The organism is uncultured Chitinophaga sp. (genome assembly GCF_937898475.1).
Lineage (GTDB): Bacteria > Bacteroidota > Bacteroidia > Chitinophagales > Chitinophagaceae > Chitinophaga.
In genome coordinates, this window is the sequence record NZ_CALEJS010000016.1 from 978,173 (window position 1) to 1,034,289 (window position 56,117).

General features: G+C 48.1%; 58 protein-coding genes and 2 tRNA genes (1 of these 60 cut by a window edge). 36 read left to right on the forward strand and 24 right to left on the reverse strand.

The genetic code is table 11. The features are described 5' to 3' along the window. Nucleotides 1-506: 506 nt before the first annotated feature. The 5 genes from mnmG to Q0577_RS13855 all read left to right on the forward strand — a co-directional run bounded on the left by mnmG (nt 507) and on the right by Q0577_RS13855 (nt 6,314). Nucleotides 507-2,375, forward strand: a complete 1,869-nt coding sequence (mnmG, locus tag Q0577_RS13835; RefSeq protein ID WP_298737245.1) for a tRNA uridine-5-carboxymethylaminomethyl(34) synthesis enzyme MnmG — start codon at nt 507-509, stop codon at nt 2,373-2,375. Nucleotides 2,376-2,770: 395 nt separating this feature from the next. After that, nucleotides 2,771-3,322, forward strand: coding sequence for a sigma-70 family RNA polymerase sigma factor (locus Q0577_RS13840; RefSeq protein WP_298737247.1), 552 nt, complete (start codon nt 2,771-2,773; stop codon nt 3,320-3,322). 26 nt (nt 3,323-3,348) lie between these two features. Continuing rightward, complete coding sequence (locus Q0577_RS13845; protein ID WP_298737249.1) at nt 3,349-4,680, forward strand: outer membrane beta-barrel protein; 1,332 nt, start codon at nt 3,349-3,351, stop codon at nt 4,678-4,680. A gap of 47 nt (nt 4,681-4,727) precedes the next feature. Next, entirely contained in the window at nt 4,728-5,876 is a 1,149-nt protein-coding gene (locus tag Q0577_RS13850) for a lactonase family protein (protein ID WP_298737250.1), read from the forward strand. 51 nt (nt 5,877-5,927) lie between these two features. After that, nucleotides 5,928-6,314, forward strand: coding sequence for a hypothetical protein (locus Q0577_RS13855; RefSeq protein WP_298737251.1), 387 nt, complete (start codon nt 5,928-5,930; stop codon nt 6,312-6,314). Here the strand turns inward: Q0577_RS13855 and cls are convergent. Both cls and Q0577_RS13865 read right to left on the reverse strand, forming a co-directional pair. After that, nucleotides 6,309-7,787, reverse strand: coding sequence for a cardiolipin synthase (gene cls, locus Q0577_RS13860; protein ID WP_298737252.1), 1,479 nt, complete (start codon nt 7,785-7,787; stop codon nt 6,309-6,311). The genes Q0577_RS13855 and cls overlap by 6 nt on opposite strands. A gap of 34 nt (nt 7,788-7,821) precedes the next feature. After that, the gene (locus Q0577_RS13865; protein ID WP_298737253.1) at nt 7,822-9,123 is read right to left on the reverse strand and encodes an MFS transporter; all 1,302 of its coding nucleotides are present in this window, start codon (nt 9,121-9,123) and stop codon (nt 7,822-7,824) included. A gap of 60 nt (nt 9,124-9,183) precedes the next feature. Here Q0577_RS13865 and rpiA point away from each other — a divergent pair, with 60 nt between their 5' ends. Further along, nucleotides 9,184-9,915 (forward strand): ribose-5-phosphate isomerase RpiA, encoded by a 732-nt coding sequence (rpiA, locus tag Q0577_RS13870; RefSeq protein ID WP_298737254.1) that lies wholly within the window; start codon nt 9,184-9,186, stop codon nt 9,913-9,915. A gap of 107 nt (nt 9,916-10,022) precedes the next feature. On the opposite strand, the gene Q0577_RS13875 is transcribed toward rpiA, so the two are convergent. From Q0577_RS13875 to Q0577_RS13895, 5 genes are all read right to left on the reverse strand, one after another. Next, nucleotides 10,023-10,697 (reverse strand): hypothetical protein, encoded by a 675-nt coding sequence (locus Q0577_RS13875; protein ID WP_298737256.1) that lies wholly within the window; start codon nt 10,695-10,697, stop codon nt 10,023-10,025. A gap of 109 nt (nt 10,698-10,806) precedes the next feature. Beyond that, complete coding sequence (locus Q0577_RS13880) at nt 10,807-12,591, reverse strand: DUF885 family protein (RefSeq protein ID WP_298737258.1); 1,785 nt, start codon at nt 12,589-12,591, stop codon at nt 10,807-10,809. Nucleotides 12,592-12,595: 4 nt separating this feature from the next. After that, complete coding sequence (locus Q0577_RS13885) at nt 12,596-13,087, reverse strand: GNAT family N-acetyltransferase (protein WP_298737259.1); 492 nt, start codon at nt 13,085-13,087, stop codon at nt 12,596-12,598. Between the two features lie 74 nt (nt 13,088-13,161). Next, nucleotides 13,162-13,962: a helix-turn-helix transcriptional regulator gene (locus tag Q0577_RS13890; protein WP_298737261.1), complete on the reverse strand. Its 801-nt coding sequence runs from the start codon at nt 13,960-13,962 to the stop codon at nt 13,162-13,164. A 76-nt stretch (nt 13,963-14,038) separates the two neighbouring features. Further along, nucleotides 14,039-14,101: transfer RNA gene (locus tag Q0577_RS13895), tRNA-Phe, on the reverse strand. A gap of 63 nt (nt 14,102-14,164) precedes the next feature. On the opposite strand from Q0577_RS13895, the gene Q0577_RS13900 reads away from it, so the two are divergent. The 5 genes from Q0577_RS13900 (at nt 14,165) to Q0577_RS13920 (ending at nt 18,115) form a co-directional block, all read left to right on the forward strand. Then, the gene (locus tag Q0577_RS13900; RefSeq protein ID WP_298737263.1) at nt 14,165-15,307 is read left to right on the forward strand and encodes a tyrosine-type recombinase/integrase; all 1,143 of its coding nucleotides are present in this window, start codon (nt 14,165-14,167) and stop codon (nt 15,305-15,307) included. 122 nt (nt 15,308-15,429) lie between these two features. After that, nucleotides 15,430-15,942 carry a hypothetical protein gene (locus Q0577_RS13905; RefSeq protein WP_298737265.1) on the forward strand — a complete coding sequence of 171 codons (513 nt, stop codon included), beginning with the start codon at nt 15,430-15,432 and terminating at the stop codon, nt 15,940-15,942. A gap of 372 nt (nt 15,943-16,314) precedes the next feature. Next, nucleotides 16,315-16,887: a hypothetical protein gene (locus tag Q0577_RS13910; protein WP_298737267.1), complete on the forward strand. Its 573-nt coding sequence runs from the start codon at nt 16,315-16,317 to the stop codon at nt 16,885-16,887. A gap of 386 nt (nt 16,888-17,273) precedes the next feature. After that, the gene (locus Q0577_RS13915) at nt 17,274-17,846 is read left to right on the forward strand and encodes a hypothetical protein (protein ID WP_298737269.1); all 573 of its coding nucleotides are present in this window, start codon (nt 17,274-17,276) and stop codon (nt 17,844-17,846) included. A 44-nt stretch (nt 17,847-17,890) separates the two neighbouring features. Then, complete coding sequence (locus tag Q0577_RS13920) at nt 17,891-18,115, forward strand: hypothetical protein (RefSeq protein WP_298737270.1); 225 nt, start codon at nt 17,891-17,893, stop codon at nt 18,113-18,115. 208 nt (nt 18,116-18,323) lie between these two features. Here Q0577_RS13920 and Q0577_RS13925 read toward each other — a convergent pair. The 3 genes from Q0577_RS13925 to recQ all read right to left on the reverse strand — a co-directional run bounded on the left by Q0577_RS13925 (nt 18,324) and on the right by recQ (nt 21,448). Beyond that, nucleotides 18,324-18,396, reverse strand: a tRNA-Phe gene (locus Q0577_RS13925). A 69-nt stretch (nt 18,397-18,465) separates the two neighbouring features. Continuing rightward, on the reverse strand, nt 18,466-19,239 hold the full coding sequence (locus Q0577_RS13930) for a DUF3050 domain-containing protein (protein ID WP_298737271.1): 774 nt from the start codon (nt 19,237-19,239) through the stop codon (nt 18,466-18,468). Between the two features lie 10 nt (nt 19,240-19,249). Continuing rightward, nucleotides 19,250-21,448 carry a DNA helicase RecQ gene (gene recQ, locus Q0577_RS13935; RefSeq protein WP_298737272.1) on the reverse strand — a complete coding sequence of 733 codons (2,199 nt, stop codon included), beginning with the start codon at nt 21,446-21,448 and terminating at the stop codon, nt 19,250-19,252. 151 nt (nt 21,449-21,599) lie between these two features. Between recQ and Q0577_RS13940 the strand changes: the two genes are divergently transcribed. From Q0577_RS13940 to Q0577_RS13950, 3 genes are read left to right on the forward strand one after another with little or no spacing between them, the layout of a single operon-like run. Beyond that, on the forward strand, nt 21,600-22,574 hold the full coding sequence (locus Q0577_RS13940; protein WP_298737273.1) for a KpsF/GutQ family sugar-phosphate isomerase: 975 nt from the start codon (nt 21,600-21,602) through the stop codon (nt 22,572-22,574). A 5-nt stretch (nt 22,575-22,579) separates the two neighbouring features. Then, a complete protein-coding gene (locus Q0577_RS13945) occupies nt 22,580-23,671 on the forward strand; it encodes a mannose-1-phosphate guanylyltransferase (RefSeq protein ID WP_298737274.1) in 1,092 nt (363 codons plus the stop codon). Next, complete coding sequence (locus tag Q0577_RS13950) at nt 23,671-24,807, forward strand: methionine aminotransferase (protein ID WP_298737275.1); 1,137 nt, start codon at nt 23,671-23,673, stop codon at nt 24,805-24,807. The genes Q0577_RS13945 and Q0577_RS13950 overlap by 1 nt, the downstream gene beginning before the upstream one ends. A 92-nt stretch (nt 24,808-24,899) precedes the next feature. Here Q0577_RS13950 and Q0577_RS13955 read toward each other — a convergent pair whose 3' ends face one another. From Q0577_RS13955 to Q0577_RS13965, 3 genes are all read right to left on the reverse strand, one after another. After that, the gene (locus tag Q0577_RS13955; protein WP_298737276.1) at nt 24,900-25,580 is read right to left on the reverse strand and encodes a carbonic anhydrase family protein; all 681 of its coding nucleotides are present in this window, start codon (nt 25,578-25,580) and stop codon (nt 24,900-24,902) included. A gap of 44 nt (nt 25,581-25,624) precedes the next feature. Further along, nucleotides 25,625-27,277, reverse strand: coding sequence for a SulP family inorganic anion transporter (locus Q0577_RS13960; protein ID WP_298737279.1), 1,653 nt, complete (start codon nt 27,275-27,277; stop codon nt 25,625-25,627). Nucleotides 27,278-27,511: 234 nt separating this feature from the next. Then, nucleotides 27,512-27,802, reverse strand: a complete 291-nt coding sequence (locus tag Q0577_RS13965) for a hypothetical protein (RefSeq protein WP_298737281.1) — start codon at nt 27,800-27,802, stop codon at nt 27,512-27,514. A 294-nt stretch (nt 27,803-28,096) separates the two neighbouring features. Between Q0577_RS13965 and Q0577_RS13970 the strand changes: the two genes are divergently transcribed. From Q0577_RS13970 to Q0577_RS13985, 4 genes are all read left to right on the forward strand, one after another. Next, entirely contained in the window at nt 28,097-28,444 is a 348-nt protein-coding gene (locus Q0577_RS13970) for a PadR family transcriptional regulator (RefSeq protein ID WP_298737282.1), read from the forward strand. 53 nt (nt 28,445-28,497) lie between these two features. Next, a complete protein-coding gene (locus Q0577_RS13975; protein WP_298737284.1) occupies nt 28,498-30,318 on the forward strand; it encodes a PspC domain-containing protein in 1,821 nt (606 codons plus the stop codon). A 155-nt stretch (nt 30,319-30,473) separates the two neighbouring features. Further along, on the forward strand, nt 30,474-32,609 hold the full coding sequence (feoB, locus tag Q0577_RS13980) for a ferrous iron transport protein B (protein ID WP_298737286.1): 2,136 nt from the start codon (nt 30,474-30,476) through the stop codon (nt 32,607-32,609). 53 nt (nt 32,610-32,662) lie between these two features. Further along, the gene (locus Q0577_RS13985) at nt 32,663-33,607 is read left to right on the forward strand and encodes a M28 family peptidase (RefSeq protein ID WP_298737288.1); all 945 of its coding nucleotides are present in this window, start codon (nt 32,663-32,665) and stop codon (nt 33,605-33,607) included. A 69-nt stretch (nt 33,608-33,676) separates the two neighbouring features. Here the strand turns inward: Q0577_RS13985 and Q0577_RS13990 are convergent, their stop codons facing one another. Together Q0577_RS13990 and Q0577_RS13995 are read right to left on the reverse strand one after the other, a co-directional pair. Continuing rightward, a complete protein-coding gene (locus Q0577_RS13990) occupies nt 33,677-35,155 on the reverse strand; it encodes a S41 family peptidase (RefSeq protein WP_298737290.1) in 1,479 nt (492 codons plus the stop codon). Nucleotides 35,156-35,295: 140 nt separating this feature from the next. Then, on the reverse strand, nt 35,296-35,913 hold the full coding sequence (locus tag Q0577_RS13995) for a hypothetical protein (RefSeq protein ID WP_298737292.1): 618 nt from the start codon (nt 35,911-35,913) through the stop codon (nt 35,296-35,298). A gap of 87 nt (nt 35,914-36,000) precedes the next feature. On the opposite strand from Q0577_RS13995, the gene paaA reads away from it, so the two are divergent. The 5 genes from paaA (at nt 36,001) to nadD (ending at nt 39,339) form a co-directional block, all read left to right on the forward strand. Continuing rightward, nucleotides 36,001-36,999, forward strand: coding sequence for a 1,2-phenylacetyl-CoA epoxidase subunit PaaA (gene paaA / locus Q0577_RS14000; RefSeq protein WP_298737293.1), 999 nt, complete (start codon nt 36,001-36,003; stop codon nt 36,997-36,999). A 20-nt stretch (nt 37,000-37,019) separates the two neighbouring features. Next, complete coding sequence (gene paaB, locus Q0577_RS14005) at nt 37,020-37,394, forward strand: 1,2-phenylacetyl-CoA epoxidase subunit PaaB (RefSeq protein ID WP_298737295.1); 375 nt, start codon at nt 37,020-37,022, stop codon at nt 37,392-37,394. Continuing rightward, nucleotides 37,391-38,149 carry a 1,2-phenylacetyl-CoA epoxidase subunit PaaC gene (paaC, locus tag Q0577_RS14010; protein ID WP_298737297.1) on the forward strand — a complete coding sequence of 253 codons (759 nt, stop codon included), beginning with the start codon at nt 37,391-37,393 and terminating at the stop codon, nt 38,147-38,149. Before paaB ends, paaC begins: the two co-directional genes overlap by 4 nt. Nucleotides 38,150-38,159: 10 nt before the next feature. Further along, entirely contained in the window at nt 38,160-38,651 is a 492-nt protein-coding gene (paaD, locus tag Q0577_RS14015; RefSeq protein ID WP_298737299.1) for a 1,2-phenylacetyl-CoA epoxidase subunit PaaD, read from the forward strand. 118 nt (nt 38,652-38,769) lie between these two features. Beyond that, nucleotides 38,770-39,339, forward strand: coding sequence for a nicotinate (nicotinamide) nucleotide adenylyltransferase (nadD, locus tag Q0577_RS14020; RefSeq protein ID WP_298737301.1), 570 nt, complete (start codon nt 38,770-38,772; stop codon nt 39,337-39,339). Between the two features lie 5 nt (nt 39,340-39,344). Here nadD and Q0577_RS14025 read toward each other — a convergent pair whose 3' ends face one another. Beyond that, nucleotides 39,345-40,394, reverse strand: coding sequence for an AI-2E family transporter (locus tag Q0577_RS14025; RefSeq protein WP_298737303.1), 1,050 nt, complete (start codon nt 40,392-40,394; stop codon nt 39,345-39,347). Nucleotides 40,395-40,552: 158 nt separating this feature from the next. Between Q0577_RS14025 and Q0577_RS14030 the strand changes: the two genes are divergently transcribed. The 3 genes from Q0577_RS14030 to Q0577_RS14040 are packed head-to-tail and all read left to right on the forward strand — an operon-like array spanning nt 40,553 to nt 41,619. Beyond that, nucleotides 40,553-40,747: a YtxH domain-containing protein gene (locus Q0577_RS14030; protein ID WP_298737304.1), complete on the forward strand. Its 195-nt coding sequence runs from the start codon at nt 40,553-40,555 to the stop codon at nt 40,745-40,747. Between the two features lie 24 nt (nt 40,748-40,771). Further along, entirely contained in the window at nt 40,772-41,182 is a 411-nt protein-coding gene (locus Q0577_RS14035) for a phage holin family protein (RefSeq protein WP_298737305.1), read from the forward strand. 44 nt (nt 41,183-41,226) lie between these two features. Further along, complete coding sequence (locus Q0577_RS14040) at nt 41,227-41,619, forward strand: hypothetical protein (protein ID WP_298737307.1); 393 nt, start codon at nt 41,227-41,229, stop codon at nt 41,617-41,619. Between the two features lie 14 nt (nt 41,620-41,633). Here Q0577_RS14040 and Q0577_RS14045 read toward each other — a convergent pair whose 3' ends face one another. After that, on the reverse strand, nt 41,634-42,659 hold the full coding sequence (locus Q0577_RS14045) for an SPASM domain-containing protein (RefSeq protein ID WP_298737308.1): 1,026 nt from the start codon (nt 42,657-42,659) through the stop codon (nt 41,634-41,636). Nucleotides 42,660-42,811: 152 nt separating this feature from the next. On the opposite strand from Q0577_RS14045, the gene Q0577_RS14050 reads away from it, so the two are divergent. Further along, nucleotides 42,812-43,570 carry a glycoside hydrolase family 25 protein gene (locus Q0577_RS14050; RefSeq protein WP_298737310.1) on the forward strand — a complete coding sequence of 253 codons (759 nt, stop codon included), beginning with the start codon at nt 42,812-42,814 and terminating at the stop codon, nt 43,568-43,570. 28 nt (nt 43,571-43,598) lie between these two features. Continuing rightward, complete coding sequence (locus Q0577_RS14055; protein WP_298737311.1) at nt 43,599-43,856, forward strand: hypothetical protein; 258 nt, start codon at nt 43,599-43,601, stop codon at nt 43,854-43,856. A gap of 1 nt (nt 43,857) precedes the next feature. On the opposite strand, the gene Q0577_RS14060 is transcribed toward Q0577_RS14055, so the two are convergent. The 3 genes from Q0577_RS14060 to Q0577_RS14070 all read right to left on the reverse strand — a co-directional run bounded on the left by Q0577_RS14060 (nt 43,858) and on the right by Q0577_RS14070 (nt 45,300). Continuing rightward, on the reverse strand, nt 43,858-44,388 hold the full coding sequence (locus tag Q0577_RS14060; protein WP_298737312.1) for a CAP domain-containing protein: 531 nt from the start codon (nt 44,386-44,388) through the stop codon (nt 43,858-43,860). Between the two features lie 216 nt (nt 44,389-44,604). Beyond that, nucleotides 44,605-45,063, reverse strand: coding sequence for a PA2169 family four-helix-bundle protein (locus tag Q0577_RS14065; protein ID WP_298737313.1), 459 nt, complete (start codon nt 45,061-45,063; stop codon nt 44,605-44,607). A 27-nt stretch (nt 45,064-45,090) separates the two neighbouring features. Beyond that, nucleotides 45,091-45,300 (reverse strand): general stress protein CsbD, encoded by a 210-nt coding sequence (locus tag Q0577_RS14070; protein ID WP_298737314.1) that lies wholly within the window; start codon nt 45,298-45,300, stop codon nt 45,091-45,093. Nucleotides 45,301-45,589: 289 nt separating this feature from the next. Here Q0577_RS14070 and Q0577_RS14075 point away from each other — a divergent pair, with 289 nt between their 5' ends. Next, nucleotides 45,590-45,799 (forward strand): hypothetical protein, encoded by a 210-nt coding sequence (locus tag Q0577_RS14075; RefSeq protein WP_298737315.1) that lies wholly within the window; start codon nt 45,590-45,592, stop codon nt 45,797-45,799. A gap of 150 nt (nt 45,800-45,949) precedes the next feature. Here the strand turns inward: Q0577_RS14075 and Q0577_RS14080 are convergent, their stop codons facing one another. Beyond that, nucleotides 45,950-46,387 (reverse strand): DUF4440 domain-containing protein, encoded by a 438-nt coding sequence (locus Q0577_RS14080; protein WP_298737317.1) that lies wholly within the window; start codon nt 46,385-46,387, stop codon nt 45,950-45,952. A 114-nt stretch (nt 46,388-46,501) separates the two neighbouring features. Between Q0577_RS14080 and Q0577_RS14085 the strand changes: the two genes are divergently transcribed. The 3 genes from Q0577_RS14085 to Q0577_RS14095 are packed head-to-tail and all read left to right on the forward strand — an operon-like array spanning nt 46,502 to nt 49,551. Next, nucleotides 46,502-47,692, forward strand: coding sequence for a DegT/DnrJ/EryC1/StrS family aminotransferase (locus Q0577_RS14085; RefSeq protein ID WP_298737318.1), 1,191 nt, complete (start codon nt 46,502-46,504; stop codon nt 47,690-47,692). Nucleotides 47,693-47,710: 18 nt separating this feature from the next. Continuing rightward, nucleotides 47,711-48,436 (forward strand): 3-deoxy-manno-octulosonate cytidylyltransferase, encoded by a 726-nt coding sequence (gene kdsB, locus Q0577_RS14090; protein ID WP_298737320.1) that lies wholly within the window; start codon nt 47,711-47,713, stop codon nt 48,434-48,436. Between the two features lie 38 nt (nt 48,437-48,474). Then, nucleotides 48,475-49,551, forward strand: coding sequence for an iron-containing alcohol dehydrogenase family protein (locus Q0577_RS14095; protein WP_298737321.1), 1,077 nt, complete (start codon nt 48,475-48,477; stop codon nt 49,549-49,551). Between the two features lie 88 nt (nt 49,552-49,639). Here Q0577_RS14095 and Q0577_RS14100 read toward each other — a convergent pair whose 3' ends face one another. Next, entirely contained in the window at nt 49,640-50,863 is a 1,224-nt protein-coding gene (locus Q0577_RS14100) for an MFS transporter (RefSeq protein WP_298737323.1), read from the reverse strand. Nucleotides 50,864-51,093: 230 nt separating this feature from the next. Between Q0577_RS14100 and Q0577_RS14105 the strand changes: the two genes are divergently transcribed. The 3 genes from Q0577_RS14105 to Q0577_RS14115 all read left to right on the forward strand — a co-directional run bounded on the left by Q0577_RS14105 (nt 51,094) and on the right by Q0577_RS14115 (nt 52,932). Continuing rightward, the gene (locus Q0577_RS14105) at nt 51,094-51,567 is read left to right on the forward strand and encodes a DNA starvation/stationary phase protection protein (protein ID WP_298737324.1); all 474 of its coding nucleotides are present in this window, start codon (nt 51,094-51,096) and stop codon (nt 51,565-51,567) included. 69 nt (nt 51,568-51,636) lie between these two features. Next, nucleotides 51,637-52,389, forward strand: a complete 753-nt coding sequence (locus Q0577_RS14110; RefSeq protein ID WP_298737325.1) for an NYN domain-containing protein — start codon at nt 51,637-51,639, stop codon at nt 52,387-52,389. 9 nt (nt 52,390-52,398) lie between these two features. Continuing rightward, nucleotides 52,399-52,932 carry an O-acetyl-ADP-ribose deacetylase gene (locus Q0577_RS14115; protein ID WP_298737326.1) on the forward strand — a complete coding sequence of 178 codons (534 nt, stop codon included), beginning with the start codon at nt 52,399-52,401 and terminating at the stop codon, nt 52,930-52,932. A 275-nt stretch (nt 52,933-53,207) separates the two neighbouring features. On the opposite strand, the gene Q0577_RS14120 is transcribed toward Q0577_RS14115, so the two are convergent. Both Q0577_RS14120 and Q0577_RS14125 read right to left on the reverse strand, forming a co-directional pair. Beyond that, nucleotides 53,208-55,190 (reverse strand): dehydrogenase E1 component subunit alpha/beta, encoded by a 1,983-nt coding sequence (locus tag Q0577_RS14120; RefSeq protein WP_298737328.1) that lies wholly within the window; start codon nt 55,188-55,190, stop codon nt 53,208-53,210. A 17-nt stretch (nt 55,191-55,207) separates the two neighbouring features. Beyond that, a complete protein-coding gene (locus Q0577_RS14125; protein WP_298737330.1) occupies nt 55,208-55,552 on the reverse strand; it encodes a phage holin family protein in 345 nt (114 codons plus the stop codon). A gap of 136 nt (nt 55,553-55,688) precedes the next feature. Between Q0577_RS14125 and Q0577_RS14130 the strand changes: the two genes are divergently transcribed. Further along, nucleotides 55,689-56,117 carry the 5' portion of a hypothetical protein gene (locus tag Q0577_RS14130; RefSeq protein ID WP_298737332.1) on the forward strand. It continues 9 nt past the right edge of the window, so the window shows 429 of its 438 coding nt (coding positions 1-429); its start codon is at nt 55,689-55,691; its stop codon lies off the right edge, out of view.

Consider the following 56,117-nt stretch of genomic DNA (forward strand, 5'->3'; position numbering starts at 1 on the left):
GGGCTCGCATATTTCATATGTTACTTACCGGACCATAGCCGAGGTTTGATGGTACTTTATATTAGCGTCGATGGGGTACCCTATAACTTACCGGAAATTGGGCAGGAGGGAAGTCAGTGGAGCTTGCTGGTTATAATTATTAATTCAGAATGATGCCAGGCTTTGTGTATTAGAGCATGTGGTACCCATCCTTATCAGGTGATTCATTGGTATAGTTTGTTTAGCAATAGCATTTGCCTTGTCCCGGAGAGGTGATCTTTATGTGTTGTTCCACCGGGCATGCCGTTGTCATAGACAAATTTTATCCCGAAAGGACCTCCTTAAAGAGAATATCTCACATTAATACCAGCCATTCTCCCTATGAATATACTAACTTTATCTACGTTCAGTTTCCTTACCTACCGCTTCTTCCATCCCCGGATTTCAATGTTCCACGTGGAACATACAATAAATATCCTCAGTCTCCCTGCTTATACGTAATTTTGCATCTTCTTAGAATCAAAAATATGTTTCCTTCTTACGATGTAATTGTGGTTGGGGCCGGGCATGCAGGTTGTGAAGCTGCGGCTGCGGCAGCCAATATGGGGTCCAGGGTTTTGCTGGTTACCATGAACATGCAGACCATTGCCCAGATGAGTTGTAACCCCGCTATGGGCGGTATTGCAAAAGGGCAGATCGTGCGCGAAATAGATGCACTCGGTGGTTACTCAGGTATCGTTACAGATCAGTCCATGATACAGTTCAGGATGCTGAACAGATCTAAGGGGCCTGCCATGTGGAGCCCCCGCGCACAGAACGACCGTATGTTGTTTGCTGCAAAATGGAGGGAAGCATTGGAGCAAACCCCGAATGTGGATTTCTACCAGGATATGGTGAAGGGCCTGCTTGTAAAAGATGGGAAATGTTACGGTGTTATAACCGGGCTGGGGCATGAGATCAAAGCAAAGTCTGTTGTACTGACCAACGGTACTTTCCTGAACGGCGTTATGCATATCGGCGATAAACAATTTGGCGGTGGCCGCGTAGCAGAAAAAGCTGCCACCGGTATTACCGAGCAACTTGTATCGCTGGGTTTTGAAAGCGACCGTTTGAAGACGGGTACACCTCCCCGTATAGACGGACGCAGTCTGGACTACTCCAAAATGGAGGAACAAAAAGGAGACCAAGAGATCGTCGGGTTCTCCTATATGGATGTTGAAAAAATTACTCCGCAGCAACAACGCAGCTGCTGGATCACTTATACCAGTGCCGATGTACATGAGGCACTGAAAACCGGGTTCGACAGATCGCCCATGTTCCAGGGAAGGATACAAGGAGTGGGGCCCAGGTATTGCCCAAGTATTGAAGACAAGATCAATCGCTTTGCCGAAAGAGAAAGGCACCAGCTATTCGTGGAGCCCGAAGGTTGGAGCACAGTGGAAATATATGTGAATGGTTTTTCTACCTCCCTTCCGGAAGATGTGCAATACAAAGCCCTCCAGATGGTACCCGGTTTTGAAAACTGCAGAATGTTCAGACCAGGTTACGCAATAGAGTATGATTATTTTCCACCTACCCAATTGCAGTTCTCGCTGGAAACAAAAAGAATGGAAAACCTGTTCTTTGCAGGGCAAATAAATGGTACCACCGGTTATGAAGAGGCAGCCTGCCAGGGGTTGATTGCCGGTATGAATGCACACCTCAAAGCACATAACCAGGAACCTTTTGTACTGAAAAGAAGTGAAGCTTACATCGGGGTACTGATAGATGACCTGATCAATAAAGGAACAGAAGAACCTTATCGTATGTTCACTTCAAGGGCTGAGTTCAGAACATTGCTCCGCCAGGATAATGCCGACCTCCGGCTTACGGAAAGAAGTTATCGTTTGGGCCTTGCCTCACAGGAAAGGATGGAAAAAGTGCAGACCAAAAAAGAAGGTGTGGAAAAAGTAAAAGCCATCCTGAAAGAAATGCCGCTGGACCCGGAAGATATTAATAACCTGCTGACCGAAAAAAATTCTGCGCCGCTTAGTCAACGACAAAAAGCCATGCAAATACTTTTGCGCCCGGCGATGGATATTTTTTCAATGAAGGAGCAGGTAACTAAAGTAAATCAGGCGCTGAAAGATTTTTCAAGAGAAATATTGGAACAGGCAGAGATCCAGATCAAGTATGAAGTATACATTGAAAAGGAAAATGAACTGGTGAAAAAAATGAGCCAGCTGGAAGACCTGGTGATCCCGGATAGTTTTGATTATAGCAAACTGGTTTCATTAAGTTCAGAAGCACGGCAGAAATTTAATAAGATCCGTCCGCGTACCTTGGGTCAGGCCAGCCGCATCAGCGGGGTCAACCCAAGCGATGTACAAATACTCATGGTGTACATGGGCCGATAGAAAATTTTAATATCCGGTATAAAAAAAGGGGAAGGTTACAAAACTTTCCCTTTTTTTATGGCTGTTAAAGCCACTTTAGTTTAAGCATATGGTTTTCAGTATTTTATATAGAAAAATATCGACCCCATTATCGCCTCAAATTTCAACGATCTGCCGGTTGGTAAACCACTGATATCAAAACAGGGTACTCGCGCAAAAACAGGCCTTAAAATGCGTTTTTCGGAAGAACCCTCTTTTTTTGTTAAAAAGTGTGGAGAAAAGCAACGCTTTTTAACATCTACCCGTAAATACTATACCTGATTATGATAAAACGGATATAACTTTATATTCGTGAACAATGAAAGGGAGTTGCTACTTTGCGGGGGTCAGGATTATAATCAGGTAACAGACTATTCGTGCACGAACTGAACTACCTTATTGAAGGCTGCCGGGAATGGAACCGGAACAGCCAGGAATTATTGTACCGGCAATTCTATGGATATGCCATGAGCATTGCTTTGCGTTATGCACAGAATAAAGAAGAGGCTGTAGAAATTTTAAATGATGGATTTCTGAAAATATTTCAACACATTAAAGAATTTGATACGAATCGTCCCTTTAAGAGCTGGTTGGCCAAGATAATGGTAAACACGGCTATCGACCATCTGCGCAGCAAGAAAAAAATTTCCTTTACAGAAGACATCGAAAAAGTATATGATCTTGGTATGGATGATAATGCCATGGACAAGCTGTCTTATGACGAGCTGCTGGTCCTGGTGCAATCTTTACCACCCGCCTATCGTACTGTATTTAACCTCTACGTGATGGAGGGATATCAGCACCAGGAAATAGCTGATCAATTGGGTATATCTGAAGGGACGTCTAAATCCAATTTATTTAAAGCGAAAAAATTATTAAAAGAGAAAATAGAAAAAGCAAGTAGTTACAAGAATACGCTAAAAACCTGAAGACCTGCAGAAGGTCTGCGACTAAAATGAGTGACGCGTTTGATAAAAAGTTTCGTGAAAAGTTGAGTGAAGGTGATATTCCATTTGATGCGGATGCATGGAAGAAGATGGAAAAAAAACTGGATGCGCTCAATGAGGATGGCTATTCCGGAAGATCTTTCTGGAGATGGCTGACTCCTTTATTGTTATTATTGCTGGGAACCGGCGCCTTCTTCTGGTGGCGCAGTTCCACATCAATCGATCATCCGTCACCGGCGGCTTCATCCAATAACACAAGCACGGTACCGCAACAACAAACACCCGTTAAAACGCAGGGAGATACGCCTGAAGAAAAAGCAAACACAAATACTACAGATCAAAGCAAACAGCCAGCAGCCGTTGTTCGGGGAGAAGAGCAGCAGGCTGCTTCATCATCCGAAATGCCGAAGACAAATAAGTCTGCCACTCCTGCTCATGAAGAAACAGCCGCAGCAAAACATCACACACCATCACCACTGGTTGACCGCACAAAACAGCCGGCAGATCCTGTGTTATCTTATCCCGTAAATGCAAAGGAACAGTACACAGCTACCGGGGCGGAAAGAACAGGTGCAACGAAAACGGCAGGCGGGCAGGATAATATATTGCAACTACTCGCAACGCTTCAACCCAAAGAAGAGCAGCTATCAACAAACATTAAAGGTAATGGTCGCAGTCCCCTTAAACAAAGCGTGCAGCCGGCGGATGAGAAGACGAAGGAGAAAAAGGAATTGCCGTCCCGGAAAGGTTTGAGTTTAACACTGACCGGCGGACCGGTATATAATGTGGCGCCTTCCCTGCAGTATGGCCGTTTGGGCGTGGATGGCGGATTGTTGCTGAGTTACCATGTGAATAACCGCTGGGCATTTACCACCGGCGCAATATATAGTCAGAAACCATATGGCGGAACCTGGAGAGATTACGGCGTACTTAAAAACTGGGCGCCGCCGGATCCCTATCATGTGATCAGGAAAATTGATGCGAACTGTGGCGTGCTGGATGTGCCTGTTAATATTAACTATGCTTTTATGAACAGGCCCAATTATACGCTGAGCGCAACGGCAGGTCTTTCCAGCTACCTGATGCTGAAAGAAAAATATACTTATAAATACCAGAGCGGCTGGGATAGCGATAAAGAACTTACCAACGCTAACCAGCACTACCTGGCAGTATTAAACCTGGCCTTTACTTACCAGTTCCCCTTGAACAACAACATGTCGCTCGGCATACAGCCCTTTACTAAAATACCGCTCCGGTCTGTTGGCTATGGCGAGGTAAGGCTATACTCAACCGGGGTAATGTTACAGCTGAATTTCAACAGTGCAGGACATAAGCGGTAGGTTGGCAGGCATATTTTTTCTATATTAGTATAGAAACGTTATGATCTATGCGTCAACTACTCCTTGCCACCAGCGCCCTGCTGATACCCGGCATGCTGCTTGCACAGGATTCCCTTAAACAGGACAGCATGCAATACCTGCTGATAGGGACTTACACCAAAAAGCAAAGTGAAGGGATCTATGTGTATACGTTCAATACCCAAAGCGGTGAATTGAAATATGTAAGTACTGCCAAAGGTGTGGATAACCCTTCCTATCTCGTAGTTGCTCCCGATCAAAAACATGTGTATTCAGTAAATGAATCAAACGGCGACAGAACCGGAAGTGTGAGCGCTTTTGAACTGGACCATAGTACAGGTCAGCTGCAATTTATAAATAAACAACCCTCCGGCGGAGACGGTCCCTGCTATGTTAATACAGACGGGGATGGAACACATGTGGTGGCAGGCAATTATGCCAGTGGCAGCTTGTCTGTACTCCCGGTTCAGCCTGACGGAAAGCTGGGTGCACCGCTGCAAACCATACAGCATACCGGTTCCGGTGTAAATAAAGAACGGCAGGAAAAACCGCATGTACATTGTGTGGAGTTTTCGCCGGATCACCAGTTTTTGTTTGTGTCCGATTTGGGTATTGATAAGATCGGCATCTATAAGTACGATCCTTCATCACCTTTACTGCTGCAGGAAGCAAGCCCTTCTTATGCAGCACTGCCGCCAGGCGCTGGTCCGCGGCACCTTACGTTCCATCCCGGTGGTAAATGGGCTTACCTGGTACATGAGCTGGATGGTAAGTTAACGGCTTTCCGTTATGATGAAGGTAAGCTGACGCCCATACAAACCGTGTCTACTTTACCGGAAGCATTTAAGGGAACCATATCCGGCGCGGATATACATGTATCGCCGGATGGAAAATTTTTGTATGCCTCCAACCGGGGAACGCTCAACAACATTGTATACTATGCCATAGATAATAAAAGCGGGAAGCTGCAAAGAAAAGGACAACAATCTACCAAAGGCAAAACCCCACGTAATTTCATGATAGATCCATCCGGTAATTTCCTGCTGGCAGCTAACCAGGATACAGACAATATAGTTGTGTTCAAACGTAACAAGGTAAATGGCTCATTCAAAGCAACCGGCCAGGAGATCAATATTTCCATGCCGGTATGTTTAAAAATGGTGGCGGTACAACATTAGGCATACAGGTATGGCATAGCTTTTTCGGGATAGTAATTAAAAATGCTGCGTATGAAAAGTAAGCAACCGAAACCAGGCCAGAAGGTTCCACGTGAAAAGGAACAGGCAGACAAGCCACTACCACCGAAGATAGACGAGCTGGAGGAGAAAAGAGACAAGACCTTTCCGGGTTATCCCGTTTATCCACCCGGAGAAGATATCATGAACCGGGGAGAAAAGGAAGATCTGGATGTGGAAAACCTTTCCCGAAGCGACAGGGGAAAGGGGCATAAACATTCCCCACAAAAACCACCGGCTCCGGATGAAGAAGAAGGACTGGACGTTCCTGGCGCAGAACTGGATAACAGTAATGAAGAGATCGGGAATGAAGACGAGGAAAATAACTTCTACAGTCTGGGTGGCGACCGTCATGAAGACCTGGAAGAAGATCCGTCATAACAAGGGTGTTAACAACCTGCAGAGGGCATCTATAAATTTTTCAAACAATGACCGGTTTTTCCAGGACCGGCGGGTGATGAGTGTTGCATCTTCGAGGTCCTTCTCAAAGGCATCCTGCAGCTCCTTTACTACCAGTCGATCATACATGATAATGGCAATTTCAAAATTGAGATAGAAGCTGCGATTATCGAGATTGACCGTACCAACAATCGCCAGGTTGTCATCTATGATCATGGTCTTTGCATGTATAAATCCCTTTTCGTAAAAGTAGATCTTTACACCTGCATCCAGCATGGGTTTTATGAATGACTGAGCGGCATGTTGTACAAAGAAGGAGTCGCCACGTTTGGGAAGTAAAAGTTCTACATCTTTTCCTGCCAGCGCGGCCATTTGCAGCGCGCTTAACAATTGTTCATTGGGAATGAAGTAAGGATTGCTGATGCGGATGCGTCGCCTTGCTACATTGATGGCCATCAGTATGCTCTGCATGGCCATGGGCCATTGTGAGTCGGGTCCGCTGGCAACAATATCTGTAAAGCAGTTTGCTGTAAATTCTGCACGGCGAAAGTACGGGAAAGCAAAAGGAAAACTTTCTTTGCTGCAGTAACGGTAGCTCATCATGAATTGCAGCTGCAGCTGGTTCACCACATCGCCTTCCAGCTGCAGATGTGTATCCCGCCAGTATACTTCGTTGTGGCCGTTGTTGATGTAGCGCTCATCCATATTGATGCCACCGGTAAAACCAATCTTTCCATCAATCACAATGATCTTGCGGTGATTGCGGTAGTTGGCGTTCAGGTAAAAGTCAACCAGCACCGGTGAAAAGGCATATACTTCTGCGCCGTGTTCTTTAAGACGTTTGGTGATGGGGCCCATGTGATCGCAGCCAAGATCATCATAAATAAAACGCACTTCCACACCGGCTTTCAGCTTTTCTATCAGGATATCCACCACGGCATTGCCAATGCTGTCTACCGCGAAAATGTAATATTCCATGTGAATGTGATGCTCTGCATTACGCAGGGCATCCATGACTGCAGGAAATTTCTGCTCTCCGTTGATCAGTACTTTTGCACGGTTATTTTTAGTAAGCAGTGAATGCATGGTGTTTAACAACATGGCCGAGACCTCCTGCTTGCTTGCTACCTGCTGTCGCAGCTCTACCTGCATCTGTTCTATCTCGGGGCGCTTGTTTTCCCAGTATCGCAGCATCAATGTTTCATCCCGTGTACCTTTCAACGTGAAACGCTTTCTTTTGCGGAGGTCGCGCCCCAGGTAATAATACACGATCAATCCCAGGAGCGGAACAAAAATCAGCAGCAGGATATAGCCCATGGCCTTGATGGGATTGCGGTTCTCCAGCAGTATGGTGCCTACCACACCGATGAAGGAGAGCAACACCAGTACAATACTGATGATCTTTATTACCAGGTGCCAGTTGGTTTCCTTCAGTAAGCTCAGAATGGTAAACACGGATTGAAAGGTATTATACAGATAAAGATAAAGCTTATTTGGTATCCCTGTCTATATAGGAAGTATGCCTGGTATCTCTTATCAACACGTATACGATCAGGGAGATAAAAATGCATAAGGTAATGTACCAGTAGTACCAGGGCTCGTTGCCAATGTGTTTAAAATAGAGGGCTATATATTCTGCCGTACCGCCAAATATGGCTACCGTGAGGGCATAAGGTAAACCTACGCCCAGGGCCCTTATTTCGGCAGGGAAGAGCTCTGCTTTAACAACGGCATTGATAGCGGTGTAGCCGCTTACGATCAGCAGTGCTGCCTGTATCAGTAAAAATGCGCTGATGGCAGAAGTGGTATGACTGAGTGTGGTTAATATGGGAACGGTGAACAGGGTACCTGATATACCAAAGCCGATCAGTAAAGGTTTGCGCCCGTATTTATCTGATAGCATACCAAACAAAGGCTGCAGGCAGGCGTAGATGAGCATAAGTATAAAAACAATAAGCGTTGATTGCTCCTTGCTGAGATGCACCGTATTCACCAGGAATTTCTGCATGTAGGTAGTATAGGTATAGAATGCCAGCGTGCCGCCCATGGTAAGGCCGATTACAGTAAGTACGGCGCGGGGGTGTTGTCTGATCAGCACGGCCAGGGAACCGCGTTCCGACTTCTGTTCATCAAGCCTGACAGATTCCTGCATATTGCGGCGCATATAAAGCACCACCAAAGCCAGCAGTGCGCCAATAAAGAAAGGTATGCGCCATCCCCACTCGGTGAGCTGGGCGGGACTAAGAAATATTTTCTGCAGCAGCAATTGGATACCCAGGGCGATGAGCTGACCACCGATGAGGGTAACATACTGGAAGCTGGAAAAGAATCCCCGCTTTTCAGGGGTGGCAATCTCGCTCAGGTAAGTGGCAGAGGTGCCGTATTCGCCACCAACGCTCAGGCCTTGTAACAAACGTGCGAGTAATAAAAGGATGGGAGCGAGGATACCAATGGTTTTGTAGCCCGGTGTAAGGCCTATCATGAGTGAACCCAGTGACATTAACAGCACAGAAAGGGTCATGGCAGCCTTACGGCCCTTACGGTCTGCAATACGCCCGAACAGCCAGCCGCCAATGGGCCGCATCAGGAATCCTACGGCGAAAATAGCGGCGGTATTGAGCAGCTTTGCGGTATCGTTCCCATCCGGGAAAAAGACGGGAGCAAAGTACAGGGTAAAGGCTGCGTAGGCGTACCAGTCGTACCATTCTACCAGGTTGCCTGCAGAACCGGTGATGATGGCTTTCAGCCGCCAGGCGGTATTGTGTTGCGTGGAAGGAGCGGTGTTTATCATGGAATATTTTTGAACCGGGAAGAAGGTCAAAAATAAACGCTTTTTATATAAATTATCAGGATGTGGGCTGTTCTTGTATCTTCGCAACAGATCAATATCAGTTATACTATGCAGGATACCATTACAAATGCCAAAAAGGTGGCAGGAGAAAAAGCGGCGGAGCTGATCCGTCCGGGAATGGTGGTTGGTCTCGGAACCGGGTCTACCGCCTACTGGGCCATACAAAAAATTGGATCCATGGTGAAGCAGGGACTGGATATCAGGGCCATTGCCACCTCTGAAGCATCGGCCCGGCTGGCGGGTGATCTGGGTATACCGCTGACCACCTTTGCAGCAACGCAGCACATAGATATGGATATTGACGGGGCAGATGAAATAAGTGAAAAACTGGATGTCATTAAAGGCGGCGGCGGCGCCCTGCTGCGTGAAAAAATAGTAGCCTATCATAGCCGGCAGCTGGTGATCATAGCAGATGAGCATAAGTATGTACCTGTGCTTGGAAAGTTTCCGCTGGCAGTAGAAGTGATCCCATTTGGCTGGGAAATCACCCGGGTTAAGCTGGAAAGCCTGGGATGTAAGCCGGAGTTAAGAAAGAAAGACGGCAAGATATTTATCACAGATAACGGGAACTACATTATTGATTGCGCTTTTGGCACCATAAAGGATCCCGCAGCTGTGAATGCAGCCATTGATGATATTCCTGGTGTGGTAGAATCAGGATTGTTTGTACAGATGGCGCATACAGTAGTGCTGGGCTTTGAGGATGGCAGCACAAAAATACTCCAGCGGTAAAGCTGAGCAGCACAGTTATAACGTGAATGCCTGTTTGAAAATAAAATAGCAGTATATTTTTTACTGATATGCCGGACCGGATCCGGCATATTTGTTTTCCAGGGATATCATTCAAAACCAAAAGTATAGCTGTGACCGTTATAGTGAAATAACCGGCCTTCCTGAGCAATTTCCAGGCGGATGGGCAGGATGCTGTTGGGGTGATTGGTAGGGAACCAGTGACGGCCTTTGCTGACAACGATTAGCAGGCCTTCTTCATCGCCTGCAGCCTTGAACTGATCGCCATAGTCTTTCCAGACATCAACCGTAGTATGGGACTGCAGCGTTTGGATAAAAGCGGCAGTATCATCTACAGGCACACCTACTTCGCTGACACACAGCATATGTTTTGCGCTGAAGTGCGTATCATGCGTGTCCTGCTGCAGGTTGTAGCGCGCAATGCATTCCATGATATTCTGTTCTGCATCATAAAAGTAAACAGAGCGGGCGTTCCAGTTTGGAAAATCGACTACGGCGGCGCCGTCTTTCGGGATGAGCGTAACACCTTTATCAGACAGGAAAGGTACTACATCCGGCAGCAATTGGGGCGTAACGTTGAAGGCGATGTGGTAGGGAGTATCCTTGAGGTTCCGGGTTTGTGAAAACTCCAGCAGGGTATGACCTGCCTGTACACAAAAGCCGGTTTCATAGCTGTGTACAAGCGGCAGGCCAAGCAGGCCTGCATAAAAGGCCTGCTGACTGGCTGCATTATTGCAGAGCAGGTGTAATTTTCTGAAACGCATAGATCAGCTGATTGGGTACTGCAAATTTCTATGAAATACTTCAAAACAAGTGATCTTTAAATAGTTTTACTGTAAAGCCTGACTTTACAATTAAGGCCCGGCTTTGTGATTATTGCTGTGCAGCAGCCCAGTCATCAAGATAATGTTCAAGCACATTCAGCGGCATATCTCCCTGCGCCAGTAAGGCATCATGAAAGCTGACGATGTTGAAGCGGGGGCCTAACAATTGCTGGTATTTATCGCGCAGCCGGAATATTTCCAATTGGCCCGTTTTGTAAGAGAGCGCCTGTCCGGGCATTGCCATATAACGCTCAACGGAGGTCACTGCTTCTTCTTCACTGATAGATTCATGCTGCAGCATATAGGCAATGGCCGCTTCCCTTGTCATTTTACCGGTGTGAATGCCAACATCCAGCACCAGGCGTATAGCGCGGTGGATTTCGTTGTTCAGGGCGCCTATCTGTTGTGCCATATCGTTATAGCAGCCCAGTTGTTTGCCGAAGGATTCACAGTACATGGCCCATCCTTCAGTGAAAGCACTGTAGTTGATCTGCCGTCTGAATGTAGGCAGCGTGGTGTTTTCCTGCTGCAGGGAGATCTGGTAGTGATGCCCTGGAATGGCCTCATGTATAAATGTGGCTTCCATACCCATGAAGGTTACATTGATCTTTGTAGCATCCGGGATAGGAACATAGAAAATTCCGGGTCGGCTGCCATCTATTGCGCCGATGGTATAGGAAGGTCCGTTCTGTGATGCTTCACGGAAGGCTTCTACCCGGCGAATCTCGAACTTTGACTTTGGCGTAAGGCTGAGTATCGTATGCAGATGGGGCGTGATCTTATCATAGATCTGCCGGTATGCGTTTAACACCTGTTCCGGTGTTTTGAAAGGCATAAACCGGCGATCTGTTCTGAGAAAGACAAAGAATTCCTGCAGGCTGCCTTTGAAACCGCTCTGCACTTTTTGTTGTTCGATAGCTGCGGTAATGCGGGCTACTTCTTTCAGGCCTGTTTCATAGATCTCCTCCGGCGAGCGGTGGGTAGTGGTGAAATACCGCACATAATATTTGTACAGTTCCGCGCCATTGGTAACAGCGGAAAGTCCGGCGGCATCAGCAGCATGTTGCAGATAATCGTTCTTCAGAAAATCTGCCAGCCGCTGGTAAGCAGGCAGCAGTTGTGTTATTAATGCCTGTAGCAAATCATGTTTTATCCGCTCACGGTCTGAGCCCTGAATAGCTGCAGGGATCTTATTGAGGGGAAGGAACAGTATGTTCTTCGCGGTATCTTTTCCTGCAAGGTCTTCCATCTGCGGTATCATTTTCAGCACCAGCGCTTTAGGCAAGACCATACCGATGGCCATGCCTTTTTTCATGTTGGCGATAGTGGTATCTGTCCAGGTGGAAAATGCAGCAATACGTTTAATCCAGTTGTTATAATCCTTTACGGTCTGGAAGGGTTGCGCAGAATTGCCGGAGCCCAACTGTCCGATGAGCAGCGGAAGGGAGGAGAACTGGTTAATTGGCAGGTATTCCGGATGATAGTTCATCTTCTCAAGGTCCATTTCAAGCATGTCCTTCAGTACATCAAAAGAGATGCGGTCTGCCGTGTTCAGTGATGCTCTATTATATTCGGACAGCAGGCCCAGGTATTTTTTATCAGATTGTTCTTTCTGTTTTAAGTAAGGAGCGGCTCCATCATTTGCCAGCTGGTCATCATAGCGGTGATCGCCGCTGAATGTTGCAGTGATGGGATCAAGCTGCAGGCTTTCTTTATAATAATCTTCGAAAAGACGGTGCAGCGACAGATTTCGTGCCTGAGCAGCAGCATCCTGACCAGCATAACCACAGTATGCAAACAGCAGGATGGTGATCTTAAGCATGGAATGTTTCATAACGTTAGTGTAAAAGCGATTTAAGCATCCAGATGTTGCATCCGAAATGTTGTGTATTACCCATAGGTTGCTCCAGGCGGGTAAATCCCATTTTCTCATATAGCGGCAGTGACATGTGCAGCTGCGGCATTGTTTCCAGGTAAACATGCGTATAACCCAGCTGGCCGGCGCTTTGGAGGCAGGCTGCAATCAGCATTTTACCAATGCCTTTTCCCCTGGCTTCGGGCAGCAGGTAAAGCTTCACCAGTTCGCAATAAGCAGCTGGCAGTCCGGGGGAGGGGTAAATACCTGCTCCGCCTATGACGGTGTTGTTTTGTTCAGCTACCCAATACCTGGATCCGGGCGCTTGAAAGGTTTCAGAAAGTGTGTCCAGTTCAGGATCATAGAAAGCGGTTCCCGGCACTGCGGCATCAAATGAAAGCAGCGTACTGCGGATAATGTGCGCCAGCGTACCATTGTCTTGCTGAGCGATAAGCCTTAGTTGAACAGGTTGCATATTTTACCCTTGAAGATGCAAAGGTAACCGGCGGGGTTTGGTTAAAATTGTATGGTATTAGCGCGGGCTGCTGATCAGATCTTCCTGTACTGTTTAGGCAGCATACCGGTGAGTTGGTGGAAGGTCCTTGTAAAATGCGCCTGGTCTGAAAAGCCGCATTTGTAGGCGATCTCTGTTAAAGAGAGTTGACTGCTGCGGATCAGTCCGAGTGCTTTTTCAATTTTAACTTTCCTGAAGTATTCACCCAGTGTGCAGGAGAAATAGCGGCTGAAGTATTTTGAAAGTGTTACGGGATGTACGTTTACCTGGGCGGCAAAGTCGCTGAGGGAGAGTGGCTGATTCCAAAGATCATTTAACACGGCGGGGATCTGCCTGGCCCAGGAGGGATGGTGTTTTTCTAGGGTGGGGTTGGTGTCAATTAAACTGATACATAATTGATCTATAGCGAGCCTGCTGCAGGCATCGTTGTAATAATGTTCTTTTAAAATCCGGGTGAGGCCGCCGGCGTTGAGGGCAGCATTGCTTTCATGCATGAGCGATTCAGGGGGAATAGCCAGGTTATAGGTTTTAAAGAAAGCCTCGTCTATTTCCAGATTAAATATGCGGGTACCTGGTCGGTAATGCACATTCTGATGAATAATACCGGGATAGTAATACAAACCGGTTCCCGCTATTTGCTGGTCGGTTTTCTTTTCTCTTATTTCCCGGCTGCCGCCGGAGAGGACGTGGGAGAAATGAGGGTTTGCATGGCAATGCCAGTCGGACGTATAATTTTCCGGAAACACGGTTTCGCTGGTAGTGATGTACCCGATGGTTTTTTCTTTCACTTTTGATCCAACATAACAGCCTTTGGCATACACAACAGGATCTGGCATGGGGTGTAAGTTACGAAGGTTGTGGGCAAAAGAAAAAGGGTTCGACGCTGATCGCATCAAACCCTTTTCTGTTTCGTGGTGTGGGGCGGGATCGAACCGCCGACACAAGGATTTTCAGTCCTTTGCTCTACCGACTGCCAGTGCGGGTTTCAGCCGATCACAGCCCCAATGAGACAGCGTATGAGACACAAGCCATGTGCTTATGTTCTTGGAACCAAGAATCCACCGGCCATCTCAACCGGATGGCCGTTACTTCGTTTTTGCTCACATCGAAGGGAAGCGTTTCAAGCTCTATAACGGCAGGGCGCTATCCATCAACTGCAACCCCAACAAGGCGAAGACCGACAAGGACAGAGAGAAGGCCCTGTCCATGCTATGTTACCACCTGAAGAAGAAGTTGGAGCAGGGATGGAGGCCCGACCAGCAGACCGACCAACCGAAGAAGGCAGCAGCCATCTCAAGCGGCCGCGCCTTCCAGCAATTGAAGACACAGATCGAGCAGGAGGCGGTCAGCAGCTTGTACCGCCGGGATTTGCTGGCCCTATGTGAACGGTTTGCCAGCTACCTGAAGAAGAACAAGCGGGAGGCCACACCTCTATCCAGCCTTACAAGCGATCACATGGACGAGTTTCTGCGGCCCTTCAGAACGACAGCAACCAATTACATGAACCGGCGGCGGACGTTGTCTTCTCTCTTCGCCCGGCTTATTGCTATGAAGATGCTGTCCAGCAACCCGGTAAAGGACACCGGCAAGCTGAAGCAGATTGCCTACCTAAACCTCCCTTATAAGCAGGGGCAGTTACAGAAGGTCTTGCAATTCGTCAGGGAACGGCACGAAGACGTATATCTCTGCTGCCTTCTTATGTATGGGTGTCTTCTTCGGCCACATCAGGAAATACGGTTGCTTAGAAGAGGCCATTTTGACGAAGGCATCACCAAGATCAGCCTCTCCGGGGAGCAGAACAAAAGCCGCAGGATACGGACGGTTCTCGTTCCGCTGTATGTGCAGGAAGAGTTGATCCGGCGTGGCATCCCGGAGTTTGAAGAAGGCGTGAACCTCTTCACCCGCGGGACTGGTGTCTTCAATGCGTCTTATTTCAACACTGCGTGGTCAAGGATCAAGGAAGATATGCTCCGGGAAGGGCTTATCAGTGAAAGCCACACCCTCTATTCCTTCCGGCATACAGCGGCGGTGAACATGTACCTGAAGACGAAAGACCCGTACAAAATACAGCAGGCGTTCGGGCATAGTTCCCTACGGGTAACGCTTCTGTATCTTCGGAATCTGGGGTTGGTGGTAGATACCTCGCTGGAAGACCTTCCCGAGTTACCTGCTTGTCTATAGAGAGGTATATAATAATCCCCCATTTGTTGGATGTTTAGGCGGAAACAGTGGGTACAGAAACGTACCCTTTTTGTCATGTAATAGGTACGAAAATGTACCCACTTCCTTGTATCTTTGCCTTCATGAAAAATATACCGCGCTCTCAGATGACTTGTCTTGAGCTTTGGCAGAAAGCAGGAGAAGCCAGTCAAAGGAAGTCGATTGGGAAAACCACCATTGAGTGGGCAGGATATACCCGGGAGCAACTGGAACAAAAAGAACATTTTGTACCAACCGACTTCACAATAGTTCAGCCATCCCTTCTTAGATCTTTGGAAGCACGGGAACTTCGGTTGGCTGTTACAATAATCGAAGAACTATGCAGGAATAACATGCTATGGTATTTTGACCATCGGGAAGACAGCAGAGATAAGAAGGCGATTTCAAGTCTTCGGGCTAGGGGCGTGTTGCACCGAACTGAAGAGGCAACAATCCATATTGTTAACCCTTGGTTTATACGGAAGGGGGATATTCCAGCAACTATAGCTGCCACTTCTTCCGTTCTCAATGGGTCAAAGAAGGTTACCCAAGATATGATAAAACCTTTGCAGGGAAAGGACACAAAGTTTTCCCCGTACCAAATGCTTCAACTCTAAAAGTACTCCCCTCCCTTGCTGGCATCAGTATCACAAAAGTCAACGGTATAGCTTCCCATGCAGCGGTAGCCATATTACTAAGGGCTGTGGTATTAACTGTACCGAACCTGTCAGCAGTGAGTATCAGCGTTCCGTAGGTTCTCGCTAAATACTACCCATAGGAAACTTCACATTTCAGCCGGCTTCCTCCCTAATCTTTCACATCGGTACCCTTGAAAGAACCCCCGCTTCACATTCCCGCCCTCTTTAGAGCGTTTTTTTTCACGTCTCGCCCACCAGAGGACGGTACCATCTTCACAACGATACCCCTACCAAGTTTGCGCTGGGAAAGTACCCCGGCAAACACTTAATCCAAAAACCACAGTATCAATCATGGAACAGGAAAATCACAGGGGGCAATGGTCCCCAGAATGGCCGCTTTGCCAAGATCAAACACAACTGGTCGCCGTACTTTTAAGAATTGACCGATGGGCAGGTGAAGATGAGCGAATAGCAATTGTAGAACTGGACGAGCTTTCGGAGCCTAACAGCTTCGCCTATGTGGTTAAGCAGGACGACAAGGAAATAGCACTTCCAGAAACCTTGTACTTTGCCCAGATTGAAGAATGGAACCAAAGGCAGGAAATGTTAATGGCACGGCTGAAAGGCTATTGGCCGCAGGAGGAGAGAGAGGTGACCGAAAGGGAACTTGCGGAGCTGAAGGCTTCTATTGATGTGTATGAAGAGGCACGGGCCTTCAGAAGGCGGATATTTAGCTGGTGGGCAATCCCTTACTGGTTGGGCGAGGCGCTTGTGAAGAAGGGCGAGGCTGTTCTCCGGGGCTATGGCTGTACGTGGTGGGGGACTACTGATCCGGTCACCGCGCATCCTTCCATGTCGGAGGTAATCAAGGCAATTGTCAACGACCTTCATTCTCTTCACCCAAACACTGCAACGCAATGCTAAAAGCACCACCACCCGGCCCGGAAGGAATGAACATGCTTCTGGATGTACACTGCCGTTTGATGAATCTACCTTTGGACTTCCGCAAGAGGGTATCTCAGGAGTGTTCGTGGAGTATCCCAACGTTTTACAGGAAGATGAGAGGCCACACTTCAAGCATTCCTGCTCTGAGCAATGCCGAGAGGGATATGATTCTGGCTGTCTTCGACGAGTTGTTTGATCAGCTTTGGGTATACATGGAGAGGTACAGAAAGAAGCCATAGTTTTTCGGCTTTAGGTGTGACCCGGAAGGGATGGAATCAGAATGATCGGGAGAAGATTTTCCGGCTGAAAGGTGAGGGAAAGCCGTTGGGATAGGCTATCTTGCCGGGTCACCCTAAAATTGAACTATGAAACAAACATTACAATGGCTGCTGGGGGTAATCTGCGCCTCTTCGGTTACTTTATGGCCCCAGACCAGCCTTTCTCAAACCAAGCAACAGAAAACTGTCGACATTGGACAATACATGCCTGTGGAGCCAGTGAAGTCCAAGCCTAAGAAGCCCTCTATATCGGATTTGGATCGGCTATACAGCAAGTATAAGGCAGCGGCGAAGATTTCCATCTTCAGTGCGGGGGACGAGGTGAAGGCGGACGTGGAAATCCAGTATAACGATGCGGGGAAACCCCAAGCCATCGTTCTTTCGGGAGAAAGTTCGGACTTAGAACTGTTACTCCGTATCAGAAAAACCCTCATCGACCAAAAGGTACGAGCAGGCTATAAAAGGGAGGAAGACAACCGGGGCTTCGAGACGGACTTATTGCAGAAAGGGACGCAGTATGCGAGATATACGGTCGTTGATAATGACTATCTGAACAGCGGGAAGTCTATATTTGAAACACGGATACCACACTCTTTCCGCTTTGAGGTTGGGGACACCAAACGACAAGGCAACGGAAAAACCGAAACCTTCAGCTTTTAAACAATGAATGGTACTGAAGTAGGCTCTTGTACAACCAGCCACAAATGGACAAACAGAACATCCAAGAACTCAAAACAGACCGCCACGAGAAACTCACAGGTCGCATGGTGAATTTCACCGATGCCTTTGGTGGTGATGTCTTCGGCTTCGTCACAGATATACAAGTACGGACAGGGAAAAACGGGGAACCGGAGGTGTCGATTGCTGTCAATGGGCGATGGCGTACAGTCTGCTATAGCTTTCTAACGACCACGCTGAAGGTCTTCTAAACAGGGAGCCGGGCGGCTGTTAAAGACCGAAAAAGTGAGACAGCAAATGAGACAAACAGCCCCTGTTTCCTGCTCAAACCAACCCACGAAAACCACATTCATTCACCGTCTCTTCGTTGGATCATCAAGGTAACCAGACTTGCCTGAAACCCTTGCCCAGCCACTTCCGGGCACAAAAAAAGCCACAAACTTTGTGGCTTCTTTTCTGTGGTGTGGGGCGGGATCGAACCGCCGACACAAGGATTTTCAGTCCTTTGCTCTACCGACTGAGCTACCGCACCATCCTGTCCTTCTTGCGAAGGGAGTGCAAAGATAATATTTTTCAATTCACATTTCCAAATATTATTGGATCAAATTGTTACAGGACTCCTGATATCCTGCAGGATACCATTCCATAACAGGAGGCGCATTTCCAATGCTGCCTTAGCAGCCATGGCGGCTTCCTGCCATTTAGCATTATCAGATCCGCAGAGTTCTTCTACCATTTGCATGCCCAGATGGCTATGATGGTCTCCATCCACTTCAATATGACGTTCCAGGTAGTATTTAAAAAGGCTGATCTGCCCGGGGAACTGCTTGTCCAGGTCGTTTACCAGGGCCAGGAACATATCCGGGATCAGGTCTTCACGACCAAAAGTAAAAACGGCGGCCTGTACATGAACGGGGGCATGAAAGATGAGGTTAAAAGTGTGCTGCATGAAAGTTTGCGCCGCAGTGGGTATACTGGCAGTATGCAGCGCCTCATCTATTTTTTTACCGGATTGCAGTTGCTGCAGGCATTGCTGCATGGCACCGGTATCCGCGCCAGCTTGTTCCATAGCCCGTAGGTACAGCTCATAATGGCTAAGGCGGGAACCATCCGGCGCAATATCGCTTTCTTCACCGGTGACGATCTCATTGATAAGAAAACGGGTGGCGGCACTGCCGCTGGGTACCCAGGGAATGGTGGTACAGGTGAGTTGTTGCTGTAAAGATTTCAGCAGAGACATAAAGTCCCATACTGCAAATACGTGGTACTGCATAAATACCCGTATATCATCCATCTGTTGCATGCGTTGGTACAGCGGGTGCTGTACAATCTGTTCCCTGACGGGAGCAATGGTGTCCCTGATCGTTTGTATCATTAGCCAGTCCTTAGTTTCCGTACTCTACCAGGAACTTGATCCGCATCAGCTTCAGCTGTTCTATGGTATAATCGCTTTCGATGAGCTCTTCACGGGCCAGCGCCAGGCTGGAGGTTTCGCAACCTTTGAAATATTCGATGATCTCGTCCTGTGCATAATCATCCAGCTCTTCGTCAATACAGTAATCCAGGTTCAGTTTGGTGCCACTGGCAACAATGGTCTCCATCTCATCCAGCAGCTCGGCAATGCTGAGCTCCTTGTTTTTGGCGATGGTTTCCAGCGGCATTTTCTTATCAATATTCTGGATAATGAACACTTTGAGCCCGCTTTTATTCACCACGCTTTTCATGACAAAGTCGTCGGGCTTTACGATATCATTTTCCTGTACATATTTAGAGATCACTTCTACAAACTGCTTACCGTAGCGCATGGCTTTGCCTTTGCTCACTCCCTGGATCTTTTCCAGCTCCTGGATAGTGGTAGGGTATTGGGTGGCCATATCTTCCAGGGATGTTTCGAGGAAAATAACAAAGGGCGGCAGGTTCTTTTCTTTTGAAACTTTTTTACGCAGGTCCTTCAGCATTTCAAACAGCACAGGATCGGCAGATGCCTGGGCTTCTGCAGCCACCTCGTCGTCGTCTCCGCCTTCCTCGTCAAACTGGTGGTTGAGGGATACCATGATGGAGTAGGGCTTTTTGAGGAATTTGTTGCCTTTGTCCTGTAGTTTCAGGAGGCCATATTCCTCAATATCCTTTTCAATCAGGCCTTCCAGCATCATCTGGCGGATAAGGGAGTTCCAGAAATGAGCGTCAAACTCTTTTCCTTCTCCGAATACGTCCAGCTGGTTATGGCGGTAGGTGGTGATCTGGGGGTTGGTTTTACCGGTAATGATGTTTACCACGTATTCGGAGCCAAAGCGTTCTTCCAGCGCCTTAATGGTTTTCAGTACGATCACCACACGGTTCTTAACTTCTATCTTTTCTTTCGGGTTGCGGCAGTTATCACAGCTTCCGCAATTCTCTTTATCAAAGGCTTCACCGAAATAGTGCAGGATCACTTTACGGCGGCACACGGAGCTTTCAGCATAGGCAACGGTTTCGTTAATGAGCTGGGCGCCCATTTCGCGTTCGCTCAGCGGTTTGTCGCGCATGAGGTGTTCCAGCTTCTGTACGTCCTTATGGCTGTAGAAGCATACACAGATGCCTTCCAGTCCATCGCGGCCTGCGCGCCCGGTTTCCTGGTAATAGTTTTCCAGGCTTTTGGGGATATTGTAATGGATGACAAACCTGACATCGGGTTTATCTATCCCCATGCCGAAGGCGATGGTAGCCACTATCACCTCTACCTCTTCCAGCAGGAACATATCCTGTCGCTGAGCGCGGGTATTGGCATCGAGACCGGCGTGGTAGGCAACCGCTTTAATGTTGTTGGCTACCAGCATATCTGCCAGTTCCTCGGTAGTTTTCCGGTTAAGGGTATAAATAATACCGCTCTTGCCTTTGTGCTGGTGAATGAACTTTACAATTTCGCGGATGGTCTGCTCCTTTTTGCGTTTGGGCCTGATCTCGTAGTAGAGGTTGGGCCTGTTGAAGGAGGATATGAAGATCTGGGGATCTTTCAATCCCAGGTTCTTTACAATATCGCTTTGTACTTTAGGTGTGGCAGTAGCGGTGAGGGCAATAATGGGCAGGTTAGGATTGATCTGTTCGATCATCTCTTTTAAGCGGCGGTATTCCGGGCGGAAATCGTGTCCCCATTCGGAAATACAGTGCGCTTCATCTACTGCGATAAAGGAGATCTCGAGATCCCTGAAAAATTCCAGGTTCTCCTGTTTGGTAAGTGTTTCCGGCGCAACGTACAGCAGTTTTGTTTTGCCGCTCAGCAGGTCGGTACGTACTTTTTTTATTTGTGCTTTAGATAAGGTGGAATTTAGAAAGTGTGCCACATTGTCCTTACTGCTATAGGAGCGCACCAGGTCTACCTGGTTTTTCATCAATGCAATAAGGGGAGAAACAATGAGTGCACATCCAGGACTGATAAGAGCAGGTAACTGATAGCAAAGGGATTTACCTCCCCCGGTTGGCATAATTACAAAAGTATCTTTCCCCGAGAGTATGCTTTTTATTATAATCTCCTGGTTCCCTTTGAAGGAATCGAACCCAAAGTGTTCGTGTAATGCATCTAACAAACTTACCTTTACAACAGCCATTGCATTCAAGATTTAACTTATAATACTAAACTCTAAAGAACTAACAGATTACGGTTATCTATTATATGATTTTTAGGGGACACGAAGTTACTTAAAAAACAGCTGAAATACAATATAATTATATAAACTAAGGTAAATTTGTGGCTCCAGCATGAAAAAGACAACAGCCATTAACATTACTGAGATCGCGAAACGGACCCTTCAGGTAGAGGCGGCAGCCATTGACCATCTGCAGTCCTTTATCAACAGCGATTTTGAGAAGGCGGTAGAGCTGATAGCCTGCTGCGCTGGCCGACTGGTGGTAACAGGAATCGGCAAAAGCGCCATTATTGGCCAGAAAATTGTGGCCACCCTCAATTCTACCGGTACGCCGGCCTTGTTTATGCATGCCGCAGACGCTATTCATGGCGACCTGGGTATGATACAGCAAAACGATGTAGTACTGTGCATCTCCAAAAGCGGAAATTCCCCTGAAATAAAAGTACTGGTACCACTGGTAAAAGGTTTTGGCAGCCCCTTGGTCGCCATGGTAGGCAATACGGCCTCGTACCTTGCCCAGCAGGCGGACCTGGTGCTCAACACCACCGTTAGCCAGGAAGCCTGCCCTAATAACCTGGCGCCTACTACCAGCACAACTGCCCAAATGGCAATGGGCGACGCCCTGGCAGTGTGCCTGATAGAGTGGCACGGTTTTACTGCTGCGGACTTTGCCAAGTTTCATCCCGGCGGCACGCTCGGTAAAAAGCTTTACCTGAAAGTAGGAGATCTGAGCAGGCAACACCAGGTTCCCAGGGTGGGATTAAACGCCTCCCTGCGGGAAGTGATCATGGAAATATCTTCCAAGATGCTGGGTGTTACTGCCGTAATGGATGAACAGAATGAGTTAAGGGGTATTATTACAGACGGTGATCTGCGACGAATGCTGGAAAAGAATATTTCTATTGCTGCCGTTACAGCAAAAGACATTATGTCAAAACATCCGAAAGTAATACAGAAAGACGAGCTGGCCGTAAATGCATTGGAAAAAATGCGTCAGCACGATATTACCCAATTACTGGTTCTGGAAGATAAACGCTATATTGGCATCATTCATTTACATGACCTTATCAGGGAGGGAATTATTTGACAGCGATGACACAAATGAACAGGCATTTTTACGTGGCCATTATGGCCGGAGGAATAGGTAGCCGTTTCTGGCCTTATAGCCGGACAGATTACCCCAAGCAGTTCCTGGATATCCTAAACACTGGAAAAACGCTATTGCAATGGACCTATGAGCGTTTTGCCCAGTTTATTCCGAAGGAGAACATCTTTGTGGTAACCCATGCCCATTATGAAAGTAAGGTAAAGGAACAGCTGGCCGAATTACCCGCAGAGAATGTAGTTTGCGAACCCTCCCGGAAAAACACGGCGCCCTGTATCGCCTATATCTCCCATAAGATCTACCACCAGGATCCCAAAGCGAATATTATCTGTGCGCCGGCAGACCACCTCATCATGGACGGAACGGCTTTTACAGCTACCTGCCTGAATGCATTGCTGTTTGTGGAAAAACATAATGCGCTGGTTACTCTCGGCATTAAACCCACCCGCCCCGATACCGGCTACGGGTATATACAATACGAAACACAACAGGTTGCGGACAATGTTTACCAGGTGAAGACCTTTACTGAAAAGCCCAACCTGGAACTGGCCAAGACCTTTCTGCAAAGCGGTGACTTTTTGTGGAACGCGGGCATATTTGTATGGAATATCAAGACCATCATGGCTGCATTCAAGAAGTACCTGCCTGAAATAGACGAGCTGTTTGAACAGGGCCGCGAAGCCCTTAATTCGCCCGCGGAACGGGAGCTGGTAGACACCATTTACCCGCAATGCACGAATATTTCCATTGATTATGGCATCATGGAAAAGGCTGACAATGTATATGTCATTCCGGCAAATTTTGGCTGGAGCGACCTGGGTACCTGGGCATCTGCCTACGAGAACCTGGAAAAAGATTATTTGGGCAATGCCGTACAGGGAAAGAATGTGGTAGTGATAGACGCCACAAAATGTATGGTAAAAGCGCCGCATGAAAAACTGGTGCTTTTACAGGGCCTGGATGATTTTATTGTAATAGACACCCACGATGTGCTGCTGATCTGTAAGAAGGAAAATGAGCAGCAGATCAAGGAATATGTGGCAGAAGTAAAGCGTAATAAAGGAGAAAAGTTTCTTTAATGCAATCCAAGCTTCCTCATGTAGGCACCACAATTTTTACGGTAATGTCTGCCCTGGCAGCGGAACATGGTGCCATTAACCTTTCACAGGGATTCCCGGATTTTGACTGTAATGAAGAGCTGAAGCAACTGGTAAGCGCCTCCATGCAACAGGGCCATAACCAGTATGCACCCATGCCGGGTATCATGCTTTTACGGGAAGCCATTGCAACAAAAATTGCCCGCAGTTATGGTACCCGTGTAAACCCTGATACGGAGATCACTATTACGCCCGGCGGCACCTATGCCATATTCACTGCCATTGCCACCTATATACGGCCTGGCGATGAGGTGATCATATTCGAGCCCGCCTATGACAGCTATATTCCAAACGTACTGGTAAACGGCGGCACACCCGTGCTGATACCGCTTACCTTTCCTGACTATCATATTGACTGGGAACTGGTGCGCAGCAAAATAACGCCGCGTACACGCATGATCATGCTCAATACACCACATAATCCAACGGGCAGTATCCTGTCTGAAACAGATATGCAGGTACTGGAGCAGCTGACAGATACCCACAACCTGCTGGTATTAAGTGACGAGGTGTATGAGCACCTGGTATACGATGGCAGCAAACACCAGAGTATACTGCGGTATCCCGCTTTGCTGAGCCGCAGCTTCGTAACCTTTTCTTTTGGAAAAGTATTTCACAATACCGGCTGGAAAATGGGGTATTGCGTAGCCCCGGCACATCTGATGAAAGAATACAGGAAAGTGCACCAGTACCTTTGCTTTTCTGTAAATACCCCCATGCAGTACGGACTGGCGAAGTTCCTGGAAACGCCGGAGCATTATCTTTCCCTGCCTGCATTTTACCAGGAAAAGAGAGACCTCTTCCTGCAGCTGATGGCGGGCAGCCGGTTTACGCCCTTACCCTGTAAAGGCAGCTACTTTCAGCTGATGCGCTATGATCAGATATCTGACGAAAGTGATATGGACTTTTCCGTGCGCATTACCAAAACGGCCGGAGTAGCCTGCATACCTGTATCAGCTTTTTACCAGGATGGACATGACGATCATGTAGTGCGTTTCTGTTTTGCCAAGAAGCAGGAAACGCTGGTACAGGCGGCAGAACGGCTGCGAAGTATATAAAAGAAAAAGCCATCTCCAGAAATGAAGACGGCTCTCCTTTGTTATTACGAGCAGTACGATAGCTACTGTTGTGTAACCCCGGTGGATCGGCTTTATACAGCTACCTGTTGAACAAGCAAACTGTCTGATTCTGACCCGATCACCAGTGTATCATCGAGAAAAGTTACCACACCGGTTTCCACATCATACAATGCGCCGATGATACCCACTTCGCCTTTTAATATCATATCGCGGAGGATCATGCTTTGTTCCAAAACCGCCTGTACAGAGCGTTCTGTATGGATCTTGGTAACAGCATCCACAAACAGGTGATTGTGGGAGGTCCTGTTTTCACGAATGGTTTTTTCTGCGTACACAGAAGGACTGATCTTATTAAGCAGGGCGGTAAGATTGCCCATTTCCACATGGTCGCAGGCGCCCTTAATAGCACCGCATTTCGTATGTCCCAGTACTACAATGAACTTTGATCCGGCTACTTTACAGGCATATTCCAGGCTGCCCAGCACATTGTCGCTTATAACAGCGCCGGCTAAACGGATGCTGAAAATGTCGCCCAGGCCCTGATCAAAGATCAGTTCTGCAGATGTGCGGGAATCCATACAGCTTACGATGGCAGCCATGGGCCACTGTCCGTCAGAGGTTTCATTCATCTGCTGCAACAGGTTGCGGTTAATACGCAGGTTATCCACAAAACGGGCATTACCTGATTTCAGCAGCCCGAGCGCCTGCCGGGGAGTTATATTGGCTTGTGATATTTTATTCAGTGTTTTCATGATGTTGTTGTTTTAATCCATTCTCAAATGATCTACATTCCTGTTTAGTTAAACTGCAGTTCTTTCATCAGCTGTTCGTGATCTCCCGATGAAAGTACCTGTACATGTGTGTCTCCGTTCGCCGGATGTTCTGCACTATCCTCCCGTTTTGTATTCGGTATCTTATATACCTCTTTAAAACCGGTGAATATTACATTAATCTTCTTTTGCGCCGCTTTTACGTCTTTGAATTCGCGCATGATCTCTAAAACATCATGGTCTATGTATGCTGTTTTGCTGGCGTCTATTACCACAGAGCTGTTCTCCGGCATATGGTCCAACGTCAGCAGGATGCTGGCTTTATTAAGGAAGGAAACCTCCTGTGCGAGTTCCAGGCGGATGGTATCTCCGCTGTGATATTGCTCCTTACGGAAGAAGTAAGGGCTTCTCATGTTACCCCTCAGAATAAATATTACGCTTACAGCCATACCCAGGGCGATACCAACCAGCAGGTCGGTGAATACAATAGCTACTACCGTTACCAGGAAGGGGATCCACTGGTATTTACCGTTGCTGAACATTTCTTTGAAAATGGAAATTTTACACAGTTTGTAGCCGGTAACCAGCAGTACTGCAGCAAGGGTGGCCAACGGAATTTTATTCAGCAGGCCGGGTATCAATGCAGCACAAAGCAGCAACAGGGCGCCATGGGTAATGGTAGCCAGTTTGGTGCGGCCGCCAGCGTTAATATTGGCGGAGGAACGCACAATTACAGAGGTAATGGGCAGACCACCAATCAAACCACTGATTATATTACCGATACCCTGCGCGCGTAATTCGCGGTTGGGAGAAGCGTTACGTTTCAGCGGGTCAAGCTTTTCAGTAGCTTCTACATTCAGCAGGGTTTCTACGGATGCCACAATGGCAATAGTGATAGCTACCGTCCACACTTCTTTGTTCGTGATGGCGTTGAAATTAGGCAGGGTGAACTGACCGATGAAATCACCGAAGCTCTCTGCCACAGGCAGGCTTACCAGGTGACTTTGGGCCAGGGCCAGGCTGCTGTCCATATTGATGAAAAGGATATTCAGTAAAGCGCCGGCTATAACAGCCACCAGTGGCGCCGGTACAGCGTTCACTTTAGGTATTTTGCTCCAGTACAGGATGATCAGTATTGAGACCACTGTAATAAGCGTTGCGCCCAGGTGAATGTGGTTAAGGGTAGAAAGTAAAGCGGTAAAGCTGTTGTCGCCATCTACCTGGATGAAGGTAAAGTCGCCCTCAGCGTTTTTGTCGTACCCGAAGGCATGCGGCAACTGTTTTAAGATGATAATGATACCAATAGCGGTCAACATGCCCTTGATCACATTGGAAGGGAAATAGTTGGCCACGGTGCCGGCTTTTATAATTCCCAGCAGCAGCTGTATAGCGCCGCCAATCAATACGGCCAGCAGGAATATATCAAAAGCGCCCAGTTTGGTGATGGCGGTAAGCACTACTGCGGTAAGGCCTGCTGCCGGACCGCTCACGCTAAGCTGGGATCCACTTAAGGCGCCTATTACAAGGCCGCCAACGATGCCGGAGATCATACCGGCAAATAAAGGCGCTCCGGAAGCCAGGGCAATACCCAGGCAGAGGGGAACGGCTATCAGAAAAACTACTAACCCGGCAGAAAGATCTCCTTTCAGGTTTGAGAATAAAGGCGTTTGCTTGCTCATAATCCAAAGGATTTAAAAGTCTGTTAAGTGAGATGTTCACAGGACTTATCCTACGGTTCTGCGGCACATTAAATAATGTATGGGTATGCGACTCCCTGTGTTATCAGTCATAACAGTGGAGGCATACATTAATTCCGCAGAACAGCAGAATAACTCAGTTGATCAATAGATAATTAATAATAGAGATGAAAACAGATGTTACAGAAAGTGTAACACCAGATAATAGAGATGGGCTTAACAGTTGGGAGGTGGAGCATGTATTTCACGAGCCGGCCCTGAGGGGATGTCCTCAAACAGCTGGTATTGTACAATATTCAGGTACAATGCCGGTGCAAATTTGAGGGCGGCATCGTCATGATTATAATATTTGAGTTCTTTGGCCAGCTTTACATTATCACCACTGCAGCCATCAACCGGGTGCTCTTCAACGATCTGATTATTAAACAGCAGCTTGCCCATCTCCTTTATCGGGAGCAGTTGTGTGCCCATGAGCACCAGGAAAACTATGCTGATAAACTTCTTCATTGTGAGTTAAACCGGTAACAAAAGTAATTAACCAAGTTTGTACTTTGAAAATACGACAATTAAAAAAATGTTAAAAGGATTTTGGCGAAAACTCATCCTTTAATAGTGCCGTTCATCATAATATAATTCCACCAATTTCGTGCTTTGAAAAACCTTTCTCCGCCACCATGGCCTGTTTTATCATTTCTTAAGGTAATATTCTAAACAAGTTATTTTGCCTTCCATGGTATTATGTATTGCATAGTAGTAAATTTTACCTATTTTTGTATTGTAAAGTTAAAAAGCTCACTTGCCATGAACATAGATAACACACAATCACAGATGCGGAAGGGGGTGCTGGAATTTTGCATCCTCTCCATCATCAAGCAAGGAGAAGCTTATCCTTCAGACATTATTGAAAAAATGAAAGAGGCGAAGCTGGACATCCTGGAGGGCACTCTGTATCCCTTACTAACACGCTTGAAGAATGCGGAACTGCTAACTTACCGTTGGGTAGAAAGTAGCTCCGGGCCACCGCGCAAGTATTTTACCCTGACCGACAAAGGCGACACTTTTTACAAGGAACTGGAAACAACCTGGAATGAGTTGGCTAATGCGGTCCACCAGTTAACACAAACCAACAACTCCGTCCAAGATCTATAACCTAAACCAGAAAGAAACAGCCCCAGCTGTTGAAAATCAAAACTGTACGTAAGATGAAAAAGATTATTAACATAAACCTCGCCAGCCGCCTGATACCCATAGAGGATAGTGCCTATGAGATATTGAGGCAGTACCTGGAAAGTCTGAAGCGATATTTTGCCAGGGAGGCCGGGGCCGATGAGATCGTTAGTGATATTGAAAGCCGCATTGCCGAGCTGTTCCAGGAAAAGCTGAAGAAAGGCGCTCACTGTATTACCGATGAGGACGTGGAGGCCATCAAAGCTTCTATGGGTACGCCTGAGCAGTTTGAAGAAACTGCCGCCGGAGAAGAAGCCCAATCTGGCCAGACCCAGCAGCAGGAACCAGTAATGGGCCGTCCGCGCAAAAGGCTGTACCGTGACCCGGACAATAAGGTACTGGGTGGTGTGTGTAGTGGCCTGGGTGCTTATCTGAACGTAGATCCCGTAGTGTTCCGTATCATATTTGCCCTGTTGGCCATTGGTGGTTTTGGCTCCGGCATACTTGTATATTTCATTCTCTGGATTGCTACCCCCGAAGCTAATACTGCTGCAGAGAAGCTGGAAATGAGAGGAGAAAGGGTAGACCTGAACAATATCCGCGCTACTGTACAGGATGAGATCAACTCCCTGAAAGGGCAGTTCAAAAACGTAGGGGAGGATATGCGAAATTTTTCACAGGGCCGCGGAAGGCAGGTTGGTAATGATATTGAGCGGATCTTCCGCGGTTTCATTACCGGCCTGGGGAAAGTGCTGTTGTTTGTTACGAAGGGATTCATCTACTTCCTGGCAGCGGTAATATTATTCAGCCTTATTATAGCTGGTATTGTTATTGCTGCTTCCTCTGCGGCCCTCTTCCCGCTGAAAAGCCTCTTGCTGGCTTCTCCATTGCAAAATACCCTGTTCTGGCCTGCTGTAATCCTGCTGTCAGGTATACCGGTAGTAGCCCTTGTAATGTTCCTTATCCGTAAGCTTACCGGTATAAAGCAAACCAACCGCTATGTGGGCTATACGCTCAGCTTTCTGTGGGTGATTGGCCTGATCTGCGCTATCTGGCTGATTGCGTCTGTAGCCAAAGACTTCAGGACCAGCTACCGCCAGAAAGACAATTATACGATCATCCAGCCCAGTAAAGGTAAGCTGATCATCAAGAAGACTGAAGATCAGGTGGAAATGGATGATGTGGATTTCTTTGAAGGCGATCTCCGGGTGACAGATGATACCGCTATCATTGACAATATCCGGGTAAAACTGGAAAAGAGCACTACGGACAGTTTCCAGGTAGAGGTGATACGCAGTTCCCGTGGCCGTACCATTGCCCAGGCAAAAAGACTGGCCAACGAAATACAGTTCCAGCTGAACCAGCAGGACTCCCTGCTCTACCTGCCCGCCGGTCTCAGTATACCGCGAAACTCCAGTTTCCGTGAACAAAAAGTGACCGTTGTGGTGAAAGTGCCCGTAGGTAAGAATATAGAAGTTGACCCGGAAGTTTACCACCGCTACCACTTTGTGAGGGGCTGGAAAGAAGACTGGTGGGATGAGTGGGACGAATGGGATCGTGACCATGACGGACCGGTACAGCTGAGGATGACGATAGACGGGCTGGACAATATCAGCATAGAGAAAGTGCATAAGGATACGAACGAAAGCCGCGATCGTAAACATACTGGCAGAGATTCGCTGCAGGATAATTACCGTTATCAACGGGACGACCGGCAGGAGAGGAATGATACCCCTTCCACCCAAAAAGAAGCGGCTACCGTAAGCACAGGCGCCAATGTTACCGCTCAGGTGAACGCACCGGCGATAGAAAGTGCCTCCATGATCCTGTACAGCGTTTATAATATGTTAAAATAAGTTTTCAATCATCAACAATAAGTTCAATAGTTAACGGAAGAAATGAATACCACGGTCTCCACCGTGGTTTTTCATTTTTTCCGGATTTGATCATTACCCTGACCTTTAATTGTATAGCTTTGCATATTTCAAACTTTCGATGATAAGGGTAAGGAATGCAGGCAACGACTAAGGCATCTATAAACATTGCGCTGGTAGGAAATCCGAATAGTGGAAAAAGCTCACTTTTTAATGCATTAACGGGTTTAAATCAGAAGGTTAGTAATTTCCCGGGGGTAACCGTTGACAAAAAAACAGGCACCAGCGGTATCTCAGCTGCATTGCATGCCAACATTATAGATCTCCCGGGTACCTACAGCCTGTATCCTAAAAGCGCCGACGAGTTTGTGACCTACGATGTGCTGGTGAACCCCAAAGGGAACGACCGTCCCGACATGATCCTCATTATCGCGGATGCCTCCAACCTGAAACGCAACCTGCTTTTTTGTTCCCAGATCATAGACCTGAAGATCCCGGTGATCATTGCCCTCACCATGATGGACATTGCCCGTAAAAAAGGCGTGGAAATTGATCTGGCAGGCCTTGAAAGGGAGCTGGGAGTACCGGTGGTAGCCATTAACCCACGTAAGAACAAAGGAATTTCCGAATTAAAGAAGAATATAGACCTCGTGGCCCGGGAAAATTTCCGGCTGCCGGCGCGCGATTTTGTGGACAGTCATGCCATGGCGCCGGAAGTGGTAGACGAGATCAAGCAACATGTACAGGTTCGCAGCGATTACGCAGCCCTGCATATTGCCGTGAACAGTAACGAGTTGCATTTCCTGAACGGCGGGCAAAAACTGGCCATCAGGAATACATTGCAGGAACATCGCTTCAACAAGACCAAGGTTCAGGCAGAAGAGATCATGCAGCGGTATGCCCGCATCAAGCATATCATGAAGGCAGCCGTGGTGGAGGCAGATCCGCTGGAAAAGCAGCTGCAGACCGAAAAGCTGGACAATATCCTGCTGCACCGCTTCTGGGGCTATGTGATATTGCTGGTGGTGCTATTCCTGCTGTTTCAAAGCATTTTCTGGCTGGCTTCTTACCCGATGGACGGCATCGAGGCTGCGTTTGGATCCCTGAGCGGCTGGCTGACAAATGTATTGCCGGATAATAAGCTAAGCGATATACTGATCAACGGGATCCTGGCGGGAATCAGCGGCATTGCCGTTTTCATCCCGCAGATCATGATCCTCTTTGGCCTGATCACCGTATTGGAAGATACAGGTTATATGGCCCGGATCAGTTTTTTAACAGACCGGCTGATGCGCCAGGTTGGGCTGAACGGAAAGTCTGTTATGCCGCTGATCAGCGGGGTGGCCTGCGCGGTACCGGCTATTATGGCTACCCGCAGTATTGAGAACAAAAAAGAACGATTGATCACTATACTGGTAACGCCGCTGATGAGCTGCTCTGCGCGGCTGCCTATCTATACCGTGATGATCGCCCTGGTGGTACCGGATCATAAAGTGCTGGGTTTTCTGAGCCTGCAGGGATTGGTGATGATGGGGCTTTACCTGCTGGGTTTCTTTATGGCCCTGGTAATTTCCGCCATCCTGAAATGGTTTGTGGCGATCAGGGAGAAAAGTTATTTCATTATGGAACTGCCCGTATACCGTGCGCCCCGCTGGAAGAATGTAGGTACCACCATGCTGGAGAAAGCCAGGATATTTGTTATGGATGCGGGTAAGGTGATCATGGTGATCTCAATCATCCTCTGGTTCCTTGCTTCATATGGTCCCAGTGGAAGAATGGAACCTGTACACGCCAAATATGAAAAGCTGATGGCCGCCAATCCTGACCAGCAGGAAGAACTGGATAAAGCCTATCAATCAGAGAAACTGGCGAATTCTTATGCAGGTATTTTAGGCCACAGCATAGAACCTGTGATCCGTCCCCTGGGTTTTGACTGGAAAATAGGTATTGCACTGATCACCTCTTTTGCCGCCAGGGAAGTTTTTGTGGGCACCATGGCCACCCTCTATAGTGTGGGAGAAAGCCCGGAAGATAATGATGCCACCCTGCGCGAGAAAATGTCTGCCGCGGTGCGGGCAGACGGCACCCCCGTCTATACCCTGGCCACCGGTTTTTCCCTGATGTTGTTTTATGCTTTTGCCATGCAGTGTATGAGTACATTGGCCATTGTAAAAAGGGAAACAAAATCCTGGAAGATGCCCGCCATACAGTTGGTATATATGACCGCCCTGGCATATATCTGTAGTTTTATCGCCTTTCAGCTCCTGAAATAATATAGCCGGGATAGTAGCGAATCGTTAAATTCGTAATTCACAATCCGAATGATATGAAAAGGCTACATCTTGCCAGTATTTGTCTGTTGACCGCATTAGGCGCTGCTGCCCAGCAAAGGGACATTGATTCCCTGCAATTAATAAAAGACATCCGTACCCTGAGCGACAACAGGTTCGAGGGGCGCAGAACCGGAACCAAAGGAAACCGGCTGGCGCAATTCTATATACTCGACCGTTTCAAACAGGCCGGCCTGCAGGCATATCACGGCACTTATGAATACCCTTTCTATTTTATGGAGGGAGAAAAGCGGGTAATGGGTACTAACCTGTACGGATATATTCCAGGTAAGACGGCAGACGTCATTGTGATCACCGGACATTATGACCATCTAGGCATCAGAAGCGGGAGCAACCAGGCAGACAGTATTTATAACGGAGCAGATGATAATGCATCCGGCGCTGCTGCCTTACTGTCGCTGATCAGATATTATAAGCAGCATCCTCCCAAACATACGCTGATATTTGCTGCGCTGGATGGCGAGGAGGAGGGGCTGCAGGGCGCCAAAGCTTTTCTGCAGCAAGCTCCCGTACCGCTGGAACGTATTAAGCTCAATATCAACATGGATATGGTAAGCCGTAATGAGAAGGGAGAACTGTATGTGTGTGGCACTCATCATTACCCGGCGCTGAAACAATTCATTAGCAAGGTGGCAGACAGCAGCGCATTGAAAGTGCTGATGGGGCATGACAAGCCGGAAGAGGGGAGTAATGACTGGACCAATCAGAGCGACCATTATGAGTTTCATAGAAAAGGAATACCCTTTCTTTATTTCGGGGTAGAGGATCATGCGGATTATCACCGGGCCAGTGATGAGTTTGAGCGGATAGACCCGCGGTTTTATTACCAGGCGGTGCAAACGGTAAGAACAGCAATAGATGTTGCGGATGGTATGTCTGCCGGGGAACAGCTGCGTTCAAAGGTGATCTATAAGCAATAGGTGCTTTTCATAAATAAAAAAGGCTGCTCGATTTGTTTGAGCAGCCTTTTTTCATTTATAACAGTTGGGTTATCTAAGTTTAATTCTTGTTTCTATCATGCCTTTAAAGCGTTTATGCGGTATGGCACTTTCCACTTTCAGTGTACGCAGGTTTTCGGTTGCGGCAGATTTGCGGCCAAGTGCTGATTCGGGCACTCCTAATTGTTTTAAAGCTCTGCGCAGGTATACTTCATTTGTGCTGCCCCAATCCTTCGAAAAATCTTCGTGCTCTTCGTCGGCGGAAACCGGCAGATCGGTAGGGAACATGCCATGGAAATAATCGCCTTGTCCCTGCGAGTTCTTGGACCAGATGGATACTGCGTACATATCATAACCGGCAACATTGATCCCAACAAAACCCACCGGTTTGCCATAAGTGGTATCGCCCACCAGTTTAACATTCATGTAAGGTTTCAGTATGTTGATCAACAGTTCGCTGGCAGAAGCAGTAGCGCCAGTGCCAATGAATACTACATTGCTGATATCAAGGTTTCCCTGCTTTTGAAAATAAAAGCTGGGGTTGTTCACCCAGTCGTCAAACACTTCTCCCCAGGTATAATTGGCGCCTGGCACTTTTTTGTTGCCCAGGAACCTGCTGTATTGATGCTTGGTAAGAGAAGCGTTGAAATACTCTCTGTACATGAGGGTTTTGTTATTGGTTCCCACAGACGCTGGCGCGATCAGGTTGGCCAGGTATTCAGCGGTTTCAACTGAGCCCCCGCCATTGTAACGAAGGTCCACGATCAGGTCTGTTACTCCGCCGCCAAATGCTGTGAAGGCCACATCAATATTCGCCCGGGCCTTTTGCAGGTCAATGAATTGGTTAAATACGATGTACCCTATTTTTTTCCCGGCCAGGTTTAGCACACTGCTGTATAACACCGGGTTAATGTTATATTGGGCAGCATTTATCGTAAGCGTTGTGGAAGTGCCATCGGGTTTTTTGAGTGTGAGCGTAACGTTATTGCTATAGTAAATGGCATCTACCAACCTTGTTACATTCGGTCCCTGATCCCCGTCATAATCTATGTTGCTGTTGTTGTTAACTGCTGTTATTTGCCAGGAACGGCGTATGCCCTGCTGATAAGCCGGAGAGCCGGGATATACATATACAATACGCAGGTCGGATGTGCTATTATAACCAACATCAATACCAAAGTCTCCGGCGATCCCTTCTCCGATTTCTTCTGCTACGGCGCCATTGTCCAGGAAGCTATAATGATCCAGGTTGCTGCCGTTCTCTTTTTTGTAGGATGTCAGTGCATTGAACATATCCTTTGCATTAGCGTAACTGTTCGGCTTAAAGGTCGCTGAGTCGGGGATGACATCGTTCCACAGGTACTGATCCTTGAAAATAAAGTACATAGAATCTTTGGATGAGACGGCTATGCCTCCGTCACCGCCATCCGTAGCGGGCTTTACCGGTTCGCCATGATCTTTTTTACAGGCGCCCAGCACAAACAGGGATATTACAGCAATCCACGCTGTTTTACGACAGGTAGTAAACATAATAGACGGTTTAAAAGACGCTAAATTTAACTATAATTAAACGTTTTCAGGTTTAAAATACGTGCATCCGGCCTCAAAAGTTGTGTGGCATGTGCAGATAGCGGGATCGTGTCGGCCAAACAGGCTAAGTTGTCTGCGGCTCAGGGACCAGTACCGATATCTTCCAGCTGGCGGGCTATTTTCCTGTTCCAATCCAGCTGTGCGGATATGACGGTGCCATGACGTGTTTCACCGTCAAAGCCTTCCTGCAGGCGGTTCATTTCCCGGAAAGACTCCAGGTATTCATACTGGATCATGCTGTCAAAATCCTCTTTCGTGAGCGGCAGTTCCCGAACCTTATTCATGAAGCGGCGGGCAACCAGGTAGGTAATGTCAAAATGCAGCTGCTCATGGGCCAGGCTGTAACTGTCCATACTTCCACCCCTTACCCAGGAGGCGCTCCGGATAAAGAACACCTGCAACCTGAGGGTAATTTGCAGGGTATCTTTCCGTAACAGGCTGCTGCCCTCATAGGAAAAACTGGTAAATGCCACTGCGGCGCTGGGCCCCCCGCGTGAAGGGGTACCCCTGAAATCAGACCATTTAAGCCTGCGGGCAGGATAAAATAAAGTGTCGGAGGACGGATCGTCCGGGCGTTGATCCATTACAAACATCACTTTCACCACAGGCGGTTCCTGCTTATTGGCTGACGCTTCTTTGCAGACCCCTGTAACAGATAGAAGAACAGATAATATACTCCAGGCAGCGGGTAACATCATCAGGCTTTACGAATGATGTTAAGATAAAGGATTTTCCGTGGTACGCCCAAAAAATCGTAATTTACAATCAACCAAAACAATCTCGCTATGTACGGTGGCGGATACATTTTCGACGAACCCAATAAAAAGCAATTGCGGGACGAGCAGTTGCATGACGACCCTGAAAAGCTGGCCGCCTTTGAAGATCGTATTGCCCGTGGAGAAAAGATAGAGCCCGGAGACTGGATGCCAGTTGAATACCGCCGGCAGCTGATACGCTTAATAGAACAGCATGCACATTCTGAAGTGATCGGGGCATTACCGGAAGGTACCTGGATCACCCGCGCACCCGGGTTTAAACGCAAGCTGGCCCTTATTGCAAAAGTACAGGATGAGGTAGGGCACGGGCAATTGCTTTATAACGCTGCTGAAACGCTTGGAAAAACCCGGGAGTCCATGATCAACGACCTGCTCAGCGGTAAATCCAAATATTCCAATGTTTTCAATTACCCGGCTATGACCTGGGCTGATGTGACGGTGATCGGCTTTTTAATAGATGCCGCCGCCATTGTAAACCAGGTAGCCAATTCAAAAGGCTCTTACGGACCTTATTGCCGGGCACTGGAACGTATCTGCTATGAAGAAAGCTTTCACCTGAAACAGGGGCATGACGCTTTACTCGAACTTGCTACGGGCACACCTATGCAGAAGGCCATGTTGCAGGATGCCCTGAACCGCTGGTGGCAGCCTATCATGCATTTTTTTGGCCCTCCGGACAAGGTATCCAGCCATTCGGAAAAGCTGATGCAGTGGAAAGTGAAGATGGCCAGCAACGACGACATGCGTAACCAGTTCCTCGATACCTATGTGCCCAAGATATGGGAGCTGGGCCTGAGCCTGCCCGATCCCCTGTTGCATAAGAACACCGCAACCGGTCGCTGGGAATACACTGATCCTGATTGGGACCTGTTCTTCAAAGTGATCAACGGCGATGGTCCCTGCAATAAGGAAAGACTGCAGGTACGCAGATGGGCGGAGGCCGAAGGCCGCTGGGTAAGAAAGGCCCTGATGAATATATCTGAAAGAAAGGCAATGCCGGTAGCGTAAACTAATGCTAAAAGCTGACAATGAACAACCAATCATTTGACCCCCGCGTGAACCGGTTAAAGCTGGGAAATGCGGATGAACCGATAAAAGTGGAAGAAGGTGAAAACTGGAATAGCTATGAAGTATTTCACCAGGAGAAAAGAGGCGCACATCACGAGCATGTAGGTTGTGTACATGCTCCAGACCCGCAGATGGCGCTGGTATTTGCAAAAGAACAGTTTGGGCGTCGTAAGAAGTGCGTAAACCTCTGGGTAGTGCGCAGCGCCGATATTCTTGCATTTGATGCGGAAGATGAAGACATGTTTGCAAACAACCAGGAGAAAACGTATAGAGATGCCAGTGGGTTCAAGGTAATGGAAAAGATCAACAAGGTAAAAGGCAGTAAAGCACCATGATGAAAAACGCAATTGCAGAACTGATCACCAAAATGGCGGATGATGAACTGATCCTGGGTCACCGCAATTCCGAATGGACCGGGTTGGGACCTGTTATGGAAGAAGACATTGCCTTCTCTTCTATGGCGCAGGACAAAATAGGCCATGCCTGGGCATTATACCGCATACTGCAGGAGCAGCTGGATGGCGAAGACCCTGACCAGTTTGCATTTATGCGGGCGGAGCAGGACTTTAAGTGCTGCCACCTGGTAGAAATGCCTATCGGCACCTATGATTTCAGCCTTATGCGGCATTTTCTCTTTGACCATGCAGAGGCGGTACGGTATGATAGTCTGCAGCAGAGCAGCTTTGAACCGCTGCAACAGCTGAGCCGCAAACTGAAGGGCGAACTTAAGTACCACACCCTGCATGCTGACGCCTGGATATTACAGCTATGCAAAGCAGGGGGGGAGAGCTACGAACGTATGCAGGCTGCACTGGATCAGTGCTTTCCACTGGCGGCTGGTATCTTTGAACCTGGCAACGATGAACAGGGCCTTATAAATGCAGGTATCTACCCGGGAGAGCAGGCGCTTTATCAGAGATGGCTGGATGCAGTTAATACGGTATTGGTAAAAGCTTCGCTGAATATGCCTGATCCTGCAACGCTAATCCCGCAGTACGGCGGACGCAAGGGCAACCACACCCCACACCTGCAGCCCCTGTTGCAGGAAATGGGAGAAGTGTTCCGCCTGGACCCGACCGCCCGCTGGTAATAAATACATCATGACTGCTGATAATACCATAACAAATGTCTACAAGGCGCTGGAACAGGTAATGGACCCGGAAATACCCGTGCTGAACGTACTGGACCTGGGTATGATCACTGATGTAGCGTTTCATGATAATACGGTACAGATAAAAATGATCCCCACTTTTGCTGCCTGCCCTGCAATAAGCTTTATACAGGAACAGATCAGGAAAGTAGTAAACCGAGAGACCCGCCTCCCGGTTGAAGTAAGCATTGATAAAACGGTACACTGGCACAGCAACCGCTTATCTGAAGTCGCTAAGGAGAAGCTCCGCAATTTTGGTATTGCCACCCCTCAGGTACATCAGGGAGAGCTGCGTGCGGAGATCATGCTCAACACACCCTGCCCGCATTGCAACAGTAGTAACACCTACCTTCGTTCCCCCTTTGGTTCCACTCTCTGCCGCGCCATCCACTATTGTAAAGATTGCGGGATGGTGTTTGAGCAATTCAAACCGCTTGAATAAGTATAAAGGTGCTTATTCATCAATAATGCATTGCTGATTATCTGCGCCGTATAAATTATGCTTTGGAATTTGGGATTTGGACACTGGAATTTATATATTAGCTCAATAAAAGCTGCGCATGAAGATTGGCTTGTATTTCGGGTCTTTTAATCCTATACATACCGGGCACCTTATAATTGCTAACTATGTCGCCTATAACACGGATCTGGATAAAGTATGGCTGGTGGTATCACCGCAAAACCCGCTGAAACCTTCTTCCACTTTACTGAATGAACATCACCGGTTTCATCTGGCAGAGCTGGCCGTACAGGGAGAGTCCAGGCTGCGGGCCAGTAATATCGAGTTTTCACTGCCAAGGCCTTCCTTTACAATAGATACCCTTACCTATCTGTCGGAAAAATTTCCTACGCAGGAGTTTACCGTGATCATGGGCAGTGACAGTTTCCAGAATATACAGCGCTGGAAGAATTACGAGCAGATTATTAAGCATTATCCCATTTATATCTACAAGCGGCCGGGGCATGAAGTTACAGAGACCTATGGCGCCCAAATACAGGTATTGGATGCACCTTTACTGGAGATATCCTCTACCAGTATCCGCAAATGGATACAGGAGGGGAAATCTATCCGCTACCTGGTGCCGGATAATGTGGCAGCTTATATACAGCAGAACAATTACTACAAATAACCCGCTCAGGAGGATCTTTCTGTTTTTACCACCTTCACCTGCCTTTTCCTGGAAAGGAATTCGTTGGAGTAGATCTGCACCAACAGGATAAACATCGAAATAAGGAGGGGGCCAAAGATGAGCCCAATAAAACCAAAAAGGCTGACACCTACGATCACGCCAAACACAGTAATGAGCGGGTGCACATCTCCTATTCTTTTGGCCAGCAGGAAACGGAAAACGTTATCTGATGCGCCTACTACCGCAAACCCGTAGATCAATATCCCCAGTCCGCTCCAGGTATGCCCGTCCGCAATCAGGAAAATACCCATGGGCACATACACTGCCGCAGCCCCGATAATAGGGAGCATGGCGGTAAAGCAGGTTACCACGAACCAGAAAACAGGCTGTGGCACTTTAAAGATGAAGTAACCGATCAGGGCTACAATGCCCTGGATAACTGCGATCAGCGGAATACCAATACCGTTGGCGATCACCATTTTTTTCAGTTCGCTACCCAGGCGATCCACATTTTCTTCCCTTAACGGAATATAATCGGCGAGCCCGGCTTCCATCTCACGGGCGCAGGTAAGCATAAAGTACAGCACGAAGTACATGATGGCTATCGCGGTAAGTGTATTGAAGGTGGCGCCCAGGAACGTGGGCAGGAAGTTGGTAAGGTTCTCCTGCATCCGCTGGAGGCGGGTTTCAGAAAGAATGTCAAAACCGGTAGCCTCCTGCAATCGTTGGTTGACCGTTTCGAAGCCCTGTATCAGTTCTGAAGAATGGCTGATGGCATAGCTTACTTTAGCTGTCAGCATATTTATCAGCAGGCCAAAAGGCAGCAGGATAATGATAAAGGAAAGCACCATCAGCGTAGCCGCCGCCACGCTTTTTTTCCACTTGCGCTCTTCTACAAGGCGCAGCATCCACTTGCGGCACAGAATGTAGAGTGTTACCGCCCCCAGAAATCCCGGGAAAAGGCCATACAGCTCAGAAAAGAGCAGTACGCCCCAGAACACTATTATCAGCAGGAAAAAGATCTGTTTCAAGCGTTGATTGTCGATGTAGCTCATATACAGTATATGATAAGGTCTCTCTCAAACCTACATGATTTTCGACGAACCGCAAAAAGCGGTATTTTTGGCAGCGGTAGCGAATTGTGGAATAATGTTTGTACCCGTAAATTACCCTGATTAAAAATTTTAATGTTTCATTTAAAAAAATAATGACCATGAGTAACAGTTCAAAAGCCGTTGTTTCCTTCATTGTAGGCGCCGCTGTAGGGGTAGCCGTTGGTTACTTCCTGAACTCCGACAAAAAAGATGAGCTGGTAGAAAAATTAAAGTACCAGTCAGATAAGCTGAAGGACCGTTTCAAAAAGAAAAAGGAGCATTTTGAGGATGCCATTGAGAATGAACTGGCATAACCCCTTCGCACTAAATTCATTTGCATGGAAGAAAATTTCAGCAATTATTTTAACCAGACCGGGAAAGTGGCCAGGGAATACCTGGAAACCCGGGTGGATCTCATTAAGCTCCAGGCAGCAGGAAAGCTATCAAAAGCTTTGGGACTATTCTTTTCTATTATGATGGCTTTCCTGCTGTTCTTCTTTGTAGTGGTCTTCCTGGGTATGGTGGTGGGCTTCTGGATCGGTGAAATGACAGGCAGTTACACCATCGGCTTCTCCTGTGCGGCAGGGCTGTTTGTAGTACTGCTGCTACTGATCCTGATTTTCCGCAAAAGCCTTATCCAGCGTCCGCTGTCAAATATGCTGGTGGCAGAGATGCTGGAAGGAATGTCAGACGATGAGCAGGAGGAAGAAGAAGAGGAGCCGGCTCCCACGCAGGAACCGGTAGCATAAATAAATTCCTTAAACGCCATTTTTAATGATTAAATGACTACGCCATGCAGAAGGTGAAGAAGATCACCAATGTTGAAACACTGGAGCTGGAAGTTGCACGTTTGAAGAAACGCAGCCGCAAACTTGAAACAGACCTGGCAGACCGGGTTGACTTTTTTAAAGAGAACTATGGGAAGATGGCCATTAACTCTGTAGTACCCGGGCTCGGCAAACACAAGGGTACTTTCGGGCTGGTATCACGTATTGCCGGCATAGCCTGGCAAAGTGGGAAGTTCAAAACATTTGCCACCGGCGCATTTATGACTGTACTGGAGTTTGTTGGGGTACGCCTGGGTATCAACCTGTTCAATAAATACCAGCAGCACAGAAGGAAAAAGAAAGCGCGTAAAAAAGCGGAAACCCGGACGGCTGCTTCCAACTCACAGGAAGAGTATTAATATATACGGCACCGTTAGCCCCACACCTTGGTGCCTTCACTACAGTTGGAACAGATATCTATATTCTTACGACCTTCCATGATCTGGGTACGGAAACGTACATATTGTTCATTAAACCACAATTCGCGGAAAGACTGCTGTTTCAGATCTCCCAGTTTATGCTGTGCATCCTTATCAAAGCAGCAGGGCGCTACCAGCCCGTCCCAGGTAATGACCGGGGAATGCCACAAACGCCAGCAGTGATTACCTAGCTTATTCTTAATGCTGTAAGTGCCATCTTCATTACGGTGATAGCGGCTGTATTTATCTATGGTAGGAATAAGGCGGTTGCCTTCTTCATAATCATATACCTGGGCAGTTTTGAAACGCACTTCATCCACACCAATCTCTTTAGCCAGTTGCTTAATATCCTCAATCTGATGCTCATTAGGTTTTACCACAAGGAACTGGAAGAATACAAAAGGCTTTTTTGAGTTAAGCGCTTTTTTCCACTTCACAATGTTCTTAGCGCCCTGTATCACTTTTTCGAGGTTACCGCCTACCCGATACTGCGTATATACGTCCTGCGTGGTGCCGTCAATGGATATGATCAGCCTGTCAAGGCCGCTTTCTACTGTTTTACGGGCGTTCGCATCCGTAAGGTAGTGCGCATTGGTAGAGGTGGCAGTATAGAGTCCCCTTTCACCGGCATACTTCACCATATCGAGGAAACCAGGATTCAGGTAAGGCTCGCCCTGGAAATAAAATATCAGGTACAGCAGATCTTTGGAGATCTCATCAATTGTCTTCCTGAAAAAGTCCTGCTGCAACATACCGGTAGGCCGTGTAAAGGCGCGGAGCCCGCTGGGACATTCGGGGCAGCGCAGGTTACAGGAGGTGGTAGGCTCAAAGGAAATGGAGATAGGATAACCCCATTGAACCGGCTTGCCACTCCATTTGCTCAGAAAGTAACTGGCCAGTACTTTGCCTGCGTTCCATCCCCGGCGAAGGGTGAATTTCGAAATAAGGTTCAGGGTGTCGTTCAGGTTAAAATCAGGCATTGATCAGATACTTTGTGTGTAAAATTAAGACAAGTATAGATGTAATAGTAAAAAATATTACGCTATACTTGTACCGCTAAACAGGTAAGTTATTAGTTGTCAGTTGCAATGACTGACAACGGTAGCTTTCAGCTGACAACTGTTAAATATCAATGAGGAAGAAAAAACCGGGACGTTTACTGCTTATACTTATGGTAATGGTGGCCGCTGCCGTGGCCGCATGGTTATGGTGGCAGCAGCGGCAGGAAGCGCTGAACTTTGTACGGTATGAGGAATTCGGAATTGATATGCCCGTGAATTATTCCATACATGGTATAGACGTGTCAAAATTCCAGCGTGAAATAAACTGGGAGGCGGTAAGGCAGATGCAGGTGGATAAGATACGTATATCCTTTACCTTTATTAAGGCTACAGAGGGCATTACCCGTCAGGATGCAGCGTTTAAGCGCAACTGGGACAAGGCCGGAAAAGCAGGACTGGTACGCGGCGCCTATCACTTCTTCTATTCTACCCGTGACCCCATCAAACAAGCTATCAATTTCCGGAATGTGGTACAGCTGGAATCAGGCGACCTGCCACCCGTGCTGGATATAGAAATGCACAATAACCAGCCTGCCGCCGTGATCAGAAGCACGGCAAAGATCTGGCTGGAAGAGATGGAAAAAGCTTACGGGATAAAGCCCATTATTTATACTAACCTGAAGTTCTATAATACCTACCTTGGGGATGAGTTTAATGACTACCCGCTATGGATAGCCCATTATTACCAGAAAGAGCGGCCCCGTGTAAACCGGGAGTGGCTTTTCTGGCAGCACAGTGATATTGGCAGGGTGAACGGTATAAAAACAATCGTAGATTTTAATGTATTCAGAGGCGATAGTGCGGCGTTAATGAAATTGTGCCTGCCCTGATGGGAGTAACCAGTTAATAAACCCGCTTATGCAACCCGAAGAAGAACAGAAAGACCCTTTTAATTCGGTAATGGTGCAGTTTTTTGTGAAGATCATGCGCACCATGTTCCTGGGGCTTTTCTGGATGCTGGTAAATGTATTCCTGGGCCTTTTCCTGGGGATGGGGGTGCCGGACGAATCAACGCCCGGCCGCCTGATATTCTTTTACGCCTGGCTGGTACTTACCCTTGCTGCCTACCTTTATGTGGTATGGCGCTGGTGGAGAAAGAAGCTGCCGCCGCCATGATTTATTTGCGCGTACCTAATTCCATGGTCCATAATTTTCCATACCTGCCCACTCCCATTTCTGTAAAGTTCGGATCCATCATATTCCTGCAATGCTTGGGGCTGGTGAGCCAGCCCAGTACGGTTGCCTGTTCATCCGTAAGCCCGGTGGCAATGTTTTCTCCGTACCGCAGCCAGGGATAACCAACCGCATCCAGGCGCTGCCCCGGGTCAGACCCGCCCGGGGCAATATGATCAAAATACGATTGCTCAGACATGTCTTTACTATGCAGCCAGGCTGCTTTTTCCAATGTACCGTTCCAGCTGACAGAAGGTACCGGAGGCATTTTGGAATCGCCGCAATTACAGCCCCGGCTGCGCAGCCCGTTCACCAGGCGCAGCAAAAAAGCACGGTCTACCTTGTTTTCAGGGAATGAATCAGAAACAAAACCCGTAGTATCGCTTACAACAGGGTTTACAGCTGTGTCTTTAGCACAGCAGATAAAAGAAAGGCTTATGCACAACAGTGCCGCAAATCTGAAAATGCCGGTCATTATTACCAGTTAAGTGTAAAGGATTAAATGAATACCGGTTTGAGATAGAATCGGGCTAAAATTAGATTGAGTTGTTCAGAGGCAGGGTTAAAATCACAAGGAACAAATATAGTGTGGCAGAATGAAAATTGGACAGTCTTTTTTGTAAAGCGGATGTTAACAAAAACACCAAGGGCTGAAACAATGCGTTTCAACCCTTGATATTCAATAGATAACTCATTTGCTTTCTTTCTCCAGATCGCGGTATTTTTTGATCCGGTCGTGTGACAGCCTGAGCTCTCCCTGCTGCCGGGTAATAACATCCAGCATATCGCCGGGGATCTCCACTTCATTGCTGAGGGCCATGTTGTATACCCGTAGCGTTACATCTTCGCCATATTCACAGGAGGCCAGCACGCTGGAATCGCTGTTGGTGAAATCAGCCTTCAGGTCCATCCAGGTACGATACAGATCGCCAGCCATGCTGGTATCAGGCTCTTCCTGTCCGCCGCCAGCTTTTATGAACTTATTGAGTTCAAAGGCGTACTCCCTGCTCTGATCAGCCATAGACTGAAAAATGTGCTGTAATCCCGGATCGTCTACCTCTGTAACGGCATTATCATACCCTGCCGACCGGTCGTTATTGACACGTACAAGGTCTTGCAGGGTGTTGATAAGATCTGTGTGCATGATCATAATAAAAGGATTTTAAGATTTGCATTCTTACAGTAATGAGGGCTGCAAATATGCTACCTGAATACTTTTTATGATCCTTTTTGCTTCTTCTTTCGACTTCCCGGTTCTCTGTTGCAAGCAGGCTATCAATTCCTGTTCTTTGCCATAGGTAACTTCGAGGTCTTCGTCGGATAGCTGGGGGTAGCGCTGCCTCAAAACTCTTTTGAGCACCCACCAGTCACGTAACTGCATCTTCATAACAAACCAAAATTTAAAGGGTGATTGATGAACGGGGGAACGAAGAAGGTAATTCAATTTCTGTGCCCGCTCTTCGGGCCTGACAATCAAGGCTAAAGCGGCAGACTGCAATCGAGTGACAGCCGGGATACAACTTTAGTTTACCCACTGTTTGGGGAAATGGGGTAGTACAGGTTGTGGAATTACCGCGTCACAATAAATGCTTTAGCCGCCCCCAGCCTGACTTACTGCACTGGAACAAACTTTGTAAAGTATACTACAACACTTTAGAACGCCAAAAAAGAGCAACATGCCTAGTCAACATAAAAATACATCCAGTAATAAGAAGGGAACCGGGGAAACAAAGGTGGACAAGGAAAAGAAACCAGCAGAAATACTGAAAACCCGGAAAGCCAGCAACTTCACCAATCCGTTGCGGGGAGACCTTTCTGAAATGCCGGAAAAAGAAAATAAAACTGTGCGGGAGAATAAAAGAGATAAGGACGAACATCGAACATAACGACTCACCATATCGATTAGTTGAAACTCTCGTCAACATTAACTTTTATGTAATTTCAGGGAACAGTGTTTAGTCATAGTTCTTCTTTAATGTTGTGGTGTATAGCAGGCCGTCCCATTCCTGGGATGGTTTTCTTTTTTCAGGAAGTAGCTAACTGCTGTGGTCTGCAATGATCTCCCAGGCACCATTCACTTTCCTGATGAGCAGGCTGAAATGCCCTTCCAGGTTGCCGATACTGCGTTGCAGTTGAAATTTACCAACAAGAAAACAGAGTTCAGGCGTTAACTGTTTAAACTCCAGCAGCTTAAATTGCAGCTGACCCATGGCGGCAGTGTCGGGGTATGACTTTTTATAACGATCCAGCGTAGCCTGCCAGCCATAGGTAATGCCGGATTTACCAATGAAAAGCAGCGAATCCGACTGCCAGTAAGTATCCATAAATGCACGGATATTGCCCTGGTTCCAGGCGCTTATTTGCTGCTGCATTAATTGCCCGATTGCCTGCTCGGCTGTTTGCTGTGCCCGGGCTGCAGACCCTGTAGTGGCTAATACAAATGCCAAAGGAATAGTATACAGGAGGAAACGCATGTCGAAAATTTAGCAAAAGATATATAGTTTTTAGCTGTAAGGCAAATTTGATTATACTACCTTTGCAAACGACATAAAAAAGGAAGCTTTATCATTAATTAAAATCAATAGCATATGCCTGGATATGAACTATTTGGTGCTGAGGAAAGGAAAGAAGTGAATGATGTACTGGAAACCGGTATTTTCATGCGTTATGGTTTTGATGGTCCCCGCAAGGGCGTCTGGAAAGCCAAAGAATTGGAGAATGCCATCAGCAGCAAACTGAACGTACCCTACACACAGCTTACCTCCAGCGGCACTACCGCCCTTACTACCGCCCTGGCGGCCCTGGGTGTAGGCGCAGGCGACGAAGTGATCATGCCTACTTTCACTTTTGTGGCCAGCTTTGAAAGTATATTCTCCGTGGGAGCCACTCCCGTTCTGGTTGATATAGATGATACCCTTACCCTGGATCCCAGGGCTGTGGAAGCCGCTATTACCCCCCGTACAAAGGTGGTGATGCCGGTACATATGTGCGGCGCCATGGCAGACCTGGATGCACTGAAAGCCATCTGCGAAAAGCACAACCTGATACTCCTGGAAGACGCCTGCCAGTCATTCGGCGCCAGCTATAAAGGCAAGGCGCTGGGTACCATCGGCCACGCCGGGGCATTTTCATTCGACTTTGTAAAAACCATCACCTGTGCCGAAGGCGGCGCCGTGGTGACCAGCGATAAGGACCTGTATATCAGGTGCGACGGCTTCTCTGATCACGGGCACGACCACCTGGGCGCAGACCGCGGTGCGGATCAGCACCCCTTTATGGGATACAATTTCCGTATCTCTGAACTGCATGCCGCTGTAGGCCTGGCACAGATACGCAAGCTGGACCACTTCCTGGCCATCCAGCGGAATACCAAGAAGATCTTTAAGGATGCCCTGGCGGCTATCCCGGAAGTGAGCTTCCGCCGCCTGCCCGACCCTGAAGGCGATAGCGCCACTTTCCTGGGCTTTTTCCTGCCCGAAGAGAGCCAGGCGCGGGCTGCCGCTGCTGCCATGAAGGCTGCCGGACTGGCCGCGTTTTACTGGTATGACAATAACTGGCATTATATCCGCAACTGGGACCACTTTAAGCAAAGCACTACCCTGAATCATTTTGCCCCCGGCCTGCAACAGGCAATGGAGCTGTATAAGATCAGGCAGTTCCCTGTTTCAGATGCTATCATCAACCGTTGCATCTGCACACCGATCAACCTGGCCTGGACTGAGCAGGAAGTGAAGGAAAGGGCCAACAAGCTGGTGACTGCCGTTAAGAGCGTGTTATAAGCACAGAATAACAACATTATGAAGAAGATAGCCTTAATACCTGCCCGTTACGGCGCCACCCGTTTCCCCGGGAAACTGATGGCTAAGCTGGGGGGTAAATCCGTGATACTCCGTACATACGAATCTACGGTGAACACCGGCGTGTTCGACGAAGTGATAGTGGTTTGCGACAGTGATATCATCTACCAGGAGATCGTTCAGAACAACGGCAAGGCCATAATGAGCCGGAAGGAGCATGAATGCGGTACCGACCGCATTGCAGAAGCAGTGGCGGATATGGACGTGGATATCGTGGTGAATGTACAGGGCGATGAGCCTTTTACCCAGAAAGGCCCCCTGGAAAAGCTACTGCAGGTATTTGAAGGCGAGGCTGGTAAGCAGGTGCAGGTGGCCTCCCTGATGCAGGAACTGAAAGACTGGAAATCCATAGAAGACCCTAACTATGTTAAGGTAGCGGTCGATAAACATTTTAACGCTTTATTCTTTTCCCGTTCCGTTATACCTTATCCTCGCAACAAAGAAGCGCGCAGCATTTACTACGAACATATTGGTATCTATGCCTTCCGTAAACAAACGCTGCTGGAGTTTACCCGGCTGCCGGTAAGCCCGCTGGAGAATGCAGAGAAAATAGAATGCCTGCGGTACCTGGAGAACGGCATTCCCATGAAAATGGTGGTAACAGAATATATGGGCGTGGAAATAGACACCCCTGAGGATCTGCAGAAAGCAACGCAGCTGCTGTAATTAACAATGAGCATTAACAATTTATAATTTAGGAGCGGATGAAATTCAGAAATTTTAAACTGGTAGGTTACGTCATATTCGGCCGCGGGGCCTTTAACCAGCTGGATGAGATACTGGCGCCCCAGCGTAAGGGAGACGCCCCCATGATATTTTTTGTAGATCACTTTTTCAGGGACAAGGCGGCGTTCACCAGCCGTATACCGCTGCGCGGCAAGGATAAGATCGTGTTCATTGACGTAACGCACGAGCCCAAAACCACCTATGTAGATCAGTTGCGGGATGAATTGAAGACAGAATTCGGCCAGGTATCCGGTATCATCGGTATTGGCGGCGGCTCCACAATGGACATGGCCAAGGCGGTATCGCTGATGATGAACAATCCCGGTTCTTCCGCTGATTACCAGGGTTGGGACCTCATAAAACAACCCGGCGTATATAAAGCAGGTATTCCCACCCTTTCAGGCACCGGGGCAGAGGTTAGCCGAACAACGGTACTTACCGGACCTACGAAAAAACTGGGGCTTAACTCCGATTTTACACCATTTGACCAGATAGTGCTGGATCCCGAGCTGATCAGGGACGCACCGGTGAACCAGCGTTTCTATACCGCTATGGATTGTTACATCCACTGTGTGGAGTCGCTGGAAGGCACTTACCTCAATGCGTTCAGCCGCTCTTATGGAGAAAAGGCACTGGCGCTGTGCCAGGAGATATTCCTTACAAAACAGCATTGGGATGATGATGCAGATGAAAAACTGATGATGGCTTCCTATGCCGGAGGTATGAGCATCGCCTACTCACAGGTAGGGGTGGCGCATGCTGTAAGCTATGGCCTCAGCTATCTGTTGGGCACCCATCATGGCGTAGGCAATTGCGTTGTGTTTGACAAACTGGAGGAGTTCTACCCGCAGGGCGTGGAAGAGTTTAAGGAGATGGTGCAGAAACATCACATCACCATCCCGCAGCATATTACCAAAGGCTTGAGCGATGAGCAGTTCAACACCATGATAGACGTATCCCTGGGCATGGCGCCACTGTGGGAGAACGCCCTGGGTAAAGACTGGCAGCAGCAGATGACAAGAGACCGCCTGCGCGCCTTGTACGAAAGATTGTAACACGCTATATCATAAAGCAGAACGCGGAACGCTGAGATACAACTCAAGGTGTTCCGCGTTTTGCGTTTTGCGTGCTGCAGGCAGCGTTTCAGAGCCATCTGCGGATGTGCGTCTTCATATGCACCAGCCGCCACATTACTTTCAGCCGGCGGTTATCATAGATGGCAATCAGGTAAACAGTGGCCATCAGGGCGGCAACGCCCATTACACCAAAAGTAGCCGGGAAATAAGACGCATTATTGTGATAGATATAGGCAGAAAGATAAGCGCCCAGCCCGATGCCAGCTTCCATGGCAATGTACATGGTAGCCAGTGCGCGGCCACGGTAGGAAGGATCTCCCAGGTCTACCGTCCAGGCAGTAACCGCAGGAGAGTTAATACCTACTGACACGCCATAGATCACAGCAGCCGCCATCATCACGAACGGGGTGGTAGTAACTGCCAGCATGAACAGTGAAACAGCCATCATGGCCGCAGATATTTTCAGTATCGGTACACGGCCATGCTTGTCAGACAGTTTGCCCGCCAGCAGGCGTATGCCAATAGATGCCACGGTAAAGAAGGTAAAGAAAAGCCCTTTATTATGAATGCCCAGGTGGTTGCTGAAATCCGGGATCACCGTCAGCAGTGCACCATAGCTCAGGAATGTCAGGAAGGTAACGATCACCGGGCCTACTACCAGCGGCTCAAAGATCTCGTTGCGGGAGATCTTCAGCAGCGATGGACTGAAACGCTGGCGGTTGGGGAGCGTTTCCTTCAGGCCGCCTATCAGTATTACGACAGATAACAATGCAAATACGGCAGACACCTGGAACATAACATAGATATTCCACCTGGCTGCAATAAAACCTCCTATGGCTGGGCCTATAGCCAGGCCAATGGTACTGAAAAGACCAACCATGCCCATCGCCTCCGCCCGCCTGTGATAAGGCACGAGATCGGAAATATAGGCGGTGGTACCCGTAGGTTTAAAGCCGGTAGAAAAGCCATGAAAGAAGCGGAGCAGCAGGAAAGCGCCAACAGAACTAACCAACGGATACAACAGGCTGCATATAACACATACCACCGAGCCGAATATCATTACCGGTACACGGCCAACAGTATCTGTCAATTTGCCGCTAAAAGGACGCGATAAACCTGCCATTAAGGTAAAAAGTGCCAGAATGTAGCCTTTATAATCTGCGCCACCCATACTACTGAGATAAGCGGGCAGCTCAGGGATCAACATATTGTAACTGGCGGAGAATACGGCATTACTAAGGCAAAGTAAAATGAAGTGCAACGTATAGATTCTCCCCGACGACTGTTCCATACCACAAAATTAGGAAGTATGGCACAATAATAGCAAAAGAACCAACATCAAATCTACTATCTTTGTAGGATTTTAACACATGACAAGGACCACCCGGGATTAAAGAAGCACTTTGCCGGCGGGCCGCACGCACACCCCCGCCCCCATCAGTTTCATGTGAAAACGGGAGTAACCAGCCGACCGGATATCCTGCAGAACATAAGTACTGGTAAAAGATCAAATACGTACATATGAAAGCAAACATTGGAATCTCCGAAGAAAATCTGAAGGCAGTTGCCTTAGAACTGAACAAGGCCTTAGCTGACCTGATGGTGCTCTACACCAAAACACGCAATTATCACTGGAATGTTGAAGGACCCGATTTTATGGAACTGCACAAGTTCTATGAAGAGCAATACAGCCAGCTGGAAGAGGCCATTGACGAAACCGCAGAGCGTATCCGCACATTGGGCCACTACGCTCAGGGCCGCCTGGCAGACTTCCTGAAACAGACCAGCCTGGTGGAACAGGAGTACACCAACGATGAGCGTACACAGCTCAGTAACCTGCTGGAAGACCACGAAACAATTATCCGAAACCTGCGCAGACTGGTTACTGAGTTTGCCGACAAGTATAAGGACATTGGCTCCAGCGATTTTGCCACTGAATTATTAAGGCAGCACGAGAAAATGGCCTGGATGATCCGTTCCTATCTCAACAAATGATACCTTATGTGATTGGAGTCCGGCTCGCAGATCTTTTGTAATATTATAGTTCTAAACCCACCAAGGCTTATGGATAATAGTACAAGAGACCTGCGGCTTGCCGTGCTAATAGATGCTGATAACATACCCCACAGCCATGTACGCCCCATGCTGGAAGAAGTTGCCAAGTATGGAGTACCTACCTTTAAACGGATCTATGGAGACTGGACCAAACCGCAGCTCAGCTCATGGAAGGCGGTTCTCCTGGAGCATGCCATCAACCCCGTGCAGCAATACAGCTATACCTCCGGGAAAAATGCCACGGATTCTGCTATGATCATAGACGCGATGGATATACTGTATACGGGGCGTGTGGATGGATTCTGCCTGGTAAGCAGCGATAGCGATTTTACCCGGCTGGCTACCCGCCTCAGGGAAGCCGGTATGCGGGTATTTGGCCTGGGTGAAATGAAAACGCCGGCCGCTTTCCGCGCCGCCTGCGATAAATTTATTTACCTCGAAATCCTGCAGCAGGAGAGCAGCGAAGAACAGGCCCCCACCCGGCGGAAAACCGCTCAAAGCAAACGCAAAGCCATCAGCAAAGCCAACCGGGAGCTGTTTAACCTGCTCAAGTCAAGCATTAATGATACCGCCGATGAAGACGGCTGGGCCTACCTGGGCGACCTGGGTAACCTGCTGATCAAGAAACAACCGGACTTTGACTCCCGTAACTATGGGTTCAACAAGCTGCTGCAGCTGATCAAAAGCTTCGACAGTTTTGAAATAGATATACGGGAAACCGGCAAGAAAACCGGGAAACTGGTGTATGTACGGGTAAAATAAACGCATGTCATGAATGTAACAGAACGGATATCCATACTACAGGGCGATATTACAAAAGTAGAAGCAGATGCTATCGTGAATGCGGCCAACTCATCTCTGATGGGTGGGGGAGGTGTAGACGGCGCCATACACCGCGCCGGCGGACCGGCTATCCTGGAAGATTGCCGGAAGATCGTTGCCCGGCAAGGCGGATGCGCCACCGGGGAGGCCGTGATCACTACCGCCGGCAGGCTGCCGGCCAGACATGTGATCCATACGGTAGGACCGGTTTGGAATGGCGGCCATAAACAGGAAGCCGCAAAACTGGCCGCCTGCTACCGGAACGCTTTACAGCTGGCCATAGCGCATCAGCTGCATACCATCGCTTTTCCTAATATCAGTACCGGGATATACCGCTTCCCCAAAGACGAGGCTGCCCGTATTGCCGTCACTACTATCCGTGATTTTTTAGCTGAACATGAGGAGATAAGGCAGGTGATCCTGGTTTGTTTTGATGAAAGTAACCTGACCAGTACGAAGGAGGCCCTGGAACAGCTACAATAAGAAAACCCCGGGTATACCGGGGTTGTATATTGATAATAAGAATATCCAGATTCGTGCTTAGCGTTTTACGTACTTGATAGTAGCGTACAAAAGCATTAAGGCGAACACTATAATAACAACATAGGCCAGAATATGCCCTACCTTATCAAAAGCCCTGTAGAACTCCGTCGTCTTTACATTATCCTGTAAGAGTGTCAGCAACATAGTAGAATGTATTTAAAGAATTGCCTGCAAGTTAGGGTATTCCCGTCAAAAATCCCAACCCGCTCAATGGCTCAGTACGCGGCCAGTTTGCGAATACACTGATCCAGCCGGGCTTTTGCCAGGAAATTTTTTTCAAGTGCGGGAGAAAAAGGCACCGGGGTATCCAGGCTGGCGCAACGCAGCACCGGGGCATCCAGCAGGTGAAAACAGTGTTCTGCTATCCAGGCACTGATTTCGCCGCCAAAGCCACCGGTAAGAGTATCTTCGTGCAGCACCAGCACCTTACCGGTTTGCGATACCGCCGCTTCAACCGCAGCGTAATCCAGCGGCAGCAGTGTACGGAGGTCCAGTATATGGAGGGAGAACTCCGGATGCTGTTGCGCGTATTCCAGCGCCCAGTGCACCCCGCTGCCATAGGTAATAATGCTGATGTCAGTACCGCTTTGAGCTACTCTAGCCTTGCCTATTTCCACCGTATACCAGCCTTCCGGTAACGGGCCGCTGATTGCCCGGTAAAGCGCTTTATGCTCAAAATACATTACCGGGTTCGGGTCTGCCAGGGCTGCCAGCAACAATCCCTTGGCATCAGCCGGGGTAGAGGGGTATACCACTTTCAGGCCGGGTGTGTGGGTAAACCAGGCCTCATTACTCTGGGAGTGAAAGGGCCCCGCACCCACCCCTGCGCCGGCGGGCATGCGGATCACCACATCCGCCGCCTGTCCCCAGCGGTAGTGGATCTTTGCCAGGTTATTAACGATTTGATTAAAGCCCACCGTCACAAAATCAGCAAACTGCATTTCCACCATGCTTTTGTATCCCATCAGGGAAAGCCCCAGGGCTGTACCAATAATAGCGCTTTCACAAAGGGGCGTATTGCGCACCCTCGCCTTACCGAACTTTTCTACAAACCCTTCTGTGATCTTGAAGGCACCGCCGTATTCCGCAATGTCCTGCCCCATCAGCACCAGGTTCGGGAACTGCTCCATAGCAGTGCTCAATCCATCGGAAATAGCATTGATGAAGCGCTTTTCTGTTGCTGAAGCAGGAGAGGCGATGGCCCATTGAGGATCAGCAGGCGCATATATATCAGCCAGCTCTGTGGAGGTATCAGCTACCGCTTCGGCACTGTCTGCAAGCGCTGCTGCAATGTCTGTATCTATCTGCTGCTTCAGTTCCAGGTGTATGGCCTGCCTGTTTTCGGGGCTGAGCAGGCCTATGCATTCCAGGAATGCTTCGTAGTGATGTATGGGGTCTTTCTGCGCCCATTCTTCCAGCAGGCCAGGGGGCACATACTTAGTGCCGCTGGCCTCTTCATGGCCCCGCATACGGAAAGTGAGGGCTTCTATCAGTACGGGTTGCTGCTCCTGCAGCGCATAGGCTTTGGCCTTGTTAACCGCATGGTATACTTCCAGCAGGTTATTGCCGTCTATACGCATGCTGTGCATACCGTAACCGGCTGCCTTATCGGTGAGCTGGGCACAGCGGTATTGTTCAGATACCGGGGTACTCAGGCCGTAGCCGTTATTCTCTATCAGGAAAATGACCGGGAGCCCCCAAACGGAAGCCACATTCAGGGCCTCATGAAATTCCCCTTCACTGGTGCCCCCTTCTCCGGTGAAGGCCAGGGTCACCTTATTCTCTTTACGAAGCGTATGGGCCAGTGCAATACCGTCTGCAACAGACAGCTGGGGGCCCAGGTGGGAGATCATGCCGCAGATATGATGCTCGCGGCTGCCAAAGTGGAAGGAACGTTCCCTACCTTTGCTATAGCCCTGCAGACTGCCCTGCCACTGGTGGAACAGCTGCCGCAGTGGCATATTGCGGGTGGTGAATACACCCAGGTTGCGGTGCAGGGGCAATATCCATTCATCGGGCTGCAGGGCCAGGGTGGCGCCTACTGCAATAGCCTCCTGGCCAATGCCGGAGAACCATTTGCTGACCTTGCCCTGCCGCAGAAGTAATAACATTTTCTCCTCTATCAGCCGGGGCAGTATCAACGCACGGTAAAAAGACAGTAATTGTTCGTCGCTGATGTCGGAGCGGTCAAAGTACATATCTAAATAGTATGAAATTAATCTTCCCTGCTGGCAAGGCCATGCATGAAACTATTGATAATGGTCATAACAATACTGAACAACAGCGCCCACCAGAAACCGTTCACCTTAAAGCCGGATACCAGCCCGGACGCAAACAGGATAATGATGGCATTAATCACCAGCAGGAACAACCCCAGGGTAAGAATGGTAACGGGCAATGTCAGTATGATCAGCACCGGCTTTACCAACACGTTCAGTATGGCCAGTACTAAAGCCAGTATTAAAGCCGTTATAAAATTGTCTATTTTAACACCAGGTAAGAGGTAAGCGGTTAACATGGCTGCCAATGCGCTTACCAGCAAGCGGATCAGAAAATTCATAAGAAGGTATTTATAGAGTTAAGATAAGAAAAATAGCATCAGAAAACATGGCCGCAAAGGTAAGGGCATAATGTTTGCGCCCCGGAAACATGAGGATTATTTTTTATTTTTGTCTCATATTCAAATCATATCTAACATGCAAAAACCTTACTTCCTATTGCTGACTTTACTCATTACTTCTGGCATACTGGTTTCCTGCAAAAGCAAAAATGACGATCCTGCACCTTATACCAATCCGCTGATTTACGGCCGCTGGGAGTATGTAGTGGGCCTGGACAGTTTATGGAACAGGCAAAACCAGCTGCTGTCTGCAGACACCGTTGATACCAAGGGTGAAGAGGATATTTATCTCACGTTCCGGGAGAATGGCCAGGCAGAGACCACACTGGACGAAGTGGGCAGCGGCACCTACCGTTTCAGGGATGCGCAAACACTGGAAGTAAAAAATAGCAGCGGGGTAGCGGATTATCTGCCTATTCTTACGCTGACCAACAACCAGCTGATCTTTGTGATCACCGATACGGCCTATGGAAATGGTAATTACAGCAAACAATACCTGTACTTC

Excerpts from the sequence above, each read along its gene's own strand:
- Q0577_RS14105 (WP_298737324.1), top strand. The coding sequence starts at position 51,094 with ATGAAAGCAAACATTGGAATCTCCGAAGAAAATCTGAAGGCAGTTGCC.
- Q0577_RS13955 (WP_298737276.1), bottom strand. The coding sequence starts at position 25,580 with ATGAAAACACTGAATAAAATATCACAAGCCAATATAACTCCCCGGCAG.
- Q0577_RS14080 (WP_298737317.1), bottom strand. The coding sequence starts at position 46,387 with ATGCGTTTCCTCCTGTATACTATTCCTTTGGCATTTGTATTAGCCACT.
- Q0577_RS14070 (WP_298737314.1), bottom strand. The coding sequence starts at position 45,300 with ATGAAGATGCAGTTACGTGACTGGTGGGTGCTCAAAAGAGTTTTGAGG.
- Q0577_RS13945 (WP_298737274.1), top strand. The coding sequence starts at position 22,580 with ATGACACAAATGAACAGGCATTTTTACGTGGCCATTATGGCCGGAGGA.
- Q0577_RS13915 (WP_298737269.1), top strand. The coding sequence starts at position 17,274 with ATGAAACAAACATTACAATGGCTGCTGGGGGTAATCTGCGCCTCTTCG.
- Q0577_RS13990 (WP_298737290.1), bottom strand. The coding sequence starts at position 35,155 with ATGTTTACTACCTGTCGTAAAACAGCGTGGATTGCTGTAATATCCCTG.
- recQ (WP_298737272.1), bottom strand. The coding sequence starts at position 21,448 with ATGGCTGTTGTAAAGGTAAGTTTGTTAGATGCATTACACGAACACTTT.
- Q0577_RS13965 (WP_298737281.1), bottom strand. The coding sequence starts at position 27,802 with ATGAAGAAGTTTATCAGCATAGTTTTCCTGGTGCTCATGGGCACACAA.
- Q0577_RS13900 (WP_298737263.1), top strand. The coding sequence starts at position 14,165 with ATGTTCTTGGAACCAAGAATCCACCGGCCATCTCAACCGGATGGCCGT.
- nadD (WP_298737301.1), top strand. The coding sequence starts at position 38,770 with ATGAAGATTGGCTTGTATTTCGGGTCTTTTAATCCTATACATACCGGG.
- Q0577_RS13920 (WP_298737270.1), top strand. The coding sequence starts at position 17,891 with ATGGACAAACAGAACATCCAAGAACTCAAAACAGACCGCCACGAGAAA.
- Q0577_RS14040 (WP_298737307.1), top strand. The coding sequence starts at position 41,227 with ATGCAGAAGGTGAAGAAGATCACCAATGTTGAAACACTGGAGCTGGAA.
- Q0577_RS14045 (WP_298737308.1), bottom strand. The coding sequence starts at position 42,659 with ATGCCTGATTTTAACCTGAACGACACCCTGAACCTTATTTCGAAATTC.
- Q0577_RS13905 (WP_298737265.1), top strand. The coding sequence starts at position 15,430 with ATGAAAAATATACCGCGCTCTCAGATGACTTGTCTTGAGCTTTGGCAG.
- Q0577_RS14035 (WP_298737305.1), top strand. The coding sequence starts at position 40,772 with ATGGAAGAAAATTTCAGCAATTATTTTAACCAGACCGGGAAAGTGGCC.
- Q0577_RS14085 (WP_298737318.1), top strand. The coding sequence starts at position 46,502 with ATGCCTGGATATGAACTATTTGGTGCTGAGGAAAGGAAAGAAGTGAAT.
- Q0577_RS14110 (WP_298737325.1), top strand. The coding sequence starts at position 51,637 with ATGGATAATAGTACAAGAGACCTGCGGCTTGCCGTGCTAATAGATGCT.
- Q0577_RS14050 (WP_298737310.1), top strand. The coding sequence starts at position 42,812 with ATGAGGAAGAAAAAACCGGGACGTTTACTGCTTATACTTATGGTAATG.
- Q0577_RS14115 (WP_298737326.1), top strand. The coding sequence starts at position 52,399 with ATGAATGTAACAGAACGGATATCCATACTACAGGGCGATATTACAAAA.
- Q0577_RS13985 (WP_298737288.1), top strand. The coding sequence starts at position 32,663 with ATGAAAAGGCTACATCTTGCCAGTATTTGTCTGTTGACCGCATTAGGC.
- Q0577_RS14100 (WP_298737323.1), bottom strand. The coding sequence starts at position 50,863 with ATGGAACAGTCGTCGGGGAGAATCTATACGTTGCACTTCATTTTACTT.
- Q0577_RS14095 (WP_298737321.1), top strand. The coding sequence starts at position 48,475 with ATGAAATTCAGAAATTTTAAACTGGTAGGTTACGTCATATTCGGCCGC.
- Q0577_RS14060 (WP_298737312.1), bottom strand. The coding sequence starts at position 44,388 with ATGACCGGCATTTTCAGATTTGCGGCACTGTTGTGCATAAGCCTTTCT.
- Q0577_RS13950 (WP_298737275.1), top strand. The coding sequence starts at position 23,671 with ATGCAATCCAAGCTTCCTCATGTAGGCACCACAATTTTTACGGTAATG.
- Q0577_RS14025 (WP_298737303.1), bottom strand. The coding sequence starts at position 40,394 with ATGAGCTACATCGACAATCAACGCTTGAAACAGATCTTTTTCCTGCTG.
- Q0577_RS13865 (WP_298737253.1), bottom strand. The coding sequence starts at position 9,123 with ATGATAAACACCGCTCCTTCCACGCAACACAATACCGCCTGGCGGCTG.
- Q0577_RS13975 (WP_298737284.1), top strand. The coding sequence starts at position 28,498 with ATGAAAAAGATTATTAACATAAACCTCGCCAGCCGCCTGATACCCATA.
- Q0577_RS13940 (WP_298737273.1), top strand. The coding sequence starts at position 21,600 with ATGAAAAAGACAACAGCCATTAACATTACTGAGATCGCGAAACGGACC.
- Q0577_RS14125 (WP_298737330.1), bottom strand. The coding sequence starts at position 55,552 with ATGAATTTTCTGATCCGCTTGCTGGTAAGCGCATTGGCAGCCATGTTA.
- Q0577_RS13960 (WP_298737279.1), bottom strand. The coding sequence starts at position 27,277 with ATGAGCAAGCAAACGCCTTTATTCTCAAACCTGAAAGGAGATCTTTCT.
- Q0577_RS13995 (WP_298737292.1), bottom strand. The coding sequence starts at position 35,913 with ATGATGTTACCCGCTGCCTGGAGTATATTATCTGTTCTTCTATCTGTT.
- Q0577_RS13850 (WP_298737250.1), top strand. The coding sequence starts at position 4,728 with ATGCGTCAACTACTCCTTGCCACCAGCGCCCTGCTGATACCCGGCATG.
- rpiA (WP_298737254.1), top strand. The coding sequence starts at position 9,184 with ATGTGGGCTGTTCTTGTATCTTCGCAACAGATCAATATCAGTTATACT.
- Q0577_RS13875 (WP_298737256.1), bottom strand. The coding sequence starts at position 10,697 with ATGCGTTTCAGAAAATTACACCTGCTCTGCAATAATGCAGCCAGTCAG.
- Q0577_RS14065 (WP_298737313.1), bottom strand. The coding sequence starts at position 45,063 with ATGATCATGCACACAGATCTTATCAACACCCTGCAAGACCTTGTACGT.
- Q0577_RS14055 (WP_298737311.1), top strand. The coding sequence starts at position 43,599 with ATGCAACCCGAAGAAGAACAGAAAGACCCTTTTAATTCGGTAATGGTG.
- paaA (WP_298737293.1), top strand. The coding sequence starts at position 36,001 with ATGTACGGTGGCGGATACATTTTCGACGAACCCAATAAAAAGCAATTG.
- Q0577_RS13930 (WP_298737271.1), bottom strand. The coding sequence starts at position 19,239 with ATGATACAAACGATCAGGGACACCATTGCTCCCGTCAGGGAACAGATT.
- paaB (WP_298737295.1), top strand. The coding sequence starts at position 37,020 with ATGAACAACCAATCATTTGACCCCCGCGTGAACCGGTTAAAGCTGGGA.
- kdsB (WP_298737320.1), top strand. The coding sequence starts at position 47,711 with ATGAAGAAGATAGCCTTAATACCTGCCCGTTACGGCGCCACCCGTTTC.
- Q0577_RS14120 (WP_298737328.1), bottom strand. The coding sequence starts at position 55,190 with ATGTACTTTGACCGCTCCGACATCAGCGACGAACAATTACTGTCTTTT.
- Q0577_RS13890 (WP_298737261.1), bottom strand. The coding sequence starts at position 13,962 with ATGCCAGATCCTGTTGTGTATGCCAAAGGCTGTTATGTTGGATCAAAA.
- mnmG (WP_298737245.1), top strand. The coding sequence starts at position 507 with ATGTTTCCTTCTTACGATGTAATTGTGGTTGGGGCCGGGCATGCAGGT.
- Q0577_RS13970 (WP_298737282.1), top strand. The coding sequence starts at position 28,097 with ATGAACATAGATAACACACAATCACAGATGCGGAAGGGGGTGCTGGAA.
- feoB (WP_298737286.1), top strand. The coding sequence starts at position 30,474 with ATGCAGGCAACGACTAAGGCATCTATAAACATTGCGCTGGTAGGAAAT.
- Q0577_RS13855 (WP_298737251.1), top strand. The coding sequence starts at position 5,928 with ATGAAAAGTAAGCAACCGAAACCAGGCCAGAAGGTTCCACGTGAAAAG.
- Q0577_RS13910 (WP_298737267.1), top strand. The coding sequence starts at position 16,315 with ATGGAACAGGAAAATCACAGGGGGCAATGGTCCCCAGAATGGCCGCTT.
- Q0577_RS14030 (WP_298737304.1), top strand. The coding sequence starts at position 40,553 with ATGAGTAACAGTTCAAAAGCCGTTGTTTCCTTCATTGTAGGCGCCGCT.
- paaC (WP_298737297.1), top strand. The coding sequence starts at position 37,391 with ATGATGAAAAACGCAATTGCAGAACTGATCACCAAAATGGCGGATGAT.
- Q0577_RS14075 (WP_298737315.1), top strand. The coding sequence starts at position 45,590 with ATGCCTAGTCAACATAAAAATACATCCAGTAATAAGAAGGGAACCGGG.
- Q0577_RS13885 (WP_298737259.1), bottom strand. The coding sequence starts at position 13,087 with ATGCAACCTGTTCAACTAAGGCTTATCGCTCAGCAAGACAATGGTACG.
- Q0577_RS13845 (WP_298737249.1), top strand. The coding sequence starts at position 3,349 with ATGAGTGACGCGTTTGATAAAAAGTTTCGTGAAAAGTTGAGTGAAGGT.
- paaD (WP_298737299.1), top strand. The coding sequence starts at position 38,160 with ATGACTGCTGATAATACCATAACAAATGTCTACAAGGCGCTGGAACAG.
- Q0577_RS13880 (WP_298737258.1), bottom strand. The coding sequence starts at position 12,591 with ATGAAACATTCCATGCTTAAGATCACCATCCTGCTGTTTGCATACTGT.